The 54408-nt window shown below is 68.5% G+C and carries 67 protein-coding genes (1 of these 67 only partly in view); 18 read left to right on the plus strand and 49 right to left on the minus strand.

Annotation, left to right across the window (positions count from 1 at the left end; translation table 11 throughout):
- Positions 1 to 44 precede the first annotated feature (44 nt).
- Together ACFU5F_RS16250 and ACFU5F_RS16255 are read right to left on the minus strand one after the other, a co-directional pair.
- Positions 45 to 1658 (minus strand): NADH-ubiquinone oxidoreductase-F iron-sulfur binding region domain-containing protein, encoded by a 1614-nt coding sequence (locus ACFU5F_RS16250; RefSeq protein ID WP_383887305.1) that lies wholly within the window; start codon positions 1656 to 1658, stop codon positions 45 to 47.
- Positions 1655 to 2950, minus strand: a complete 1296-nt coding sequence (locus tag ACFU5F_RS16255) for a cytochrome b/b6 domain-containing protein (RefSeq protein ID WP_383887496.1) — start codon at positions 2948 to 2950, stop codon at positions 1655 to 1657. The genes ACFU5F_RS16250 and ACFU5F_RS16255 overlap by 4 nt, the downstream gene beginning before the upstream one ends.
- A gap of 531 nt (positions 2951 to 3481) precedes the next feature.
- Between ACFU5F_RS16255 and leuS the strand changes: the two genes are divergently transcribed.
- The 6 genes from leuS to ACFU5F_RS16285 all read left to right on the plus strand — a co-directional run bounded on the left by leuS (position 3482) and on the right by ACFU5F_RS16285 (position 12466).
- Positions 3482 to 6361: a leucine--tRNA ligase gene (gene leuS, locus ACFU5F_RS16260; RefSeq protein ID WP_383887307.1), complete on the plus strand. Its 2880-nt coding sequence runs from the start codon at positions 3482 to 3484 to the stop codon at positions 6359 to 6361.
- Positions 6362 to 6528: 167 nt separating this feature from the next.
- The gene (locus tag ACFU5F_RS16265; RefSeq protein ID WP_383887309.1) at positions 6529 to 7353 is read left to right on the plus strand and encodes a hypothetical protein; all 825 of its coding nucleotides are present in this window, start codon (positions 6529 to 6531) and stop codon (positions 7351 to 7353) included.
- 93 nt (positions 7354 to 7446) lie between these two features.
- Complete coding sequence (locus tag ACFU5F_RS16270; RefSeq protein ID WP_383887311.1) at positions 7447 to 8292, plus strand: DegV family protein; 846 nt, start codon at positions 7447 to 7449, stop codon at positions 8290 to 8292.
- A gap of 421 nt (positions 8293 to 8713) precedes the next feature.
- The gene (locus tag ACFU5F_RS16275) at positions 8714 to 9757 is read left to right on the plus strand and encodes a helix-hairpin-helix domain-containing protein (RefSeq protein ID WP_383887313.1); all 1044 of its coding nucleotides are present in this window, start codon (positions 8714 to 8716) and stop codon (positions 9755 to 9757) included.
- A gap of 62 nt (positions 9758 to 9819) precedes the next feature.
- A complete protein-coding gene (locus ACFU5F_RS16280) occupies positions 9820 to 12303 on the plus strand; it encodes a ComEC/Rec2 family competence protein (RefSeq protein ID WP_383887498.1) in 2484 nt (827 codons plus the stop codon).
- Positions 12278 to 12466: a hypothetical protein gene (locus ACFU5F_RS16285; protein WP_383887315.1), complete on the plus strand. Its 189-nt coding sequence runs from the start codon at positions 12278 to 12280 to the stop codon at positions 12464 to 12466. Before ACFU5F_RS16280 ends, ACFU5F_RS16285 begins: the two co-directional genes overlap by 26 nt.
- Before the next feature lie 71 nt (positions 12467 to 12537).
- Here ACFU5F_RS16285 and ACFU5F_RS16290 read toward each other — a convergent pair whose 3' ends face one another.
- The 3 genes from ACFU5F_RS16290 to ACFU5F_RS16300 are packed head-to-tail and all read right to left on the minus strand — an operon-like array spanning position 12538 to position 13366.
- Positions 12538 to 12822, minus strand: a complete 285-nt coding sequence (locus tag ACFU5F_RS16290) for a hypothetical protein (RefSeq protein WP_383887317.1) — start codon at positions 12820 to 12822, stop codon at positions 12538 to 12540.
- Entirely contained in the window at positions 12819 to 13010 is a 192-nt protein-coding gene (locus ACFU5F_RS16295; protein ID WP_383887319.1) for a hypothetical protein, read from the minus strand. Before ACFU5F_RS16295 ends, ACFU5F_RS16290 begins: the two co-directional genes overlap by 4 nt.
- Positions 13007 to 13366: an ATP-binding protein gene (locus ACFU5F_RS16300; RefSeq protein ID WP_383887321.1), complete on the minus strand. Its 360-nt coding sequence runs from the start codon at positions 13364 to 13366 to the stop codon at positions 13007 to 13009. The genes ACFU5F_RS16295 and ACFU5F_RS16300 overlap by 4 nt, the downstream gene beginning before the upstream one ends.
- Positions 13367 to 13588: 222 nt before the next feature.
- Between ACFU5F_RS16300 and ACFU5F_RS16305 the strand changes: the two genes are divergently transcribed.
- Genes ACFU5F_RS16305 through ACFU5F_RS16315 form a run of 3 tightly spaced genes read left to right on the plus strand, consistent with a single transcriptional unit; the run spans position 13589 to position 15653 of the window.
- Positions 13589 to 14851, plus strand: a complete 1263-nt coding sequence (locus ACFU5F_RS16305; protein ID WP_383887323.1) for a helix-turn-helix transcriptional regulator — start codon at positions 13589 to 13591, stop codon at positions 14849 to 14851.
- Entirely contained in the window at positions 14836 to 15393 is a 558-nt protein-coding gene (locus ACFU5F_RS16310; RefSeq protein WP_383887325.1) for a GNAT family N-acetyltransferase, read from the plus strand. The genes ACFU5F_RS16305 and ACFU5F_RS16310 overlap by 16 nt, the downstream gene beginning before the upstream one ends.
- The gene (locus ACFU5F_RS16315; RefSeq protein WP_383887327.1) at positions 15390 to 15653 is read left to right on the plus strand and encodes a hypothetical protein; all 264 of its coding nucleotides are present in this window, start codon (positions 15390 to 15392) and stop codon (positions 15651 to 15653) included. The genes ACFU5F_RS16310 and ACFU5F_RS16315 overlap by 4 nt, the downstream gene beginning before the upstream one ends.
- A gap of 93 nt (positions 15654 to 15746) precedes the next feature.
- Here ACFU5F_RS16315 and ACFU5F_RS16320 read toward each other — a convergent pair whose 3' ends face one another.
- From ACFU5F_RS16320 to ACFU5F_RS16435, 24 genes are all read right to left on the minus strand, one after another.
- Positions 15747 to 16610, minus strand: coding sequence for a peptidoglycan-binding protein (locus ACFU5F_RS16320; protein WP_383887329.1), 864 nt, complete (start codon positions 16608 to 16610; stop codon positions 15747 to 15749).
- 84 nt (positions 16611 to 16694) lie between these two features.
- Positions 16695 to 17018 carry a hypothetical protein gene (locus ACFU5F_RS16325; RefSeq protein ID WP_383887331.1) on the minus strand — a complete coding sequence of 108 codons (324 nt, stop codon included), beginning with the start codon at positions 17016 to 17018 and terminating at the stop codon, positions 16695 to 16697.
- A 10-nt stretch (positions 17019 to 17028) separates the two neighbouring features.
- Positions 17029 to 17250 (minus strand): hypothetical protein, encoded by a 222-nt coding sequence (locus ACFU5F_RS16330; RefSeq protein WP_383887333.1) that lies wholly within the window; start codon positions 17248 to 17250, stop codon positions 17029 to 17031.
- Position 17251: 1 nt separating this feature from the next.
- Entirely contained in the window at positions 17252 to 17599 is a 348-nt protein-coding gene (locus tag ACFU5F_RS16335) for a hypothetical protein (RefSeq protein ID WP_383887335.1), read from the minus strand.
- Between the two features lie 93 nt (positions 17600 to 17692).
- Complete coding sequence (locus ACFU5F_RS16340; protein WP_383887337.1) at positions 17693 to 18613, minus strand: hypothetical protein; 921 nt, start codon at positions 18611 to 18613, stop codon at positions 17693 to 17695.
- 49 nt (positions 18614 to 18662) lie between these two features.
- Positions 18663 to 19406, minus strand: a complete 744-nt coding sequence (locus ACFU5F_RS16345) for a hypothetical protein (RefSeq protein WP_383887339.1) — start codon at positions 19404 to 19406, stop codon at positions 18663 to 18665.
- Between the two features lie 82 nt (positions 19407 to 19488).
- Positions 19489 to 19674: a hypothetical protein gene (locus ACFU5F_RS16350; RefSeq protein WP_383887341.1), complete on the minus strand. Its 186-nt coding sequence runs from the start codon at positions 19672 to 19674 to the stop codon at positions 19489 to 19491.
- Between the two features lie 32 nt (positions 19675 to 19706).
- Positions 19707 to 20618: a hypothetical protein gene (locus tag ACFU5F_RS16355; protein ID WP_383887343.1), complete on the minus strand. Its 912-nt coding sequence runs from the start codon at positions 20616 to 20618 to the stop codon at positions 19707 to 19709.
- Positions 20619 to 20630: 12 nt separating this feature from the next.
- Complete coding sequence (locus ACFU5F_RS16360; RefSeq protein WP_383887345.1) at positions 20631 to 22334, minus strand: polysaccharide deacetylase family protein; 1704 nt, start codon at positions 22332 to 22334, stop codon at positions 20631 to 20633.
- A gap of 27 nt (positions 22335 to 22361) precedes the next feature.
- Positions 22362 to 23399: a hypothetical protein gene (locus ACFU5F_RS16365; protein WP_383887347.1), complete on the minus strand. Its 1038-nt coding sequence runs from the start codon at positions 23397 to 23399 to the stop codon at positions 22362 to 22364.
- 15 nt (positions 23400 to 23414) lie between these two features.
- Complete coding sequence (locus tag ACFU5F_RS16370; protein WP_383887349.1) at positions 23415 to 24593, minus strand: siphovirus ReqiPepy6 Gp37-like family protein; 1179 nt, start codon at positions 24591 to 24593, stop codon at positions 23415 to 23417.
- A gap of 9 nt (positions 24594 to 24602) precedes the next feature.
- Positions 24603 to 25535, minus strand: coding sequence for a phage distal tail protein (locus tag ACFU5F_RS16375; protein WP_383887351.1), 933 nt, complete (start codon positions 25533 to 25535; stop codon positions 24603 to 24605).
- 21 nt (positions 25536 to 25556) lie between these two features.
- Complete coding sequence (locus ACFU5F_RS16380) at positions 25557 to 30542, minus strand: peptidoglycan DD-metalloendopeptidase family protein (protein ID WP_383887353.1); 4986 nt, start codon at positions 30540 to 30542, stop codon at positions 25557 to 25559.
- A gap of 8 nt (positions 30543 to 30550) precedes the next feature.
- Positions 30551 to 30961: a hypothetical protein gene (locus ACFU5F_RS16385; RefSeq protein WP_383887355.1), complete on the minus strand. Its 411-nt coding sequence runs from the start codon at positions 30959 to 30961 to the stop codon at positions 30551 to 30553.
- A 113-nt stretch (positions 30962 to 31074) separates the two neighbouring features.
- Positions 31075 to 31404 carry a hypothetical protein gene (locus tag ACFU5F_RS16390; protein ID WP_383887357.1) on the minus strand — a complete coding sequence of 110 codons (330 nt, stop codon included), beginning with the start codon at positions 31402 to 31404 and terminating at the stop codon, positions 31075 to 31077.
- Between the two features lie 127 nt (positions 31405 to 31531).
- Positions 31532 to 32104, minus strand: a complete 573-nt coding sequence (locus tag ACFU5F_RS16395; RefSeq protein ID WP_383887359.1) for a phage tail protein — start codon at positions 32102 to 32104, stop codon at positions 31532 to 31534.
- Between the two features lie 100 nt (positions 32105 to 32204).
- Positions 32205 to 32630: a hypothetical protein gene (locus ACFU5F_RS16400; RefSeq protein WP_383887361.1), complete on the minus strand. Its 426-nt coding sequence runs from the start codon at positions 32628 to 32630 to the stop codon at positions 32205 to 32207.
- Between the two features lie 9 nt (positions 32631 to 32639).
- Complete coding sequence (locus ACFU5F_RS16405) at positions 32640 to 32873, minus strand: hypothetical protein (RefSeq protein ID WP_383887363.1); 234 nt, start codon at positions 32871 to 32873, stop codon at positions 32640 to 32642.
- A gap of 2 nt (positions 32874 to 32875) precedes the next feature.
- Positions 32876 to 33166, minus strand: coding sequence for an HK97 gp10 family phage protein (locus ACFU5F_RS16410; RefSeq protein WP_383887365.1), 291 nt, complete (start codon positions 33164 to 33166; stop codon positions 32876 to 32878).
- Positions 33166 to 33507: a hypothetical protein gene (locus ACFU5F_RS16415; RefSeq protein WP_383887367.1), complete on the minus strand. Its 342-nt coding sequence runs from the start codon at positions 33505 to 33507 to the stop codon at positions 33166 to 33168. Before ACFU5F_RS16415 ends, ACFU5F_RS16410 begins: the two co-directional genes overlap by 1 nt.
- Before the next feature lie 3 nt (positions 33508 to 33510).
- Entirely contained in the window at positions 33511 to 33900 is a 390-nt protein-coding gene (locus ACFU5F_RS16420) for a hypothetical protein (protein WP_383887369.1), read from the minus strand.
- 15 nt (positions 33901 to 33915) lie between these two features.
- Positions 33916 to 34251 carry a hypothetical protein gene (locus ACFU5F_RS16425; RefSeq protein WP_383887371.1) on the minus strand — a complete coding sequence of 112 codons (336 nt, stop codon included), beginning with the start codon at positions 34249 to 34251 and terminating at the stop codon, positions 33916 to 33918.
- A 32-nt stretch (positions 34252 to 34283) separates the two neighbouring features.
- Complete coding sequence (locus ACFU5F_RS16430) at positions 34284 to 35606, minus strand: major capsid protein (RefSeq protein WP_383887373.1); 1323 nt, start codon at positions 35604 to 35606, stop codon at positions 34284 to 34286.
- Positions 35607 to 35621: 15 nt separating this feature from the next.
- Positions 35622 to 36248 (minus strand): hypothetical protein, encoded by a 627-nt coding sequence (locus tag ACFU5F_RS16435; protein WP_383887375.1) that lies wholly within the window; start codon positions 36246 to 36248, stop codon positions 35622 to 35624.
- 95 nt (positions 36249 to 36343) lie between these two features.
- On the opposite strand from ACFU5F_RS16435, the gene ACFU5F_RS16440 reads away from it, so the two are divergent.
- Positions 36344 to 37009, plus strand: coding sequence for a hypothetical protein (locus tag ACFU5F_RS16440; protein WP_383887377.1), 666 nt, complete (start codon positions 36344 to 36346; stop codon positions 37007 to 37009).
- Here ACFU5F_RS16440 and ACFU5F_RS16445 read toward each other — a convergent pair.
- Genes ACFU5F_RS16445 through ACFU5F_RS16455 form a run of 3 tightly spaced genes read right to left on the minus strand, consistent with a single transcriptional unit; the run spans position 36978 to position 40343 of the window.
- On the minus strand, positions 36978 to 38516 hold the full coding sequence (locus ACFU5F_RS16445) for a phage portal protein (protein ID WP_383887379.1): 1539 nt from the start codon (positions 38514 to 38516) through the stop codon (positions 36978 to 36980). The genes ACFU5F_RS16440 and ACFU5F_RS16445 overlap by 32 nt on opposite strands.
- Before the next feature lie 11 nt (positions 38517 to 38527).
- On the minus strand, positions 38528 to 39847 hold the full coding sequence (locus tag ACFU5F_RS16450; RefSeq protein WP_383887381.1) for a PBSX family phage terminase large subunit: 1320 nt from the start codon (positions 39845 to 39847) through the stop codon (positions 38528 to 38530).
- The gene (locus tag ACFU5F_RS16455; protein ID WP_383887383.1) at positions 39825 to 40343 is read right to left on the minus strand and encodes a helix-turn-helix domain-containing protein; all 519 of its coding nucleotides are present in this window, start codon (positions 40341 to 40343) and stop codon (positions 39825 to 39827) included. The genes ACFU5F_RS16450 and ACFU5F_RS16455 overlap by 23 nt, the downstream gene beginning before the upstream one ends.
- A gap of 299 nt (positions 40344 to 40642) precedes the next feature.
- On the opposite strand from ACFU5F_RS16455, the gene ACFU5F_RS16460 reads away from it, so the two are divergent.
- Positions 40643 to 40777, plus strand: coding sequence for a hypothetical protein (locus tag ACFU5F_RS16460; RefSeq protein WP_383887385.1), 135 nt, complete (start codon positions 40643 to 40645; stop codon positions 40775 to 40777).
- 33 nt (positions 40778 to 40810) lie between these two features.
- On the opposite strand, the gene ACFU5F_RS16465 is transcribed toward ACFU5F_RS16460, so the two are convergent.
- The 17 genes from ACFU5F_RS16465 to ACFU5F_RS16545 form a co-directional block, all read right to left on the minus strand.
- Positions 40811 to 41002 carry a helix-turn-helix domain-containing protein gene (locus ACFU5F_RS16465; protein ID WP_383887387.1) on the minus strand — a complete coding sequence of 64 codons (192 nt, stop codon included), beginning with the start codon at positions 41000 to 41002 and terminating at the stop codon, positions 40811 to 40813.
- Positions 41003 to 41154: 152 nt separating this feature from the next.
- Positions 41155 to 41790, minus strand: a complete 636-nt coding sequence (locus ACFU5F_RS16470; protein ID WP_383887389.1) for a hypothetical protein — start codon at positions 41788 to 41790, stop codon at positions 41155 to 41157.
- Positions 41791 to 41879: 89 nt separating this feature from the next.
- Complete coding sequence (locus tag ACFU5F_RS16475; RefSeq protein ID WP_383887391.1) at positions 41880 to 42425, minus strand: hypothetical protein; 546 nt, start codon at positions 42423 to 42425, stop codon at positions 41880 to 41882.
- 103 nt (positions 42426 to 42528) lie between these two features.
- Entirely contained in the window at positions 42529 to 43035 is a 507-nt protein-coding gene (locus ACFU5F_RS16480) for a hypothetical protein (RefSeq protein WP_383887393.1), read from the minus strand.
- Between the two features lie 52 nt (positions 43036 to 43087).
- Positions 43088 to 43303 carry a hypothetical protein gene (locus tag ACFU5F_RS16485; protein WP_383887395.1) on the minus strand — a complete coding sequence of 72 codons (216 nt, stop codon included), beginning with the start codon at positions 43301 to 43303 and terminating at the stop codon, positions 43088 to 43090.
- Between the two features lie 73 nt (positions 43304 to 43376).
- Positions 43377 to 43538, minus strand: a complete 162-nt coding sequence (locus ACFU5F_RS16490) for a hypothetical protein (RefSeq protein ID WP_383887397.1) — start codon at positions 43536 to 43538, stop codon at positions 43377 to 43379.
- Positions 43539 to 43545: 7 nt separating this feature from the next.
- Positions 43546 to 44229: a hypothetical protein gene (locus tag ACFU5F_RS16495; RefSeq protein ID WP_383887399.1), complete on the minus strand. Its 684-nt coding sequence runs from the start codon at positions 44227 to 44229 to the stop codon at positions 43546 to 43548.
- Positions 44229 to 44774 carry a hypothetical protein gene (locus tag ACFU5F_RS16500; RefSeq protein WP_383887401.1) on the minus strand — a complete coding sequence of 182 codons (546 nt, stop codon included), beginning with the start codon at positions 44772 to 44774 and terminating at the stop codon, positions 44229 to 44231. Before ACFU5F_RS16500 ends, ACFU5F_RS16495 begins: the two co-directional genes overlap by 1 nt.
- Positions 44771 to 45166, minus strand: a complete 396-nt coding sequence (locus ACFU5F_RS16505; protein ID WP_383887403.1) for a hypothetical protein — start codon at positions 45164 to 45166, stop codon at positions 44771 to 44773. Before ACFU5F_RS16505 ends, ACFU5F_RS16500 begins: the two co-directional genes overlap by 4 nt.
- 77 nt (positions 45167 to 45243) lie before the next feature.
- The gene (locus ACFU5F_RS16510) at positions 45244 to 46014 is read right to left on the minus strand and encodes a DUF2637 domain-containing protein (protein WP_383887405.1); all 771 of its coding nucleotides are present in this window, start codon (positions 46012 to 46014) and stop codon (positions 45244 to 45246) included.
- A 167-nt stretch (positions 46015 to 46181) separates the two neighbouring features.
- Positions 46182 to 46841, minus strand: coding sequence for a hypothetical protein (locus ACFU5F_RS16515; protein ID WP_383887407.1), 660 nt, complete (start codon positions 46839 to 46841; stop codon positions 46182 to 46184).
- The gene (locus ACFU5F_RS16520) at positions 46838 to 47023 is read right to left on the minus strand and encodes a hypothetical protein (protein WP_383887409.1); all 186 of its coding nucleotides are present in this window, start codon (positions 47021 to 47023) and stop codon (positions 46838 to 46840) included. The genes ACFU5F_RS16515 and ACFU5F_RS16520 overlap by 4 nt, the downstream gene beginning before the upstream one ends.
- The gene (locus ACFU5F_RS16525; RefSeq protein WP_383887411.1) at positions 47017 to 48414 is read right to left on the minus strand and encodes a DNA cytosine methyltransferase; all 1398 of its coding nucleotides are present in this window, start codon (positions 48412 to 48414) and stop codon (positions 47017 to 47019) included. Before ACFU5F_RS16525 ends, ACFU5F_RS16520 begins: the two co-directional genes overlap by 7 nt.
- A 100-nt stretch (positions 48415 to 48514) precedes the next feature.
- Positions 48515 to 48880, minus strand: coding sequence for a hypothetical protein (locus ACFU5F_RS16530; RefSeq protein ID WP_383887413.1), 366 nt, complete (start codon positions 48878 to 48880; stop codon positions 48515 to 48517).
- Entirely contained in the window at positions 48877 to 49110 is a 234-nt protein-coding gene (locus tag ACFU5F_RS16535) for a hypothetical protein (RefSeq protein ID WP_383887415.1), read from the minus strand. The genes ACFU5F_RS16530 and ACFU5F_RS16535 overlap by 4 nt, the downstream gene beginning before the upstream one ends.
- Positions 49107 to 49358, minus strand: a complete 252-nt coding sequence (locus ACFU5F_RS16540) for a MarR family transcriptional regulator (protein WP_383887417.1) — start codon at positions 49356 to 49358, stop codon at positions 49107 to 49109. The genes ACFU5F_RS16535 and ACFU5F_RS16540 overlap by 4 nt, the downstream gene beginning before the upstream one ends.
- Positions 49358 to 50266, minus strand: coding sequence for a phage antirepressor KilAC domain-containing protein (locus tag ACFU5F_RS16545; RefSeq protein ID WP_383887419.1), 909 nt, complete (start codon positions 50264 to 50266; stop codon positions 49358 to 49360). Before ACFU5F_RS16545 ends, ACFU5F_RS16540 begins: the two co-directional genes overlap by 1 nt.
- Before the next feature lie 429 nt (positions 50267 to 50695).
- Between ACFU5F_RS16545 and ACFU5F_RS16550 the strand changes: the two genes are divergently transcribed.
- From ACFU5F_RS16550 to ACFU5F_RS16580, 7 genes are all read left to right on the plus strand, one after another.
- On the plus strand, positions 50696 to 51784 hold the full coding sequence (locus ACFU5F_RS16550) for a hypothetical protein (protein WP_383887421.1): 1089 nt from the start codon (positions 50696 to 50698) through the stop codon (positions 51782 to 51784).
- A gap of 75 nt (positions 51785 to 51859) precedes the next feature.
- Positions 51860 to 52243, plus strand: coding sequence for a DUF6221 family protein (locus ACFU5F_RS16555; protein WP_383887423.1), 384 nt, complete (start codon positions 51860 to 51862; stop codon positions 52241 to 52243).
- 658 nt (positions 52244 to 52901) lie between these two features.
- Positions 52902 to 53153, plus strand: a complete 252-nt coding sequence (locus tag ACFU5F_RS16560; protein WP_383887425.1) for a hypothetical protein — start codon at positions 52902 to 52904, stop codon at positions 53151 to 53153.
- Positions 53150 to 53323 (plus strand): hypothetical protein, encoded by a 174-nt coding sequence (locus ACFU5F_RS16565; protein ID WP_383887427.1) that lies wholly within the window; start codon positions 53150 to 53152, stop codon positions 53321 to 53323. The genes ACFU5F_RS16560 and ACFU5F_RS16565 overlap by 4 nt, the downstream gene beginning before the upstream one ends.
- The gene (locus ACFU5F_RS16570; protein ID WP_383887429.1) at positions 53320 to 53487 is read left to right on the plus strand and encodes a hypothetical protein; all 168 of its coding nucleotides are present in this window, start codon (positions 53320 to 53322) and stop codon (positions 53485 to 53487) included. Before ACFU5F_RS16565 ends, ACFU5F_RS16570 begins: the two co-directional genes overlap by 4 nt.
- Entirely contained in the window at positions 53487 to 53723 is a 237-nt protein-coding gene (locus tag ACFU5F_RS16575; protein WP_383887431.1) for a hypothetical protein, read from the plus strand. The genes ACFU5F_RS16570 and ACFU5F_RS16575 overlap by 1 nt, the downstream gene beginning before the upstream one ends.
- Positions 53724 to 53763: 40 nt before the next feature.
- A protein-coding gene (locus ACFU5F_RS16580; protein ID WP_383887433.1) for a DUF4238 domain-containing protein crosses the window boundary here: on the plus strand, positions 53764 to 54408 show its 5' portion. It continues 333 nt past the right edge of the window; the window shows 645 of its 978 coding nt (coding positions 1-645); its start codon is at positions 53764 to 53766; the stop codon falls past the right edge of the window.

A 54408-nucleotide genomic window follows, 5' to 3' on the forward strand; every position in this document is an offset into this window, starting at 1 on the left:
GGGTCACCCCGACCGGGGTGACCCGCCCTACGCCGTTCCAGGTGTCAGCGACCACTGCCCAGGGCCCGGCGGCCACGGCCCTGGGAGAGGACCGGGAGGTTCCGGGACGGGGCGGAAGCGCGGTTGTCCTCCTCCAGGCGCAGGGCGAGCGCGGGGCAGCGGCGCACGGCGCGGAGGGCCTTGGCCTCGGCGTACTGGGGGACCTTCGCCTGGGCGACGGTGGGAAAGCCGTCGGCTCCGAGCTGGAAGACCTCGGGGAGGATGTCGGCGCACAGGCCGTGACCCCGGCAGAGCGTCCAGTCGACGAAGATCTTCTGACGGCTGCTGGTGTCCTCCGGGCCGGCGCCGCCCGGCAGGCCGGTGGGCATCCTGCCGCCCTCGAAGAGCGGCAGCACTCCCTCGACGGGGCGTCCGCAGCCGTTGCCGAGGACATGCGCGGCGAGGTCGTCCGTGAACGCCTTGATGGTCGATTCCAGGAACATCGCGGAGCCGTCCGGGTGCGAGCAGGCGCCGCGCCGCTTCACGTTCTTCGCGACCTGCTTCAGGGCCTCCAGGGCGGCCGGACCACCGCCGTTGAGGATGTCCTCCATGCCGCGCGCCGCGGCCGGCAGGCCGAGGTAGCAGGGCCCGCACTGGCCCGCGCTCTCCTCGGCGAGCCACTTGGCGACCTGGAGCGACTCGCCGAGCGGACAGGTCTCCTGGCTGATCGGCAGGATCGCGCCCGCGCCGAGCGCACCGCCCACCGCGTCCAGCGAGTTGCGCGAGACGACCGCCTCGTTGACCGTCGCCGCGTCGATCCACTTGCCGTGGTAGCCGCCGGTCAGCACGCCCTGCGGGACCGGCGGTGCGCCGGCGAGCTGCAGGATGTAGCGCAGCGGCACGCCGGTGGGCGCCTCGATCACCATGGGGCGGGCGACCGCGCCGGAGACGGTGAGCATGACGGTGCCCGGCTCGTCGTACAGGCCGGTGTTGCCGTACCGCTCGGAGCCGATGCGGGCGCCGATGGCGAGCTGGGCGAAGGTCTCGGCGTTGGAGAGCAGGGTGGGCGCGCCGCCGACACCGCTCTTGGACGCGCTGGTCTTGCGGCCCGGCGGAATGGGCGGCCCGCCGTCGATGGAGCGGATCAGCGAGCCTGCGGCGCCGGTGACCATCCGGACCGGGTTGCGCTGCACGCTCGCGCGGATGGCGGCGCCGCGCCGGTTGCTCAGCCCGCGCTCGGCGAGGGCGGCCTCCATCGAGCGTTCGGTGGATTCACGTGTCACCCCGATGACGAGCTGACGGGCGCCCAGGGCCTCGGCGACGAGCAGGGCGCCGTCCAGGATGAGGTGCGGGGCACGGTTGATGAGGACCGTGTCCTTGCGGCAGGCGGGTTCGTCCTCGCTGCCGTTGACGACCACGACGGGCCGGATGCCACGCTTGATCGCCGACTCGGCGACCGACCGCAGTTTCTTGTGGAACGGGAAGCCCGCGCCGCCCCTGCCCTTGAGGTTGATCCGTTCGGACAGCTGGGCGAGTTGCTCGCCGCCCATCGGTTCGAGCGGACCGTGCACCTTGAGGTGCATGGGGAGGTCGAGTCTCTCGACGAGGTCGAAGCCCGAGGTGAGCTGGGGAAGACCCACCACTCGGACTTCGGGGACGTCGGGAAGGGCCTCGTTCACTTAAATCCTCCGGAAGGCGCGTTCCAGGGTTCGCCCGAGCCCGGCTGGTTGTAGTCGTCGTAGCCGGACAGCGACTCAGTGGCGGGACCGCTGTTGTACGTGTCGTTCGGGTTGTACGTGCCGTAGGGGGCGTTCGTCTCAGCGGTTCCGTAGGAAGTTTCGGAAGCGCCCGTGTTGTACGTCTCGCCCTGGTAGGTCTGGCCCGGGTACGCCTGGCCCGGGTAGCTCTGCCCGCCCAACGGCTGTCCGGCGAACGTGTCCTGCATCGGGTCGTACGAGGACGGGGGCGCCTCGCCGACCGGTGGCGGGGACGGGGCCGGCCAACGGGTGCTCCCCGTGGTCGAGCCGTCGTCCATCCGGGGCATGGCCTGGGTGGGCTGCATGTCCAACGGGGGCTGCTGCTGGGTCAGATAGGCCGCCGTGGGCTGCTCCTGGGTGCGCGGGGTCATCGACACCGCGCGGTACGCGGCCGCGAAACCGGGGCCGCTGTCGGCAGCGGCGGCCGCCCCGCGCTGCGGGGGCACCAGCGAGTCGCCGAGCGGGGGGTTGCCCTGTCCGCCGCCGAAGCCGGGCAGCGGGAACTGGCCGCTGTCGCGCATCTGGTCGCGCCGGCCGCCCTCGCGGCGTCCGCCTCCCGCCTCGTCCATGCTCTGCCGGGCGGCGCGGGACTTCACCAGTTCGTCGACCTCGGGGGGACGCTGTCCGTCGGTGCCGAGGACGGCGGCGACCCGCTCGACCACCTGGCGCTTGACCTCGCGCGGCGCGGCCCGCAGCAGCAGGGCGGCTGCGACGGCGATCAGGCCCGCGGAATAGAGGATCACGAAGATCGGCTTGGCCTCGCGACCCGCGTAGAGTCCGTGCACGAGCGCGAAACACCAGGCCGGGTAGGCCATCATGTGCATCGCGCGCCAGCGTGCCGCGACCGGTGCCGGGGACGCGAAGTTGCTGCGCAGCGCGCCGGTGATGGCGACGAAGATCATCATGGAGCCGGCGGTCGCGCCGAAACCGATGAGCGCGCCCGAGCCCGTCACGCCGAGGGCGAAGGGGAACAGGGCGATCGCCGAGACGTGGTTCAGCGCCAGCTTGACCGACACATGCAGCACGAGGAGCGCGACCGAGGCGATGGCGGTCGTCCGGTGGACGGCCTGGCCGATGATCCGCTGACGGACCGTGAGCAGGGTCCTGTCCTGGGCGACGAGCCCCCAGAGCACCGAGCACGTCAGCGAGACGAGCGAGAGAACGCCCGCGCCGAAGTCGAGGAACTCCCGGTACGCGTCACCTCCGACCAGCACACTTACGGGTATCAGCAGCAGAGCGGCAGCCGTGGCTATCCCATAGGCCGAACGGCCGGTCTGGGGCATCGAGCTGTTACTGCGACGAGGGTTCATGGGGGCAACTCCGAACAGTTCGGGAAAGCGGTCCCGTCGTCGAACTGTAAGTGGTGCCAATACCGAGCGGTACGAGGTTTGAGTTATTGCGCTGTTACCAAGGACGAATCTCACATCGGGGATGCCCGTTAGTGGTTGTTACGCGAAGTAAGTTTTGAATAAGGTTCAACTTTTTTGGCCGGAACGTGTGGCGGACACGCCGCTGGTCCGCGCCCGTGGGCGGCCGGAACCTCGTCGCGACGGCAGTGGGGGCTGCGGTACCCTGAACGCATGCGTGCCGTACGCCTTCTGCTTAGTGAGCCGCGCTGATCAGTCCCGACCGCCGACGAGACGGCATGGTCGGCATCGGCGCGGCGTCCCCTCCTGTGTGAGGGGATTTTTCGTTTCCTGACGACACAGCCGCTGGCAGAGACGATCGATGGAGCTTTGAGGATCATGAGCGAGACGAACCCCGCTGCCGCTGACGTGGCGGCGGACGCCAGCCCCCACCGCTACACGGCCACCGTCGCGGCCGACATCGAGGCACGCTGGCAGGACTTCTGGGACGCCGAGGGCACCTACGCCGCCCCCAACCCCACGGGCGATCTGGCGGGTGACGCCGAGCTGGCCGCCAAGCCCAAGAAATTCATCATGGACATGTTCCCGTACCCCTCCGGCGCGGGACTGCACGTCGGCCACCCCCTGGGCTACATCGCCACCGACGTCTCCGCCCGCTTCCAGCGGATGACCGGCCACAACGTCCTGCACACCCTGGGCTTCGACGCCTTCGGCCTGCCCGCCGAACAGCACGCCGTGGCCACGGGCGAGCACCCCCGGATCACCACCGAAGCCGCCATCAACAACATGAAGTCCCAGCTGCGCCGGCTGGGCCTGGGCCACGACAAGCGCCGGTCGTTCGCCACGATCGACCCGGACTACTACAAGTGGACCCAGTGGATCTTCCTGCAGATCTTCAACTCCTGGTACGACGACGAGACGAAGCGGGCCCGCCCGATCGCCGAACTGGTCGCCCAGTTCGAGTCGGGTGAGCGCGCGCTGCCCGGCGGCGGCTCCTGGAGCGCGCTGAGCGCCGCCGAACGCGCCGACGTCCTGGGCGAGTACCGCCTGGCGTACGCCTCCGACGCGCCCGTCAACTGGTGCCCCGGCCTGGGCACCGTACTGGCCAACGAGGAGGTCACCGCCGACGGTCGCTCCGAGCGCGGCAACTTCCCCGTCTTCAAGGCCAAGCTGCGCCAGTGGAACATGCGCATCACCGCGTACGCCGACCGCCTGCTGGACGACCTGAACGAGCTGGACTGGCCCGAGGCCATCAAGCTGCAGCAGCGCAACTGGATCGGCCGCTCCGAGGGCGCCCGCGTCGACTTCCCCGTCGACGGCGAGCACATCACGGTCTTCACCACCCGCCCCGACACCCTGTTCGGCGCGACCTACATGGTCCTGGCCCCCGAACACCCGCTGGTCGACACGTTCACCCCGGACGCCTGGCCCGAGGGCACCCACGACGTGTGGACCGGCGGCCGCGCGACCCCCGCCGACGCCGTCGCCGCCTACCGCGCGCAGGCCGCCTCGAAGTCCGACGTCGAGCGGCAGGCCGAGGCCAAGGACAAGACCGGCGTCTTCACCGGCTCGTACGCGACCAACCCCGTCAACGGCGAGCGCATCCCGGTCTTCATCGCCGACTACGTCCTGATGGGCTACGGCACCGGCGCGATCATGGCCGTCCCGGCGCACGACACACGCGACTTCGAGTTCGCCCGCGCCTTCGAGCTGCCGATCGTCTGCGTGGTCGAGCCCACGGACGGCCGCGGCACCGACACCTCGACGTGGGACGAGGCCTTCGTGTCGTACGACGCGAAGATCGTCAACTCCGCGGGCGAGGGCGTCTCGCTGGACGGCTCGGGCGTCGTCGAGGCCAAGGCGCGCATCACGGAGTGGCTGGAGCGGTCCGGCATCGGTCGGGGCACCGTCAACTTCCGGCTGCGCGACTGGCTGTTCAGCCGTCAGCGCTACTGGGGCGAGCCCTTCCCGATCGTCTACGACGAGGACGGCGTCGCCCACCCGCTGCCCGAGTCGATGCTGCCGCTGGAGCTGCCCGAGGTCGAGGACTACTCGCCGCGCACCTTCGAACCGGACGACGCCGACACCCGCCCCGAGACGCCGCTGTCGCGCAACGAGGACTGGGTGAACGTCACGCTGGACCTGGGCGACGGCCGCGGCCCGCGCCCGTACCGCCGCGAGACCAACACCATGCCCAACTGGGCCGGTTCCTGCTGGTACGAGCTGCGCTACCTGGACCCGCACAACTCCGAGAAGCTGGTCGACCCCGAGATCGAGCGGTACTGGATGGGCCCGCGCGAGGGGCAGCCGCACGGCGGTGTCGACCTGTACGTCGGCGGCGCCGAGCACGCCGTGCTGCACCTGCTGTACGCGCGCTTCTGGTCCAAGGTCCTGTTCGACCTGGGACACGTCTCCTCGGCCGAGCCCTTCCACAAGCTGTTCAACCAGGGCATGATCCAGGCCTTCGTCTACCGCGACAGCCGTGGCTTCGCGGTCCCGGCCGCCGAGGTCGAGGAGCGCGACGGCGCCTACTTCCACCAGGGCGAGAAGGTCAGCCGCCTGCTGGGCAAGATGGGCAAGTCCCTGAAGAACGCCGTCACCCCCGAGTCGATCTGCGAGGAGTACGGCGCGGACACGCTGCGCCTGTACGAGATGGCCATGGGCCCCCTGGACGTCTCCCGGCCGTGGGACACGCGCGCGGTGGTGGGCCAGTACCGGCTGCTGCAGCGGCTGTGGCGCAACGTCGTCGACGAGGCCACCGGCGAGGTGACCGTCGTGGACACCGAGCCCGGCGAGGACACCCTGCGCGCACTGCACAAGGCCATCGACGGCGTACGGCAGGATCTGGAGGGCATGCGGTTCAACACCGCGATCGCCAAGGTCACCGAGCTGAACAACCACCTGACCAAGGTGGGCGGCCCGGTCTCCCGCCCCGTCGCCGAGGCCCTGGTCCTGCTGGTCGCGCCGCTGGCCCCGCACATCGCCGAGGAGCTGTGGCGCAGGCTGGGGCACACCGACTCGGTCGTCCACCAGGACTTCCCCGTCGCCGACCCCGCATACGTCGTCGACGAGGCCGTCACCTGCGTCGTCCAGATCAAGGGCAAGGTCAAGGCCCGCCTGGAGGTGTCGCCGGCCATCTCCGACGAGGAACTGGAGAAGGTGGCCCTGGGCGACGACAAGGTGGTCGCGGCGCTGGCCGGGGCACCGATCCGCAAGGTGATCGTGCGGGCGCCGAAGCTGGTGAACATCGTCACGTGAGCCGGAGTGCTCCGCGCGGCGACCGGCGCGCCCCGCGCGCCCACCGGCGGTAGTCGTCCGGTCGCTGTCGGGAAGTGGTTCGGGGTCCTCCCCTACGGGCAGGTTCCGGGTTCCGGTGGAACTCGGGACCTGCCCGTTGCGTTTACCGTTGAAGAGCGCCGCATCACATGCCGCGCCGGTCGGAGGAGGAGCGCGTCGTGGAAGCCGTCATCGCAGTCGTCGCCCTGTTCTTCGTGCTGCTCGTGGTGCTGGGCGCGTACGCCACGGTGAAGGCGGTCGGCGCGGCCAAGCGCGGCGTGGACCGCACGATCACCCAGGCCAAGCGGACCGTCGAGGACACCACCCTGCGCGCCAGAAGCCTCGCCCAGCCCGGCCCGGTAGGGCAACTGGCCGATCTGCGGCTCAAGTTGCGCACGTCGATGCGGGCCACCCAGGAGGCGTTGCAGGCGGGGGTGGGCGAGGACGAGTCCCTGAAGGAGTCCCTGGCCCTCTTCGAGCAGCTCCGCAAGCACGCCCGGGAGCTGGACGACGAACTCCGGCGCCTGGAGCCCGAGCCGGACCGGAGCAAACTGGCCCAGCGGCTGCCCGCGCTGCGCGAGCGCACGGAGCGGGTCGTGAAGTCCGCCGACTCCCTGCGCTGGGCCGCGCACGACCGGGCCCGCAAGTTCGCCGAGGACGACCTGGACACGCTCAGCGCGCGGATCGACGTCGAGGCGGGAGCACTGCGGCACTGGACGACGGAACCCGCCTCGGTATGGCCCGAGGCGCCCAGGCCCGAGGCCGCCACCTCCACGGGACAGACCTGGCAGGAGACCCCCGGGCCCCGCCCGGCCGATCCGCGCGGCGGCGGGTCCGGCGTGTCCCGTGGTGGTGAGTCCCAGGGTGGTGAATCCCGTGGCGCCGAGGGGCCGCCCCCGCCCGCCATCGCCCCGCCGAGCGCGCAGCCGACCTACCCGTGGCAGAAGAAACCCCGCCCGGAGAGCACGACTTGACCCGGCCCGCCCGCCGGTCGCGCCACCCCGCACGGCCGCAGGTGACAGGGGCCGGGCTGCCGTCCGCGGCGCTCGACGGGTAACCTCCAGCTCATGTCCCGCCATGTCGCGATCGTCACCGATTCCACGGCCTACCTGCCGCCGCCGGCGATGGAGCGTCACGGCATCATCGCGGTGCCCCTGACCGTGGTCCTCGGCGACCAGGCACTCGACGAGGGAACCGAGATCTCCGCCCGGTCCCTGGCCCAGGCACTGCAGAAGCGACGGTCCGTCACCACCTCCCGCCCCAGCCCCGAACTCTTCGCGGAGACCTACCGCAGAGTCGCGGAGTCGGGCGCCACCGGCATCGTCTCCCTGCACCTCTCCGCCGAGTTCTCCGGCACCTACGACGCGGCCGTGCTCGCCGCACGCGAGGCTCCCGTGCCCGTACGCGTGGTGGACACCGGGATGGTCGCGATGGCCCTGGGGTTCTGCGCCCTCGCCGCCGCCGAGTCCGCCGAGGCGGGCGGCACGGTGGACGAGGCCGTCACAGCCGCCGAGAAGCGGGCCGCGGGCACCTCCGCCTTCTTCTACGTCGACACCCTGGAGTATCTCCGCCGGGGCGGACGGATCGGCGCGGCCCAGGCGCTGTTCGGCTCCGCGCTGGCCGTCAAGCCGCTGCTCCAGCTCGACGGCGGCCGCATCGAGATGCTGGAGAAGGTCCGTACGGCGTCCCGGGCGATCGCCCGCCTGGAGGAGATCGTCGCCGAGCGGGCGGGGAGCGCGCCGGTCGACATCGCCGTCCACCACCTCGCCGCGCCCGAACGAGCCTCTGCACTCGCGGAACGGCTGCGGGCCCGGCTGCCCGGACTGGCCGACCTGCATGTGAGCGAGGTCGGGGCGGTCATCGGGGCGCACACGGGGCCCGGACTGCTCGCGGCGGTCGTCTCACCCCGCTGAGCCGGTCGTCCCACCCCGCTGAGCCTGCTCGCCGAGCCGTTCACCGCTCGTACGGGTGACGGAGTTGTCCACAACCGGGGAGTAATCCACCGGAATCGAGCAAGATCATCGCGAGTGGGCGACGTTGCCCGATCCTCCTCCCATGGCACTTCGATCACGTTCACGCACCGCGACACCCACCAGCGGCCCGGGCCGCGGCCCCTCCTCCGACGGCCGCGACCGCCACCGCCCTCGACAGCCCAGGGGCAGGGCCGACCGCCGCCGCGCAGCGGCGGAGACGCTCCGCCTGCGCGCGGAGGCACTGTTCCCCGAGAGGGCCGGACAGCCAAGGAAATCGGGGCACGGACCGCCGGGCACGCCGGAGGGCACGAGGCGAGGGAGCGCGGGCTCCGCCGTTCGAGGGCTCGACGCGGAGGGGGCGGTGGGTCCGGGGACTTCCGGTGGGGGGCGGGATGTCGGTGCCGGTGCCGGTGTCGACGAGCGCGGTCGCACCACGGGATTCGGTGACTCCACCGGTGAGGCTGTCACTGGCGGGGCGGCACCCGTCACCGGCAGGGCTGCTGCTGTCACCGGCAGGCATGCCGTTGCTGCCGACAGAGACCGGACCGTCGACGCGGCTTCTGTTGCCGACAGGGCTGTTGACACCGACACGGCCGCTGTCGCCGACAGCAGCGTGCCCGGTCGTGACGTCGCCTCCGGTGCAGCCGGGCGCGAGACGAGCGGTGCGTGGCGGGAGCGGGTGGGGCCCGCCCTGAGGGAACGACTGCCGTTGTGGTTGCAGGTGCGGTGCGCCACCGAACGCAAGAGCGTGGTCGCGCTGAGCGTGGTGCTGGTCGTCGCGACGGTGTTCGCGGCACAGCACTTCTGGGCGGGCCGGACCCAGTCCGTGAGCGCGCCCGAGGTGGTACGGGCAGGCGCCCCGGGCACTTCGGGAGGGCCGGCGGCCTCGTTCGGTGAGCCAGTGAAGGGCCGGACGGCGGCTGCGCCCGGCGACACGGCCGGAGCGGTCGCCTCGACCGGGCCCTCGATCGTGGTGGACGTCGGCGGAAAGGTGCGCAGCCCGGGCATCCAACGGCTGCCGGCCGGCTCCCGCGTCGCCGACGCGCTGCGGGCGGCGGGCGGTGTCCGACCGGGAGCGAACACCGACGGGCTCAACCGCGCCCGCATCCTCGTGGACGGCGAACAGGTCCTGATCGGACGCCCGGCGCCGCCGGCCGCCCCCGGCGTGACGCCCGGGGCGGGAGCGGCCGGAACCGGAGGCGCCGCACCCGCGACCCCCGTCTCCCTCAACACCGCCACCGCCGACCAACTGGACACCCTGCCCGGCGTCGGCCCCGTCCTCGCCCAGCACATCATCGACCACCGCACCCGGCACGGCGGCTTCCGCTCGGTCGACGAACTGCGGGACGTGAACGGCATCGGCGACCGCCGCTTCGCCGACCTGCGCGACCTCGTACAGCCATGAGCACGGGGGAGAGGGCGGCCACGGCGGAGGTCGAAGCGGGTGCCGCTCCGCCCCGGACCGCGGTGCACGCGGCCTCCGGCACCCGGCTCGGCGACGCCCACCCCCGGCAGGAGGGGCCTATCGATCTGCGTCTCGTGCCACCTGCGTTGGCCGCGTGGGGGACGGCGGCACTCATGGTGCACGCTTCGTCCGGCTGGGTCACGGGAACGGTCGTGACCTGCCTGGTGATGGGCTCGGCCCTGCTGCTCCCTCGGCCGCGGCGGGGGCCGAGGTCGGGGCTGAGGGTGCCCCTTGCCGCCGTGCTGCTGTGCGCCGCGGCGGCCGCAGCCTCCGCCGGGCTGCACGGGGCGGACCTGAGGCGGGGACCCGTCCCCGCCCTGGCCGAGCGATACGCCCGGGTGACCGCGGAGATCCAGCTGACGGCCGACCCACGGCTCACCCGTCCCCGCATCCAGGGCAACCACGCGGCCCCCGCCGCCGTGCTCCTCCAGGCCGAGGTACGGCGGGTGCGCAGCCCGGACGGGACCGTCGTACGGACGCGGACGCCGGTGCTGGTCATGGTCGACGTGGACGACCGGTCCGACCGGGCGGCATGGCTGTCGCTGCTGCCGTCCACACGTGTGCGAGTGGCGGCGCGGACCGCCCCCGCGATGGTCGGGGGCGACCGGGTGGCCGCCGTGCTGCGGGTGCGGGGCGGCGGGGCGCCGACGGTGGCGGAGGAGGCGAGCGCGGTGCAGCGGCTCGCGGGGCGGCTGCGCGCCGGGCTGCGGGAGGCGACCGACGGACTCGACCCCGACGCGCGGGCGCTGCTTCCGGGCTTCGTCGTCGGGGACACCTCGCGGGTCCCGGCCGAGCTGGACGAGGCGTTCAGGGCGACCGACCTCACCCACCTCCTGGCCGTCAGCGGGGCCAACTTCACGATCCTCCTGGCCCTGTTCATCGGGCCGCCCGGGCTGGCACAGCGGGCCGAGCGCCGCGGACTCGCGCCCCGGCTCGGGATCCCGCTGCGGGTCACCGCGCTGGCGGGTGGCGCGCTGACGCTGGGATTCGTGATCGTGTGCCGACCCGAACCCAGCGTGGTGCGGGCCGCCGCCTGCGGCTCCATCGCGCTGCTGGCCATCGCGACGGGACGCCGCAGATCCCTCGTCCCCGCGCTGGCGACGGCGGTCCTGCTGCTGGTGCTGTACGACCCGTGGCTGGCCCGCAGCTACGGCTTCCTGCTCTCCGTCCTGGCCACCGGAGCACTGCTCACCCTCGCCCCGCGCTGGAGCGCCGCGCTCCAGAGGCGCCGGGTGCCACCGCGCCCGGCCGAAGCGCTGGCCGCGGCGGGCGCCGCACAGGCGGTGTGCGCACCGGTCGTCGCCGTGCTGTCGGCCAAGGTGAGCCTGGTGGCGGTGCCGTGCAATCTGCTGGCGGAGTTCGCGGTGGCCCCGGCCACGGTGCTGGGGTTCGCCACGCTGGCGACGGCCCCGGTGGCGATGCCGGTCGCCGAACGCCTTGCCTGGTGTGCGAGTTGGCCCGCGAGCTGGATCGCGGACATCGCCCGCACCGGGGCGTCGCTGCCCGGCGCGGGAGTGGACTGGCCGGGCAGCTGGGCGGGTGCGCTGCTCCTCGTCCTGGTCACCGTGGTCGTCGTCCTCGTCGGACGGCGGATCGTCAGCCATCCGTACCTGACGGGAGCCTGCCTGCTCGCGTTTCTGCTGGTCGTGGTGCAGCCACCGCCTCTGACCAGAGTGATCACCGGGTGGCCGCCGCCGGGCTGGCGCCTGGTGATGTGCGACGTGGGTCAAGGGGACACGACCGTCCTCGCGGCGGGCGAGGGAGCAGGAGTGGTCGTGGACGCCGGCCCCGATCCGGTGCTGGCCGACCGCTGCCTCACGGCACTCGGCATCACCGAGATCCCGCTCGTGGTCCTCACCCACTTCCACGCCGACCACGTCATGGGGCTGCCGGGAGTGCTGCGAGGGCGCGCGGTGGGGGCGATCGCGGCCACCGGGTTCGAGGAGCCCGCGGAACAGGCCGCGTTCGTCCGCGAGGAGGCCGCGGCCCGACGGATCCCGCTGACGCGGGCCGTGGCCGGGGAGGAGCGGCGCACGGGAAACCTCACCTGGCGGGTGCTGTGGCCACCGGGCGACGCCCCCACGCCCGACGGGCCGAACGACGCGAGTGTGACCATGCTCGTCCGCTCCGCGGGGCTGACCCTGCTGCTCCTGGGCGACCTGGAGCCACCGGGCCAGCGGGAACTCGCGCGGTCCCCGGACGCCGCGGCACTGGGCGCCGTGGATGTGGTGAAGGTCGCCCACCACACTTTCCTTGGAGAACATCTACTTGAGGGTTTTCTCTGTATTCGGCAGGCGTGCGGCGGGGGGCCGGTGATACTGACCATTCGACACGAGGTGAGGGGGACCGGTGGCCAAAGAGCCTGCACCGAAGCATCTGACGATCACTATCGACTTCGATCTTCAGACCGAGGGATCGACCGTTCACTATCAGCGAGCCCGAGCGGCCTACGAGGCAGCCGTGGAAGCGGCAGTTCGCGAGGCTAAGAAGGTACTGCCGCCCGACAGCATCAAGGGCATCACCAGCGAAATCGATTGGTCCTACCGCTGGACGCGCGAGCGGGATGTGCAGTTCCGACGGCCCGATCTGGTGGACGACGAGATCGAGGACATCACCGACGAGGATTTCGTGTTCGAGGGCGAGGAGTGACACCGAGAGGCCCCAGCCGTCGCAGACAGCCGGGGCCTCTCTCCTCGCGGGTAGGGGGGAGCCATCTGCGATCAGTCGGCCTCTACTCCGCGAGGGGCTCTGTTGCGCTGGAGCTGGACTATCCGGGGCCGGGTGTCCATCCGCTCCATCGCGCGCTCGTGCATGGTCAGCAGTTCCTGTACGCACTCCCGGCATGCGTACAGAGGGGTCTCGCCCTCGTCGCTCGTGATCTCGCCGAAGCGGGTCACCTGGACCCCCTTGCGGGAGCAGCGGAAGCAGGGCCCCAACTCGTACTCGTACGCCGCTATGAGGACGCCGAGACGGTCTGTGGGGACGTGCTCGGGAAGCTCGGTCACCTGAGCCGGCCGGTGTCCAGGGGCGCGGTCACCGTCAGCCGGTCGGGGTTGTTCTGGGTCCACTCAGGTCCCCCGCCCGTGAGAGGCCGCACGAAGTAGACGCCGCCCGAGACGTCCGTGACCATCCCAGTCCGGCCCGCGTCCTCGTCGTGGACCTCGTCGCCGACCCACGCCTTGCCGTCCTTCACCGCTCGACCTCGACCTTCAGCTCGGCCCAGACGGTCTTGCCCCAGCGGTGGAGGTCCGTGCCCCAGCGGTCCGAGAGGGCGTCGACCAGGACGAGGCCACGTCCCCGGATCTGGTCCCCGTTGGAGTTGGTCCGCAGCTCCGGCATGTCCCGGGAGCGGTCGACGACCCCGAGCCGGATCCAGCCGTTGGAGGGGCGCGCGACGATGATGCGGATCGAGGGGAGACGGGCGTGGTCGACGGCGTTGGAGACCAGCTCGGTGATGACGTTCAGGGCGTCGTCGATCAGATCGTCCTGGTGCCAGGCCGACAGGGCCGTACGGACCAGTCTGCGCGCCACACCCGCGCTCTCCGGCACGCGATCAACGGTCTGTGAGTATCCGGGGTGCCCCGTGGGGCGTGGCGTTGCGGTCACAGTCATCAGGACCTCGGGGGGTGCGGGTGTGAGTGGCCTTACCTGAGTGAACGGCCATCGGTCCCCGAGCGGCAGGAAAAATGGGCCCGGCGTGCGTCCGGCCCAACCGGAAATTTCTCGGCCATAGACCCTCACTGGCGAGGGATCACCTCCTACGGTGGGTACGTGGAGGGGAACGAGAGCCTCAACAGCGCGATGCAGGAGCGCGGCTTAACCCAGGTGGAGTTGGCCGACGCGGTGAACACCCGGCTGCTCCGCTCCGGGCACGAGGGAACGGTCAGCGACCGGACGATCCGCAACTGGCTGACCGGAAAAACCCAGTGGCCACACCCCAAGCAGCGCGAGGCGTTAGAGGCAGTATTCGGATGTACGGCCGAAGAGCTGGGATTCAGCCCTCCGGCCGGAAGACGACGCCCCACCCCCGAAGCGGAGCCCCCCGTGGACCGTAGGAACTTCCTCGCCGCCACCACCGGAACCGCCGCCGCTGCGGTGCCGTTCGTCGGAGCGCCCTCGCAGGTCGGCACCTCCGACGTCCTCCGGCTCCGCTCGGGCCTGGACGCCCTGATGGAGCTGGACGACACCAGGGGAGGCCACGAGGGCCTGGAGCGCTCTGCCCTCGCCGGAGCGGCCGAGGCACTCGACAAGGTCAAGAAGGGCGCCACCCAGCGCATCCGGCTCCGGCTGTTCTCGATCGCCGCCGACTACACCGCCACGGCCGCCTGGAGCGCTCTGGACGCCCGGCAGGCCGACCGGGCCCAGGGTCTCCTGGGACGAGCGCTGTACCTGGCAGGGATGGCCCAGGACCCCGTGGCGGAGATGAGGGTCTGGAACTCCTACGCGATGCTGGCCCACCAGCGCGGGGAGCACACGGAAGCCGTCGACTCGGGCATGGCCGCCCAGGCCACCTCGATCACGAAGCGGGACCCGCTGTTCGCCTCCCTGGCGCACGCCCGTACGGCCATCGGCCACTCGAACTTCGGCGACCGACAGGCCGCCCTGCGGTCCCTGGGGTACGCCGGGGAAGCCCTGGACAAGGCGGACCGGGACCAGCCCCGCCCGAGCTGGATGGCCTTCTACGGCCCGGCTGAGCTGACGGCCATGACGGCCATCGTCCGGGACCGGATCGGGGATGCGGCAGAGGCCGAGGCGGCCTCCCACAAGGCCCTGGGCGCGATCCCCAAGCAGTTCCGCAGGAACCGGGCCCTGGCCACCACGCGGCTCGCCCTGGCTCAGCTCCACCAGCGGGACATCGACCAGGCGTGCGCCACGGCGTCGACCTCCTTCGCGCTGATGGCGGGCACACCCATGCCGGGCCGGATGCGCTCCCTGCTCGGCGACTTCTACCGTGACTTGATCACGCTTGCGCCGGACGCCGGGGTCGCCCGAGAGTGGGGAGACCGCTACCGAGCCGAATGGAGCCGAGGTTGAACGCCGCCGACCTGGACGTCCGCCGCTTCAGCAACAAGGACCTGGCGCAGATCCGTCAGGCCCTGATCGACGTGCACGCGGACGCCTACGCGGATGCCATGGATGACGAGTTCAACCAGCGCTTCCCCTGGTTCGTCGACCACTGGGGCGGTAACCCGGACTTCGATTGTGTGATCGCCTTCGACGGAGAGGAGGCGGTCGCCTTCGCCTACGGCGCCCCGTCGACTGCCTACCGCGAATGGTGGCGCGAGCACGTGAAGCCCGCCCCGGAGAAGAGCCGGACGTTCTCCTACTCCGAGCTGGCCGTCCGTACGAAGTGGCGCAAGACCGGGACGGCCGAGCTGGTCAGCCGAGCCCTGCTGGATGCGAGGGACGAGGACCTGGTGGTCCTGCTCGTCGACACCGAACACCCGCGCGTGCAGGAGATGTACGAGTCCTGGGGCTTCCGGAAGGTCGGGCAGCGTCAGCCCTTCCCGGACTCCCCGGTGTACGCCGTCATGCTGGCGGAGTTGCCGTTGGCCGGAGGCGAAAGAGATTCATGAGCACCAGAGCGGTTGCGTTTCTGTCCTCGGCAGTAGCGGGTGTGCTGGGCTTCATCCTGTTTCAGATCAACTCCGAGGCGGTGTATTGCGAACGCAACCCGGGCAGCAGCGGCGGCATGCGCGCCCCGGACGGGTGCCTTGTCGAGCCGAGCACCCTGGCTGTGGTTCTCGGCAACACCGGCTTCGGGATGTTCCTGCTCGGCATCATCGGTGTCGTATGGACGGCAGTTCTGAAACTCCGAGCTGAGCTGGGCCGATAACGCAAAAAGAGCCCCCGATCTCCACGAGGGAGATCGGGGGCTCTGCGACAGCGTCAGGGTGTCCCGCCAGAGACACGAGAGACGTTCCTGATTCTACGCCTTCGGGACCTTGAGCCTCGCCCACGAGATGGGCCCCGGCGGCCACTTCGCGGCCGAATCGGTGTACCCCAGCTTCCGCTGGAACTTCTCGTACGAGTCGACGTCGGCCTGGCCGAGCTTCGGGCCGGGCCCCTCCTTGTACAGGCCGCAGCCCTCGGCCACCAGGCGCTTGCCCATGGCGGTGAAGATGGGCGAGGACTTCCCCAGCGCGGGCTTCGAGCCGTTCATGAAGAAGGCCGTGCCCGGGAAAGGCTCGAATGCAGGTTTCTCCGTCTTGACGATGAAGTCCGGCCAGGTGCCGGGGTCCGTGTGGTCGTTCTCGGGGACCTGTGCGTGGGCGTACCAGCCGCTCCGCATGCGCCAGATGCGCTCGTCCCGCTTCGAGACGAAGCCGCTGGGCTTCCCCATCGGCCAGGAGTTCGCGACGCCCCAGGAGGCCACCCAGGCGTTCAGCTCGTCCCACCCCTTCAGGGGCGTGTCCACCAGGGACTCGTACGTCTTGCCGCCCACGCGGCAGTACGGGAAGAAGAGCGCCTCGATCTGGAGGACCACCGAGCCGGCCCGGTTGGTCCGCGTGCCGCCCGAGAGGTCCCGCAGGCACAGGGAGCGGGAGTCCGCCGGGAAGAACTGGACCATCCTGCCGGTGAAGGGGTCCCAGAGGATGTGGGGCGCCACGCCCTTCCCGCCGCCGGAGAAGTACGAGCGCAGGTTGGCGTACGGGACGAGGTCCTGGGGCTTGGCCTCGGAGGCGTTGCGGTCCCAGGTGATGTGGGCGATGGCCTTCGCGGGGCCGCCGTCCGTGGGTGCGGTGTTGCCGATCGAGAGTCTCTCGGCACCGGGAAGCCAGAGGTCGGACACAGGGCTCTCCAGGGGTGTACGGGCATGAAGAAGCCCCTCCGGTGCCGTTACGCGTTACCCGGAGGGGCGTCAGGGGGGAGCGGCTCAGGGGGCCGTGGACGGGCCCTCGGGGTGGGCCCGGAGGTACCGGAGGTAAGAGAAGAACCGGACCAGGAGAAGGGCGGTCGTCGCCGCCAGGAGGCCGAGAGACAGGACGGCGTCCCACCACGGCCCGGGGGAGGAGGCACCACCGCGGATTCCCAGGAGCAGGAGCGACCGGGCGTAGATCAAGCCGATGATGATGACCCACCCGGAGGCGTTGACCTCGGTGATCCTGAAGGGGTGCCGGGGACGGTGAAGGACTAGGAACCCGACCGAGGCGGCCAGGCCGACGCCGAGGAGGACGTACAAGGTCAGGGTGTAGAGCACAGGGCCTCCTTCAGCTTCCGCTGAGCCGGCCGAGGACGATGCCCTCGATCCAGTCGCTGTAGGCGTTGGCCCTGTTGTGGGCTCTGATCTGCTCCTTCACCCGGTTGCTCTCGGTGAGCTTGGCCTCGGCCACGGGCTGGTGTGCCTGAGCTTCCTGGAGGGACTTCTCGGCGGCCCTCTTCGCGGTCTCCGCCTCGGGAGACACCTGCGGCTGGCGAGTGAAGGGCCACATCTCAGGCGCTCCTGGGAAGTTCGGGGTGGTGTCCGAGTTCTTCGAGGAGCCGGGTCAGCGTCTTGCCCTGCTCGATCGCGACGTCTCCGCGCTCCTCGGCCTTGGCGAGCTGCTCGCGCGTGAGCTGGTGAGCGTCGCGCTCCTTCTCGAACGCCTGGCGCCAACTGTCCTTCTCGGCCATGAGGTTGTTCATGACGTACTTCGGCACGATGACGCCGACGATCAGCAGGATGACGACCAGACCGACGATGCCGTACTGGCCGAACTGGTTGAGGATCTTGCCGATATCGGGACTTCCGCCCGTGTCCTCGGCTACGGCCATGACCCAGACCAGGTCAGGGATCAACAAGGGGACCTCCTTGCGGGGTGTGCGCAGGAGAACCCGGCGCGGTTCTGGACATGCGAAAGCCCCGGCTCGCTGGCCGGGGCTTTCTGTGGGGGACTACAGCCAAGCCGTTTGACGTAAGGCTTCGGCCGGGGTGAGCTCGCGAGGGTGAGAGAAGAGCACCGGGACTGCCGTGCGTGGCGGGTCCGCTCTCCGTAGCGCGACCATCTCATCCTGACCCCATACCTTGAAGGTGCACAGGGAGCAGTCGAAACCGTTCGGACTGTAGTGCGCGTGTGTGGAGGTGGTATGGGTTGGCGTAAATATGAGGACCGCCCGGGCGCCGCAAGCGGGGCATTCACCACCTGAGGTCTTGAGGACGGGAACGCCCATCTGGAATTCCGCCGAATCGACCACGTGAGACTGAGGCATAGTCAGTGCCCGCTCCTTGGCTCCCGGCGGAAGGTTCTCGAACCGATCCGCGAACGCATGCCGAGCCTGGATGATCCGGAGCTGTACGTCTCGGAAGACCTGGTCCTCCTGCTCGTTCACGGCGGCCTCGACGGCCTCCGTCCACCGCTCCCAGAAGTCGATCAGTGGCTTGCCGAGATCGTCAAGCAACGTCTCGATCGTACGGGCGAGGGGAGAAATCATCCCTTTGGCCAGGGTGCTGTCCGGGGCGGCATGGGCTGCGCCGTTGCGCATCTCGATCAGTAGGTCGAGATCGGTATCGGGCTTGAGTACGCCGATCTTCCGGAGTCGCTTGATGGCTTCCATTGCCCCGACGGTGCGGACCTTCTCCTCGTTCAACTGGACGTGTCCGCCGAGGTGCATCACCATGTCCGCGCTGTTGTTGCGGATCTCCGCGACGTAGACCGGGTTCTTCGCGGCGAGGGCCGCCTTGGCGAGCTTCTCGACCGAGACACCGGCGTGGAGCGCGAACTCGTCGTACTCCGGGCGGCCATGGTCGTCCATGGCCTTGTGGGCGGCCTTCTTGGCGCCCTGATAGAAGCTCTCGGAAGAGAGCGCATCGGTCATGACTGGGACATTAGCCCCCCCTGTACTACAGGGGCGACCGGATTCTGTCCTATGCAGGCATGATCGTCAGATCAAGGTCATCCGGGTGTGCCAAGGCGGGCATCAGCTCATACGGGATCCCTGCCGGAAGAGGCCACTCAATGGGTTCATCTGGGGGCCAGATCGGGCGCAACGAGGGCAAGGACTCGAACGGAGCCAACCTTTTACCCTCAGCGACATCAGAGGCTCGAAGGATCTGCACGATCATGCAGCCGATCTTGAGGGTGGTGATCCATGCGGTACGGCGGATTCCGTCGGCGCTATAGCCCTGACACAGGGTGTCCACAAGAGGAACAGACTCGTCAGGCGGGTGGTTCATGAAGCCAAGACGCCCGAGCATCGATCTCGTGGGCTCACGCGTCTCGTGGAAGGAAGTGAAGTCACCTGCTGGAATTACGCCTCGCACGTCGGCAGGGTGCGTGTGCTGAAACATGAGCATGGTCTTCAGCGACCATGCCGCAAGCGCTCGCTGGGCTTCGGCGTCGATGGTGCACGCGTTTCCGCGGATCAGGTCAGGAAGGAAGCGCCTGACGTTCTCCTCCAACTGGTTCATCCAGCCGCTGTTGCACTCCGAGCAGACCACCTTTACCTGCTCGTTCAACGGCGGAGCCTCGTGGTGCCGAACCGTGTCCACGTTCAACCGGACGTACCGGTGTCGCCGGACTGTCGGGTCGAGCGCGACCTTGAGCCAGCGAGGTAGGACGTGCTCCTTAGTCAGCGGAGTACCTCCGCAGAAGACGCAGACCTTGGCCATGTGCAAGACCATAAACGGCGCCGGCTGTCGCATGGCCGGATTTTCGGCCCAGCCCGGGAACTCCCTGGGGCCGAGGGCTTGGTCAGGAGCCGTGCCTGTGCCCGCCGTCCTCGTCGTGAGGGTGGCTGTGGCGCTCCTCCTCGGGGCCGAGCTGGGCCCAAAGGGCGGCGTTCTCGGCCTCCACGACGGCCAAGCGGCGCCGGGTGAGGTGCAGCTCCAGGACGGTGTCCCGGTACTCCTCGACGAGTTGCTCGGGGGTCATCTGCATGACGTGCTCCATGAGGTGTGGTTCAGCCCGGATCAGGCCGGGGCGAGGGTGGTGACGGTGCCAGACGAGCCCTTGTACTTCAGGGCCCCGGCCTCGACGTACAGCACGCCACCGCTGATCGGGTTCGTGGTCGGCACGATGGTGGCGTTCCGGATGCCCACGACTCCGTCACCTCCGCCGTATGACTCCGCGGTGGCCGTGCCGAACTGAGCGTTCACGGCAGCCGGCGCGCCGGTTTTCAGAATGCGGAGCTTGGCGGTGTTGGAGCTGTCGCGGAACTCCGCCAGGTGGTTGGCGCTGGCGGAGTTGGCCACCATGAACAGGCCGATGGTCGAGTCGTCCCGCTGGGCGATCTGGACCCGCCCGCCAGGGGTGGCCCCCTGAGCGACGCCTATCCCAACCCGGCCCGTGCCCTTGACGACAAAGTCGTCCACGGAGTTGTTCCGCAGGAGCAGCAGGTTGCCCGTGGTCGGTCCGTCCGGCGCGGTGACGGTAATGCCCTGGCAGGCAGTCCCGGTCGTGTTCAGCTCAATGCCAATGGCGCTGGCCACCGAGTCGGTTCCGTCGGCGGCACCGGTGTGCCCGATTTTCAGGGTCGCACGCTGCTTGTTGGGCCCGGCGACGTAGACGCACGACGCGTCGACGTTGTCCGAGGTGAAGTTCCCCGCGACGGAGTTGTCCCCGGACGTGGCCGCCTGGTACGCGGTCACGGTGTGCGTGCCGTTGACGGTGGCCGTGGTCTTGAAGAAGGCCGACCGAACCGTGGAGTTGGTGTTGAAGCTCCGAGCAGTGAAGTCGTCGTCCGTCTTCAGGATGTCGGCAGCCGAGCGGTACAGGTTCACGTCCACCCCGAGCGTCAGAGTGGCGCTGGAGCCTGTGAGGACGATGTCCTTGCCGGTGGTGAGCTTTCCGCCCATGTACACGAGGTCAATGTCGTGCAGCATCGCAGCCTCCGATCAGGTGTAGTAGCTGATGACTTCGTTGATCGGGCGCACCGGAATGCCCCGCGATGCGATGGCATCCATTAGCGTGTTGAAGTCGGTCTGAGAGATCTGGTCGGAGGCCGTGACCGTGCCGGTGGTGAGCTTGTGGAGGCAGATGATCAGCCAGTCACCGGAGGCGGCACAGCGGTCCAGCATTCCTCCGGCGGCCGTCACGCTCGCCACCGTGGTTCCGGCCGAGGAGATCCCCGTCTTGGCCCGGACGCGCTGGGGCATGGCGGGAGGGTAGATCTCCTTGGTCTCGCTGATGATCGTCCGAGAGGTCTTCCAGTACTGCGCGGCGATCTGGTCCACCGGGACGCCGTCCGTGGTGTTGTCGAAGTGGCCCTTCGGATACGCGTAGTTGTCCGAGTGGAAGCCGTTCGACCCGAGCCACAGCTTGAGCCGGGTGAAGTCCTCGTTGACCTGTGCCGAGGCGAGGTCGGCGAACCCGTTGGTCATGCCGTGGTTCGTCGTGGAGTACGCGTGCCCGGCGATCTCCCATCCGCTGAAGTTCTGCAACGAGCGGAGCTGGCCGAGGTCCATGTACACGGAGTTGTTCGACCCGATGGCCTGGGCGATCGTGTACGCGGTTCCCCGGAAGCCCAGGGCGTCCATCTTCGGCCTGGCCAGGGAGTACTGCTCCACGTACGAGTCGTCGAAGGTGATCGAGACGACGCCGGTGGGGAAGGTCTCGGAGCCGTCCGGGACCACCTCGATCGACTGGAGATTCACCGTGACCGCGCCGGTCGAGTTGTCGTACGCCGTGAACTGGACGTCCGTGAAGCCGCTCTTGGTGCTCGGCACGCCGCCGGAGCTGATCGAGTAGGACCCCGAGGCCACGGAGACGTCCGCCCAGTGCAGGGTGATCGTGACCCACTCGCCGGACTGGACGAGGTTCGGGTTCACGGCGGAGTGGCCGTGGAACTGCCAGTTGAAGTAGCTCCCGAAGCCCGACGAGCCCAGGTAGAAGACGAGCTGGCTCAGCTTGGTGACGTCCGCGACGCGGAAGGTCAGGCGGATCGCCTTGCCGGTGAGGTCCAGCGTGGTGCCGATGCTGGTCTTCCGGATGTTCGACTGGGCTCCGGTCCCGCCGGTGGTGATCTGGGCGCTCTGGGTCCCCACGACGAAGTTCGTGGTGTCGTTGAGGTTCGAGGTCACGCCCGTGCCGGTCGCGCTGTAGCCATGCCCCGTCTGGAAGCTCTCCGCGTAGGAGGCGTACCGCCGGGGGATCGGACGGCCCTTGGGCGCGAGCGCCGGGGTGAGGAACCCGTAAGTGGTGAGCCGGCCGGAGACGTCCAGGACCGATGCCGTCGCCCCGCCGTTCATGGCGAGCAGACCGGTGACGGTGTCGCCCGAGACGTCGACCTTGTTGGCCTGGAGGTCCGTGATCGAGGCCCCGAGGTCGTTGGCCTGCATGAGAGTGCGGCCACCGTCGAAGCCGAAGTCCAGGTACAGCGACGTCACTCCGTCGGGCCCGTAGAACCCGATGATCGAGTACGTGTCTGAGGTGACCTCGGTGATCGGGGTCCCGGACAGGTCGGTCAGGTCGGTGATCTGGGTTCCGCCGGTGAGGGCGTCCCAGGCCGTACCGACCGAGCCCGGCTCCAGGACCAGCGACGTACCCGACTGCGACAGGGTGACGTCCGCCGGGGAGAGGCCGAAGAGGTGACGGGCCATGGCCCCTCCTTCGTTCTGAGTGTGGGGTCAGGCCGCTTCGATCACGCCGGTGATGGTGAGGATGTCGCCGCTGCGGATGTTGAACGGGCTGTTGTTCTCGATGTTCGCGCTGTTGACCTGGCCGTATGACGGCGTGCCGCTGGCCGTGCTGGACATCGGGACCCGGATGCGGGTGATCTTGTTGGGCGCCTCGGTCGGGTACGTGATGCCGGTACCGACGAAGGACAGTCCGCTGTCGTTGCCGGAGTCCTGGGTGAAGGACACGTTGAACAGCTCGCGCGTGGAGCCCTGCACGTTGAAGGGCAGCGTCACGCGGAGAGGAGAGTCGATCCCGGCAGGGTTCCCCGTCGGCTGGAGCTGGATCTTGACCCAGTAGACGTTGCCCGCGAGCCGCTTGTACCGGCCGATGTTCGTGGACCCGGAGCCCCAATTGATGACCGTGCCGCCCGCGTCCCACACCGGCGTGTAGGTCCTCGCGGCGGGAGCCTCGGCGACGCCGAGGAAGTTCCAGTTCGTCCCGTCACCGAGGTAGACGGTCGTGCCACTGTCGATGTGGAGCTGCCCCCGCACCGGCGGACGGCGATACGCGGCGCTCCCGAAGACCGCAGGACGGCCTACGAACCAGCGGACGTCCGTGACTCCCGCCGGGGGCACGACAGACGCTCCAGCGGCCACCGTGACCCGCGCGATGGGGATCTCCCACGTGCCGTTGAGGGTCTGCGTCAGGGACGGGAAGCTCGTGCCGCCCGTCTTGTACTGCACCGTCGTGGAGTCCGCCGAGGGGTCGCGCCGCAGGACGATCAGGTCGTTCCGGGCCGAGCCGCCACCGGAGTTGGTGGGGACGCTGACGTTCAGGGCTGCGTCGTTCTTGTAATACGTGCCCTGTATCCACGCCTCACCCGCCGCGAGCGAGACGGTGGACGCGTTCGAGGCGGTGATCTTCAGGTCCGTACCGGTCTCGCTCGTCGCGAAGACGCCGTCCACCTGGGCTATCCGCATGTAGCTGGACCACTGGTCCTCCGTGCTGATGGGCGAGGAGCCGAACGGAAAGCTGCTCTGGGTCATGTCGGCCTCTCTGCGCTAGGACTGCCTGCGCGTCTCGACGCGCCTGAGCCGGGTGAAGATCCATCGGACGTACGCGAACTGCCGCGCGAAGGGGTTCCTGTTGTCCGTGGCGTCCGGCGTGCCGACGGTGGCCTTGGCGACGTATCCGCCCTGCGAGTCGAAGGTGATCGTGACCTCGCGGACCACCTCGGTGAGGAAGTCGTAGTTCACCTGGCATGTGACCTTGTCGCCCACCGTGTAGTCCCTGCCGAACTGGAGGAGCGGCGTGTCGATGGGGGTCATCGTCAGGTTGTACTGAGCGGCCCCGGAGGTCAGTGCCTCCTGGGCGGCCTGGGTTACCTGGCTCGCCGCATCCACGGCCGTGGAGTCGACATCGGTCTTGTCCACGAACTGCTCGATCCACGGGCCCGGGAAGTTGGGGTCCGCCTGGGTCACCACGGTCACAACGCGGGCGCTCGACTCGCCGCCGACCACGACGACGGCCTTGGTGCAGGTCGGGGCGGTCACCGAGTACGAGGCGTCCGTGAGATTGCCGAGCTTGAAGGAGAACTTCGCGGTGTCCGTCAGGTCGGCCGGCTCGTAGACCTGGAACTGGAGGTTGCCGCTGACCTGGACGATCCGGAAGCCCAGCCCCGCCGTATTGGCGATGTCCTGGAGGGTCGTCAGGAGGTTGTCGAACTGGTTGACCTGCTTGGTGACGGCCGCCCCGTGGCCGCCGTCTGTGGCCAGCGTCAGGTACGAGATCTTCCGGGCCGAGTGGGCGCCGGGCCCGATGTTCAGGTTCACCAGGGTCCGCATGGCCGTCTCGGCCACGACCCCAGAGATCTTGTAGACCGGATCCGTCTGAGAGCCCGCTGCGGACGCTGGGTTGGGCCAGCACGTCGTACCGGCCAGGAGGGTCATGTCGTCGACCCCGTTGATCGTGAGCGTGCCCTTGCCGCCGTCGCCGGAGTCCCAGTTCGGCTCCCGGATCGGGCCCGACATCAGGACCGTCGACCCTCTACGGATCACCAGGCCGTTGCCCGGGACGAGCAGGGGAGCCTTCGGAGAGTCGGCGGAGATGCTCAGGACGAAGGCCCCCACCGCGTTGAAGCGCGGCGTCACCGTGAGGGAGGTGAAGTCGTCGACCACCCCGATGATGTCCAGGTTGTCGTCGCGGACTTGGACGGTGATGTCCGGCTGCTCGAAGGCCATCGCCACCCCCTACGCGGTCAGGAAGCGGGGCTGGTAGTCGAGCTGGACCACCGTGTCGTCGTCGGTACCGACGAGGGCCAGGGAGACTTCGTTCTCTCCGGGCTCCAGGCCCCACAGGTCCGAGTCCGTAGCGAGGTTGGGCCACCAGTTCGTTGAGCCGTTCAGGACGGCCGTCTGGACGCGTTCGCGGGTGTCGATGACCAGGACGTCGGAGGAGCTGAGAGAGGCCGTCACAGAGAAGCTCAGGCCCGTCGTGACGTTCGAGATGACCGCCGACGTCATGGGTCCGTGGATCGTGAAGACCGGGAAGCTCCTGGCATCCCCGGGGTTGTTGATCACGGTGTCCCCGAGGACCTGGGAGTCCCGAACCACCAGGGGCAGCACCGGGAAGAAGTCCCCGCTCGCCCCCGCGCCGAACTCCTGGTGCACCGACTCCCCGAGCCAGTACGGGCTGGGGCACGAGAACGTCAGCCCCACGACTTGCCAGTGGAGGCCCGCTTCGTTCTCGCCGGTGGAGCCCTCGGCCCCCGAGACGTAGTACGCCTCGATCGTGCGGAACGATCCGTCCGCCTCGGTCAGGGTCAGAGTGCCCAGCCCCAGGCGGGGGTTGAGCGTGCCGTAGAAGGACCGCTTGCGGGTCATGAAGCCCGCGCGGCTGGTGTCGAAGAAGGCGACCGGGAGGAAGACCTCCCGGGCCTGTGCCCGGAGCCCCCGCAGAGCGTTGCCGTCGATCTGCGGTGAGGCGTCCGTATAGAAGTCGTACCCGGGCAGATCCAGGCCCCGGATGCCCGGCTGGAGGAGCCAGCCGTTCTCCCAGTCGGACAGGAACGTCGTGCGTCCCTGGGCGTCCGTCCAGGACAGGCTGGGCACCTCCAGCGGGTCGATCGGTGGCGGGTTGATGCCGCCCGGGAGGTTCCCGGAGGGGCGTACGAAGATCGGCATGTATGCCCCTCCGGGTCCTGATCACATGGCGATCTGGGCGCCGTAGAGCGCGTTGTAGTCGCGCACGGCATCCAGGAACGCCTGCTTGGTCGGCTTCTCCGTCGTGGTGGTGTGCAGGTGGAGATCCCGGACCCGCTCGTCACGGGCCGCAGGGCTCGGGAGACTCTGAGCCGAGCCCGCCATCTGCTGGGAGATCCGCATCGACTCCTGATGCGGATAGACCTGAGCCGGCCGCTTGAAGCGGACCAGCTCCGGGCCCTCCTCGCCGACCCAGGCCCACTCGCCCAGGCGGGGGGAGCCGCCCTTGGCGTACCCGCCCGGCCGGTTGTACGCCCGGGAGAGCGACCCGTACGCCGCGAGGGCGTACCGCATCGACGAGTACACGTTGGCGAGCGGGTCGATCGAGGTCCCGTACAGGAACGGTCCCTTGTTCTTGAACCGCCCGGCGTAGGCCCGGAACGTGGGTCCGATGACCTGCATCAGTCCGACGCTCGGGTGTCCCGCGCGCCAGTTGCTGTCCCACTTGTTGACGGCCCTCGGATTGCCGCCGCTCTCCTGGTTCATCCGGCGCAAGGTCGTCTGAGTCAGGGAGGAGGGCTGGTCGACCAGGCCCAGGGCCTGACGGACCACTCCGGCCCACCGCTGGACACCCGATCCGGGCGTGTTCAGCGAGCTGCCGCCACCGGTGAGGTACGGCATGGGGTCCACCGGCTTGCCGTTGACCCGGGCCTCCAGGTGGAGGTGCGGGCCGGTGACGTTGCCGGTCGCTCCCACACGGCCGATGAGTGATCCGGCCGCGACCGTGTCCTTGAGCTTGGCCACGATCTCGCTCATGTGGGCGTACAGCGACGTGAGGCCGCCGCCGTGGTCCACAGTGAGGTGGTTGCCGTACGGGCCCGAGCGGCCCACGGAGGAGACCCGACCAGCGGCCACGGCCTTGATCGCCGTGCCGATGGCTGCCGGGAAGTCCAGACCCGTGTGGCGTCCGGAGGACCACATGGATCCCTTGGCCCCGAACTTCGTTCCGTAGGGCGCGTTGACGGGCTTGATCCAGGAGCCTCCGCCCCCGACCTCCGCCTCCTTGCCCCGGATGAAGTCGACGATCTTGTCAGCCAGCACCACCGGGATGTTGCCGACCAACCTGGACCAGACCTGCTTCTTGGTGTCGACCGTCAGGGACTTGACCCCGAGCAGGGTCTTGAGCGCCTTCTCGGCCAGTTCGGCCACGCCGCCCCGGGCCCAGTCGGCACCCTTCTCCAAGAGGTCGACGCCCTTGCCGACGACGCCCTTCACCGCGTTCGTGACGGGGTTGTTCGTCAGGTCGTCCCAGATGCCGCCGCCCCAGAACGCCCGGTGAGAGAGTCCCTGGTTGAGCAGCGCCTGAACGCCCTGCACGCCACCCGTACGAGCCGCAGCATTGAGGGCGTTGATGCCCCCTCGGCCGACAGCTGTGGTGACCTCGGGCCGCATGATGGCCTCGCCACCCGAGAGGTCGAGCAGACCGCCGGTCGGCGAGTAGAAGCGGTGGACGTCGCGGCCAGGTGTGTAGCCCGGCAGGATGCCGCCGCTCGCGAAGCCCTTGGGGAGCTTCATCTCGCTGATCGTGCCGATGCCCGGGAGCTTGGCCGCCGTGTTGTTCCAGACCTTGCGGAGGCCGTTATTAAAAACGGTCTCCACCAGGAACTTCACCGGCGCCTTGGCGATGCCCCGCAGCTTCTCCCAGGCCGTCTTGACGCCCTCGACCGCCTTCTTGAAGAAGCCGACGATGGCGTCCTTGAAGTCGGAGACCCGGCCCTCGACCGTCTTGCAGATGGAGGTCGTGGTCCCGGCGACCCCGGACCACAGGTCATCCCACTTCTGCTTCGCCCACTTCTTGGCGTCGCCGAACTTGTTGCTGATGCCCCGGGCGAACCCGGCCACCTTGTCGCCCACCGTCTTGGCCGCGTCGGTGGCGCGGCCGATGGTGTTGCGCCAGACAGCGTCCCAGATGTCCTTGATCCACCGCTTGCCGGTGTCGAACCAGTCCCGGATCTTCTTGATCAGGTCCGGGATGATCGAGTGGCCAACGAGCTTGTCGTAGAGCCACTGGAACTTCTCGGCGATCCACTCGGTGACGTGCTTGACCGTGTCGATGAAGGGCTGGAGCTTGCGCCCCATGTCCTTGATGAAGTCGATCAGGCCCTGGATGGCCGGGAGGACCGTCTCCTTGATCACCCAGACGGCCAACTTCACCAGGAGGTCGACGAGCTGGAGGATCGGCGGGAGCAGCGGCAGGATCGCCGGGAGCAGCATCGTGACGAGCTGAGTGCCCAGCAACAGGAGCTGCGGGAGCAGCGGAGCGATGGCGAGCAGCAGGTCACCGAGTGACTTGCCGACGCTGACCAGTGGCGGGATCAGCTCCGGGATGACCGGGAGCAACTGCTCCAAGATCGTGAGGAACTGAGCCGCTGCCGTCTCGGCGATCTCCACCAGGATGTCGCCGACGATCTCCAGGATCGGCGTGAGGATCTTGCTCAGCGCTTCGGCCAGGATGACCACGACCGGGGCTATCGCCTCGATCAGCCGCCCGACCACCTGGACTATGGGCTTCAGCGGCTCCAGCGCCAGAGCGATCAGGTCCCCGATCACGGGGATCAGGGGAGCGACCGCCTCCAGGACCTGGCCGAGAACCTGGGCGACGACCACGAGGATCGGGCCGAGGGCGTCGATCACGGGCTTCAGGGCGTCGCCCAGAGCCGTGACGATCATCTCGATCGGAGGACCGAGCTGCTCGAAAATCTGGCCGACGAACTTCAGGGCCGTCCCGAGCAGGGGAGCCACCGTCTTGGTCAGCGTCCCCATCACCGAGAACAGCGCCTGAAGCCCGCCCTGTACCTCCGGGCTGGAGGTGATCTCCGCGATGGCCCCGGTGATCTCCTTGAGGACCTGGATGGTCCCGCCGCCGGAGTCGGCCCCGGCCATGAAGATGTTGCTGAGGATCGAGAAGACGTTCTGGCCGACGTCCATCAGGTCGCCGAGCAGGCTGACCGCCTGGTCGATGGCCTTCTCCATGGCGCCGGACTCGAAGGCCGCTCCGAGCTTGTCGGTGACCTTCGTGATGGCGCCACCGAGGCCCTCGGTGACCCTCTGGAACGCGGGCTGAGCCGCCACGGCGATCTGGCCGAAGGCCGTGACGATCTGGTTCGGGGCTTTCTCCAGCGGCTTGAGCGACTGGGTGGCCCCGTCCAGGATCTTCTTGAGCATCCCGGCCTTGGCCAGGTTGTTCACCGCGTCCAGGGCGCCCTTGCCCATCCGGTTCAGGACGCCTGCCGCGCCCTCCAGGCCACCCCGGAGGATCGGGATGACCCGCGTGCCCACGTCCGTGAGCCGGCCGCCTATCCCTGCGAACAGACGGTCCTGGACGCCGAGCTGCATGGCGTCCCAGGCGGGCTTCAGGCCCTTGACCGCGTTGACGAACCCCTGGGCGTTCGGGCTGAGCTTGGAGAAGTTCTCCGAGAGCTTGGCCGTCTGGGCCGCAGAGGCTGCCTGAGCGTCCGCAAGGGACCGGGAGGCGTCGGCCACCGCACCCTGGGCGTCGGCGACCTGACGGGCTCCGTCGGCCTGGGCCTTGGCCACCGCGGATTCTGCATCCGCGACCGCGCGCCGCTTGTCGGCGACGTTCTGGTCCGCTTGGGCGAGGCGCTCGCGAGCGGACCGGACCTGGTCCGTGCCCTCGACACCGGCCTTATTGGCCTTCTTGGTGTCCTCTTCGAGCCGCTTGGTCTCGACCTGCTGTTCCTTCAGGCCCTGCTTGGCCTGGTCGAGACGGAGCTTGGCCTCCTCGCGGTCCAGCTCGCTCGCCTTGGGGTTGGCGAGGACCTTGTCCAGCTCCTCCTGGGCCTCCTTGACCCGGAGGATCGCCTCCTTCTCGTCGAGCTTGGAGCCCGCGAGCTGGAGGTTGAGGTCCTGAAGCGCCCGGCGGCCGTCCTCGTACGCCTGGGTCAGGTCCTGCTGGGCCTGCCGGGCGTCCTTCTGAGCGGCGGTCAGGTCCCGCTGGGCATCGGCAACAGTCTGCTGAGCCTGGGCGACCTGCTCGGCTGCCTGCCTCTGGGCGTCACCAACGCCTCGCTGAGCGTCTGCCAGACGTCGCTGGGCCTGCTCGACCTGCCGGGCCGCCGAAGCGGCTCCAGATGCGCCCGAGGACGCCGTGTCGAAGGTCTCCTTGAAGGCTTCGCTCAGGCCGGACGTGCCGAGCTTGATGGCCCCGACGGCCGAGCCGAGAGCGGCGACCGCCGGGAGAGCCAGGGCCGCCGCCGGAGCGATGGCCGCGACGACGCTGACCAGGGAACCCACGAGGGGCGCGGCCGAGCCAAGGAGCGCGACCTTGGAGGCCAGGCCCCCGACAGCTCCACCAGCCGAGGAGGCGATGCCCGTGATACGCGAGATCACGGAGGAAGCCCGCGCAACCTGGGAACTGTTGACGTTCGCGTTGATCGTTGCCCTGCGGTCCCGGGCCAGCAGAGCGAGCTGAGCCGCTGCCGCTGCGGTGTCCGCGTTGGCGTTGACCGTGACCGAGCGGGGCCGGGTCAGGAGGGCCAGATCGTCGGCTCCCGCACGGGTGTCGACGTCGGCGTTGATGACGACCGTCCGCGTCCTCGTGAGGACGTCCAGATCGGTCATCACGGCCCGATGGGCGGACCGGTCGATGACGGGGCGGACGGTGACGTCCAGGGTCTCCTGGAGGCCGCGCAGCTCGGAGTCCAGGCCGGCTCGCATGGCCTGCCCGTAACGCCTGCCGATCTGGCGGCCCTTGGAGACGGCGGACGCCTCGGCGACGTCCAGGGAGCGACGGAGCGCGTTGTCGATCCCCGAGAAGTCGAGCGACCGGGTGACTGACCGGGACAGGGTGCGTCCCAGGTTCTGGCCCAGCCGCTCGACCGAGGGGGTCAGCGCCGCGTCTGCTCGGGAGGCGAAGTCCGAGACGTCGGGGACGATCGACGCAACGACGGATCCGACGTTGGTGGACATCGCGCCCCCTATTCAGTTGTGGACTCCTCGGCCGCCTGGGCCATGAGCCGGAGGTGCTCTTCCCGGGCCTGAGCAAGGCGCCGGGCGTGCTCGGTGTCCTGGGGAGCCCCGGGGCGCGTTGCCTCGAAGTACCGCCGCTTGGCGACTGCCTGACGGGCCTTGCGGGCCTCGTCCTCGGCGAGCTGCTCGGGAGTCCGCAGATCCGGTCGATTCACCGGCGGATACAGCTCCGTGATCTTCTTCTCCGAATGGATGTTGAAGAGAAGCTGGATGGCGTCCTGCTGACGTTCGATGAGGGCGGCCATCAGATAGTCGCGATCAGTCCACCGCCGAAGGGTGCGGTCACCGGCCATGGTTGAGCGCGTCATCGAGTCGCTCGGCAGTGCCAAGACGAACTCCCACAGCTCCAGCCACGACATGGAGCCCCGCACCCTGCCGCGCTTGGTCACCCGTAGGCGGTGGAACTCATTGAGGGAGCGCCCAGGGAAGTAGCGGGCGATGTCGGCCCGTAGCTCGGAGGGGTGCTCCTCGATCAGTTGGAGGAGCTGCTCGATTCCCCCGGCCCCACGCCCGCGTCCTCGTTGATCGCCTCCATGATGTCCTGGAAGTCACCCAGGGTGAGGCCCAGCTCCAGGAGGCGGTCCACCTGCTCCTGGTTCGAGATCAGCGCGAGGATCGTGGTGGCGTCCTCGTCCTTCAGGGCGCGGATCTTCTTGACGACTGTCATCGGCCACCAGGGGGCCATGGGGAAGACGAACTTCTCGTCGCCCAAGTCGACTTCCAGTTCCTTGACGCCCTGGGCCTCCAGGCGCTGGGCGCGGAGGGTCTCCAGGTGGAGGCGCTTGCGGTTCGGCTTGCTCATGGTCGTGCTCCGGTTCTCGCGGATCTTCGCGGGTCAATGCACTGGCCGGAGAGCAGACCCGCGAAGGACTCTCCGGCCAGTGGCTATGGGTGTGGAATTCACCGCGTAGGCGGTGAACCACTGCAGGTCAGGACGGCAGGGAGACCAGGCCGTACTGGCGGGTGATCGAGCTGCCGCCGCTCGGGGCGGTCAGGGACGAGAAGGTCAGGTCGAACGCCTGGTTCGTGTCGGACTTGTACGTCCGGTCGCCCTTCGCGGTGACCTCGGCACGGGCGACGATGATCCGGGCGGGCTTGTCGTTGTCGATGACGTCCATGCCGAGCGCGTAGTACATCGGCTCGTTCGACTGCGGCTCCTCGAATGCGAGGAACTGGGTGGAGCCGGTGCCCGACGAGGTCATGTCCGCCGCGTCCACGCCGTAGTACAGAGCCAGCGTGAGGTAGCTGGTCTCCATGAAGGTGATCTTGAACGTCGTCGCACGCTCGGTCACCTGCTTCCGGACCGGGCTGTTGTACCCCCACGCCTTGAAGTCCTGGATGTTCTCGTTGAGGGACTCGGTCAGACCATCCTCGGTCACGTACCCGAGGTCGACCCAACCAGCACCCCAGGCGGAGTACGGGTCGGTGGGGGCGGTGGTGCCGACGGGAGCTACGACGAACGTGCCCTTGACGCCGACCCTCACCTGAGTGTCGTCAGCCATTGATCCTCCTGGTGGAGTTGACGCCGGTACGAAGACGGGCATGACGGCCCCTCCGGACGGGCTTGGAATGGAGCCTGGAGAGGCCCAGGCGGATCGCGGGTCAGGCAGGTCGAACGCGCAGCCCGGCCGTGTAGCCGATGCGCGTGACGTTCGAGTTGGGCTCCTCAGGCCGGACAGCCGGCCCGATCTCCTCCCAGGTGCGCAGCACGTAGCCGCTGTTCCGGGAGGTGCCCTGCATCTGCTCGACGGCGGCCCGGACCTGCGCCATCGCGTCGGTGGCCTCCACGCGGGAGGCGGCGTACACGTCGAGCGAGATGCGCGCGTCGTCGTGCAGTCGGCGGCCCTCCAGGGTCGCCGTGACCCGGGTACCGCCGATACGGGCGACCTGGACGAAGGGGAGCGACTCCGTGAAGGCGTCCCCCTCGGGCCGCACGGTGGCGGCCTCGTAGGAGAGGACGTCCAGGATCTGGTTGACGACCATCTCCTCGACATCTGGGAAGACCAGGGCGGTCAGGGGCGGGGTCACCGCGGCCTCCTACTCGGCCGGGGTCTCCGGCGCCTCGGCCTTGCGCGTGCGCTTGGCGGGCTCAGGAGCGCTCTGGACGGGCTCGGAGACCTCGGGGAGCCTCCCGAACCGGAGTACCGGCTCAGCGCCCTCCAGGTGCCCGATCCCGGCCCGTACGAGGTCCTTGACCTCCTCGTCCGGCACGTCCACGACGTCGCCGGGCTGGTGGCCCTGATAGGCGAAGGCGAGCTTGAGCTTGGCCATGATCAGCCCCTTGCTGCATCGAGTGCGTTGGCGATGGTGTGGTGAGCGGGATGGTCTGCATCCCGCGTGCCGAGTTCGATCACCGCCGCGTACTCGACGTCCGAGACGATCAGGACGGAGCCGTCCGGGCCGTCCTCGGCATGGATGGAGTCGCGGTAATGGCCGCTTTCCACGGGTGCGTTGCCCTGGGCGACGGCCACCACCCGGTCGGCCCGCTCGTGCAGGTCGGCGTGGACGAAGTCCTCGTGGACCAGGGAGGCGATGGCCGCGTTGTTGGGCTTGAAGGCGCCCATCAGCCGGTCATCTCCTTGAGCGTGACCCGCTTGTACGCGAGGACAGCCAGGGGGCCGTAACCGGTCTGGACCTCGGGCTTGCCGTCGACCTCGTACGTGACGCCGTCGACCTCGGCCCGGTCGTACTCCGTGACGGCCGCTGACGGGGGCAGGAAGCACGTCAGGAACGTGATGACCTGATCGCCCTGCTGGACCGTCTCCGAGGAGCTCACGGGCTCTGTGCGGCCCTTGTACGAGGTCCTGGTGGCCGTTGACCAGTCGGTGATCCGGTTGTTCTGCCGGTCCCTCGTGGGCTCCGGCTTCGTCAGCACGGTGACCGTGTGCGTGGGGAGGAGCAGCACGGCTCACCCCCAGGTGTACGGGTACACCGGCCACAGGCCCTTGGTCTGGAGCAGGTCGAGCAGGTCCGGGGCGACCCGGGGAGTGCCGCTGCCGACGACCGAGATGGCCCGGACGATCTTCTGGCTGCCCAGCTCCATCTGGGAGACGTTGGCCATGGCCCCCGTCTCGTCGCCCAGGGAGTTGATGTACTGCGCCTGGATGCAGACGGCCTCCCGGAAGACCTCGATCAGATCGGGGTCTGTGGGGAGGCCGTTGTCGTCCGTCTCGTACACGGCCCCGATCAGGAGCCTGTCGAGCCGCCTGGATGCCTTGGTCAGCAGCCGGGTCGCATTGGCCGGTACGGGGTCCGGATCCAGGTAGTCGGTGAACTCCTGGACGGTGGCGTACGCCATGACGCCTCCTCCGGCTCAGAGCGTCAGGCAGGCGACCGTGACGCTCGTGACGGCCGACAGGTCGACGAACACGGTGTCCGTGCCGTCCGGCTGCTCGTAGTTGTCGTTGAACGGCCCGAAGAACTTGTCCGCCCCCGCGCCCACCGTGGCGGTGGGGCTGGTGACGGCCTGGCCCTCGACGGTCTTGCCGATCTTCAGCGTGACCGTGATCGAGGAGCCCGACCCGTTCTTGACGTGGAGCACCTGCTTGCCGCTGCTCCGGAGGGAGACTCCGGCGGCGTCGGGTGTCACGTAGGTCGGGGCGAGGCCAGTGGTGGCGAACTTCTGGGCGGTGAGCGCGGTACGCGCCATGGTGGTGTTCCTCCTTGGTGCGACCGGTGCCGCTACTGAACCTTGATGTTGCGGAAGACGGCCGCAGCCTTGGTGGCCTTGAGGACGACGGCGATCGGTCCCATTTCGACCTCGCCCTTCTTCACGGCACCGGCGGTGGTGAAGTCGGGGAGGTAGGTGGAAACGATCTGGCCGCCGATGGTGGTGACGCCGTGGAAGCCGTCCAGGCCCATTCGGACCGCGTACAGGTCGGTCAGGCCCGACACCGCGCTGTCTCCGGTCTGGGTGACCGTGATGCCCGGCGAGGTACCGCCGGTGAGCCCCGCGCCCGACGCGGTGACGGTCGCCGGGGTATCCGCCAGGTCGCCGGTGAAGGTCAGCGTCTTCACGGACGTGCCGGAGACCGTAGCGTTGCCCGAACCGACGTTGGACAGCCCGATGATGGCCGACTGCACCGTGGAGGCCGAGGCGTTGTACGCGATGCCCGAAGTCGTCTGGGTGTTCCCGGCGATGGTCACGCTCACGGTGTACGTACCGCCGGTGGGGGAGCCGGTGACCTCCAGGGTCCAGGTCGAGCTGTCGGGGTCCCGGGTCTCGATCGGGATGATCGGAGACGAGGTGCCCGCCTTGTCGCCTGGGTCGACGAACACGATGTCGCCGTACGACTCGCGGACGATCGGACGGCCACCGGGCCCCATCAGCCCGTCCACCGGGTTCCGGGTGTATACGCCGGCTCGACGGGCCAGGGCACGCACGCGGGCCAGAGCCTTGGTGTTGCCCAGGACCATGGTCGGCGTGCCGTCGAGCAGCGACAGCCACTCGTCGAGCGTGTCCAGGGCGACCTGAGCTGAGGCCGGATTGGTGTCGAAGTCGGACCAGTCGGTGACCTCGGTGGGCCGGAACTCCGTGCTGGAACCCGAGAGGGCCTTGTTGAGGCCGTCGAAGCCGTTGGCGGCGTCCGCGTCCGTACCGTCCGCAACATCGCCGTTGATGACGGCGTCCTGGAAGCGGGTCTTGGTCGCCTTGATCTTCTGGGACATGTTCAGCGCCACGGCACCGGACGCGGCCGGACCGATCTTGGCGATGACCCGGTCCACCTCGAAGCTGCCACCGAGGACGGCCAGGTCCACGCTGTACCGCTGGGTCTGGACGTCGCTCGGCGTGTACTCCGTGTTGAGCGCACGGAAGGCCGCGGTGGGCTGAGTGACGAGTCGGCGGTAGCCGTACGTCAGGGTCGCGCCGCCACCGGCAGGGTTCACGACGTCGTCGAAGGTGAGCGCGTCCAGGACGGCGCTCTCCTTCCGGAACTCGTCGATGACCTGGACGTCGATGTCGTCCGTGGCGTTGTTCTTCGCCTCATTCAGGGTGACGGGCATGGGTTCTTCCTTTGATCAGTTGCCGCGCATCCGTGCTGCCACGGCGTCGGCGAGACTGGTGGGCTTGCGGGCTCCTTCGCCGCGCCCGGACATCTCCGTCCCGCTGCGAGCGGGAGGGGCGGAGGCGGTCTTGAGCTTCGGGTTCGACTCGACAGCCGCCTTGATCGCGTCGCCGACCTTCGTGGCGAAGTCGTCGGAGTCCGGGTCCAGGCCGTCGACTTGCTTCAGGAAGCCCCGGCTGTCCAAGAGGGCGTCCGCATCGGCGCTGTGCTTCCCGGCCGCTCGGTACACGGCCAGTTCCACGGCGCTCTGGCGGGCCTTGTCCTGACTCGCGCTGAGCTGTTGGGCGAGTTTCTCGGGGTCCGCCTTGCCGTCGTCCAGCTCGATGCCCGCCTTCTGGGCGAGCTTGGCGAGCAGGTCGGCCTGCCGCTGGAGTTCGGAGTTCGTGGTCTTCGAGCGGTCCTCGTGCTTGCGGGCCTGGGCCTTCCACTTCTCGGCCTCGGCCTGCCAGTTGGTCTCGCCGCTGTTGGTGCCCTTGTCGTCCGTGCCGGACTCGGGCGGGGGCGTGCCCTCGGGAGGCGTCGTACCCTCCGGGGTGGTCGTGCTCTCCGCGCCCGTGCCGGGCTCTGCGGGGGTCGTCATGGTCGTGCTCTCCCTTGTCGGGTGGGGGTGCCCATGCGGGCTCAGCGGGCACACCGGCCCGTTGATGTCAGAGGGGGCCGATAGCGTCATCTGCTGTGACGACAGAAACCGTCGAGAAGCAGGACGCCACCGGCAAGGTCCTGGAGATCTACGCCTCCGCCTGGATGGCGGTCTATCTGGACATCGACCGCGTCAAGCACAACGTCGCGGTTCGCGGGAAGAGTGGCCTGAGTCGCCAGATCGACGTGTGCGGATACCGAGCGGACGGAATGGTCATCGGCGAGGCCAAAGATCACCAGAAGAAGAAGCTGGAGGTCCGCTTCGTCGACGAGTTCATCGGAAAGATGCAGGACGTCGGTGCTGTCGCGGGCGTGTTGTTCTCCCCGGTCGGCTTCTCCGCCGGAGCCGAGAAGCGTGCGGCCGTGGCCTACCCGCCGATACAGCTGATCACCCTGCAACACGGGCGCCACGTCCCGCCCGAGACCTTCTCGGACGTCTTCTGCCCCAGCCTCAGTGGCTGCCGCAGCTCCGTGGGCTGGAACCACCGAGTGATCAGGAGCGAGTCGGAGACACAGGCGGGGGTTTGTGACCGATGCGGATCGGTGATCATCTGGTGTCCGGTCTGCGAGGAGGCCAACGCCGTCGACTCAGGCGACCAGCACTGTGGCTGTGGTCTGAAGTACTCCATCTTCCAAGATCATGCCGACGACAGCAGCATTGAGGTCACGCTCATACGGGTGTGGACGCCTTGGAGCCCTTGATCGATCGCGTTACCTCGGGCTGGTCAGCGGCTACAGCGGACTCGGGTGCGAGCGCGGTCTCGTCGCGGATCCGCGTGACCTCTTCGATGACCTGCTCCTCGCGCCAGTCGGGGTTGAGACGGCGAACCTTCTCGAAGGTGGAGATGGCACCCGCACGGTTCAGCAGATCGAGTTGCTCCGCCGTCTCGCCCGGGTCGGGCGTGACCAGGTCCGGGAACTCGACATGCGGTTCGACCGGGATCACCGAGGTCCGGAAGACGGCCCGGTCGATTTCCAACAGCACGCCGAAGAGGTGCGCCAAGGCCGGCCGCCAGTAACTGGTCTTGTTCGCCCGGGTGGTGAGTGACTGACGCTCCCGAGCCGCGATCTCGGTCGCCGTCGGGTTGCCGCTGCCCTCGCCCGTGACGCCGAAGGTCTGGAGGCTGTACCCGGCACCGAGGATGATCCGCTCGGCCAGGTCGGCACAGAGAGCGCGGTGCTCCTCGGTGCGGATGTTGAACTGGACCTGCTCGATGACCGAGCCCTTGTCCTCACCCGGCGCGAGGTTGAGGGGAGCGAACAGCTCACGGTCGATGTCGAAGTACGCGCCCTGGCCCTTGCCGAGGTTGTCGAGCACCTCCGTGCCGACCAGCAGCCGAGCTTTGCCGGTGCGCAGGTCGCGCATCCAGTCGCTGTACGCCTCGTCCAGCGCGTCCATCAGCGCTTCGACACCGGAAAAGTCCGATCGGCCGAGGTTCGCGGCTGCGGGAAGGTGCCTCCAGAGCTTGTTGGGCTTGAGGTTCGGGATGTACTGCGCGGTGAGCTTCGGCGTCCCGGTCGGGATGCCGTCCCCGTCGATCACCAGGTCAGCGAGACCAGCGGTCTCGGGGAAGTCCGTCAGGGCCATCTGGACGCCCAGCTCGGTGGCCGAGCCGATCCACACGGAGTGCCGGATCCAGCCCGGCTCGTGCCGTTCGAGCTGGCGCACAACGGTATTGGCGTCCTCGCGGATCACGTTCCAGAACGTGACGGCACTCAGCCGACCCCACTTCCACTCGGGGACCGCGATGTCGGGGGAGGCCGCCACCAGCCAGGGCTTGTCCTGGATGCTCTGGTCCCAGACCACTCGGAGGTACACGCCGCCCAGAGCGGCCGAGATCTCAGCGGCCTCACGGAGCGCCGCGTACGTCGTGTCGTCCGCGAGCTGGTCTAGGCGCTCTTGGGTCGCCTCGTCGTCCACCGTCAGTTTCAGGGGGGACCCGAAGAGCAGGTTGGCGCTGGTCGCCGCGATGGCCCCGGCGAGTGGCACGTGGAGCTTGGAGGGCCGCTCCCCGACGGGAGTCGGCTGACCCCAGAACCAACGTCCCAGACGGGCGAGGAAGCCCTTCCTGCGTACGGTGGGCCTGTCGTTCGGCGCATTAAGGTACGCATCTGTCAGGCCCTCGGGGGTCCCGGCGTACCAGGCGTTCCAGATCTCCTGTTGGGCGAAGACGTCGGCGAGTTCCGGAGGAGGCCATGCGGTAGCCATCGCAGACCCCCTTACGCGGCTCGTTCGTCCTCGCGGTCTCCCTGCGAGAGCGGGATCTTGATCTGGGGTCGCCAGATGTGCTGAGTGGTCTTCACCGCGTAGCGCAGGGCGTCCACGCCGTGGTCGTTCTGCTTGAGCGGGGCATCCTCACCGCGCTCAGTGGCCTTGGGGTCCCAGACGTAGCCGTCGATCTCTCTCAGCAGTTCCTTGCATGAGCTGTGGATGCGGAGCTTGTCGGCGGCGAACAGCGCCATGAGGATGCGGATGCCGCTGAGGACCTTGTTGTGAGCCGGCCGGGGGCTCATGCCATCCGCTCGGAGCTGGGCGTGGAAGGAAGCCGCGGAGGGATCCACAGCGACGATGTCCGGCTGTATGCCGCGCTCGCGTGTGCCGGGAGGGCTCACGGAGCCGAGCCACTCCCGCAGGCGCTCAGACGCCTCCAGGTCAGTGATCTGGCGCTGGGACTTCCGGCCGTCGTATCTCCAGTCGGCTGCCGCATAGAGACACCCGTCTCGGCCGAAGCCCAGGAGGACCGCGTGAGTCGGGTTCGAGGTGCCGTAGTCGATGCCGAGGGCCAGCCACCTGCTGATCGGCGGCAGGATGTCCACGACGTGCCGGGACCGGTCGAACATGTCGAAGACCGCGCCCTCTGCAGCACACCACTCGCCGAGGATGAACCGCCTGTAGAACAGGCCCGAGTACATCCGCTTCGTCTCTTCGACGTAGTCCGGCGTGAGGTGGATGTTGTCGTCCAGCTCGAAGGAGAAGACCTTCATCGAGCGCCGGATCTCGGGGGCGTCGATGAACTTCTCGCGGAGCCAGTGCGTCGGGGCGTCGGGGTTGGTCGTGGCGAAGATCCGGGCTCCGGGGGCCCGCATGCGGGTCCGGAGCATGTCCCAGAAGGTCTCCGGGAGAAGCGTGGCCTCGTCGACATAGGCGCCGACACAGGTCATGCCCCGGATCTTGTTCTCGCTCTTGACGTCGTTCGCGCCGATCACGTGGACCAGGCGTCCGAAGATCCGGGCCGTGGGGGCTCCCGGGTTGTAGTCGACCTGGAGAGCGAGGTCCTCGAAGATCTCCGGGTTCATGAGCGGCTGGAGAGCGTTGCGGTACACCGCGTCCCTCGTCTTGCCGATCATCACCAGCTCGCCGGACGTGGAGGCGCTCTCCACGAACGTCAGCCAGGCCCACAGGGAGGCGATGGTCTTGCCCGAGGAGACCGCGCCCTCCCAGAGGTTGATCCTTCGGTTGGCCGCGTGGATGCTGCGGATCTGCTTCGGGCTGAAGTGTTCCAGGAGGAACTGGGTGCTATGAGCCGTACTCGTCGGCATCGTCGCCCCCAAGCTCCCGGGCTGCGGTCGCCATGGCGTCGCTGAGGCTCTGGAGGAGTCCTCGCGCGTTCTCCCGTCCCGCGTCACCGGCGTCGACCTGGGCGAGCTTCAGAGCCCCGTTCAGGGCCTGCATGGCCGCCGTGGTGAGGTCCTTGGTCTCCTTGGCCGGAGGGAGGTCGAGCCACTGAGCCGCGACCTCGCCGGTGGCCTTAAAGCCTGTCAGGAGGTACCGCGACTCCACGCGGTCGAGCTGCTCGTTGAAGAAGTTCATGAGGCGCTGCTGAGCCTGCTGACGCTGGTCCTTCAGGTCGATCTGACGGGCGTCAACGGCGGCCCGCGTAGAGGTCCGGTCGAAGGAGAGGTCCAGGCGCTGGGCCCAGTTGGTCACGGTGGCGGGGGAGCACCCGAGCTGACGCGCGATCTCGTTCCGCCCGAACCCGTCAGCGTGGAGCTGACGCAGGGTCTCCAGGTCCTCTTCGGTGAGGGGGTGGGACACGGCCGGCTCACCCCCTCACGCGCACGGGATGACGGGTGACTGGTCGGGCGCTGACGGTCGTCAGGAAGAGGCGTGACTCCAAGGATTGTTGATATTGACCGCCGGGTAGCTCCTGCATTGCAGGGACTCCAGGAGGGGCGTGAGCGCCGGAGGCCCGCCACTGCCTGATGCGATGAGGGGGAATGAGCTAAAGGGCTCCTTCGCCGGGCGTGACCAAGGAAATCCAGGCATGTACAGACGTGCCGGGATCTTGGCACGCCTGTTTGAGGCCCAAGGTCCCGGAGAAGGGACCTTCAGCAGTGGACACGCTCAACGCGGCCCTCGGCATAGCCGCCGCAACCCTCGCGATCGGAGCCGAGGTCTTCCGATTCCTTCGTGACCGCCGGGACCTGAGGAGGTCCCAGGCGCCGGAGGAGGCCGACGAGGAGAGCTGAGTGAGCCAGCCGCCTGACGCTCTCCCCGGAGCGTCAGGCGGCTGGTACGAGCACGCGTCCGGCCTTGGGCCGGGTCGACATCTCGGCCTTGGCGACGTCCAAGTGACGGAAGAGCTTCTGGTTCCTGTGGTCGAGCCCGCCGACCGTCAGATGTCCGCGTCGTATCCAGGAGTAGACCGTCTGAACGCTGACGCCCGTGAAGAGCGCCGCTTCCTTGACCGTCATCCAGACCTCGTCCTCCAATGACGGCCTCCCCGAGAACCCGAAATGGCCCCGTCCTCCTGGGGAGTCGGGGCCTGCTTGCGGACACAGTGGTCCTGCTGATCGCGATTATGCGTTGCACTAGTGCAACGCGCAAGTACCTGATCCGGCGGCCATCAGGTGGACGGTGACGGGCCCTCCGGGACGGGGGTCGAGTCGTCCTCCCAGTCGTCCGGCAGAGGATCGTTCTGCATCGCCTCCATCATCTGGTTGTAGTGCTCCTCGTCGGCCTTGTCCCATTCGCCCTGGATCTCCGCCAGCTTCGGGCTGGTCTCCACCTTCTTGTTGTTCAAGTACGAACCGATCACGACGAGAGCCGCGTTGGCCATCCATACCTGATCGCCCTTGAACGTGCTGGGGTGATAGTTCACGGGGCGCTTGCGGCTCAGGTTCTCCAGAACCTTCAGGAGAAGCGTGCGGTGCTCTCCATCAGGGAGAATGCGGGCGTACGACCGGATGCGGTCGATCACGGCCTCCTGATCCTCCAGCCAGTCCTGGTCCCTCCAGTTGGCCCTCAGCCCTGAGCGGTGTTCCAGCAGAAGATCCATGATGATCAGCCCGGCTTCCCGGGCATGGGCCTTCTCTCGCTCCTCCTGCGCGAGTTTGCGAGCAGCCTCGTCTTGGTGCCGCAGAGCCTCCAGCGACTTATTGGCCTGGTACATCGCCACCAGGAAGGTGGCGATCCCTCCAACTACGGCACCCAGCAAGGCCGATACGAACTCCTTCGACAACAGATCCCTCAGCAAGTCCATGCAGGCCATCATGCCGACGGGACCAAACCCGTGGGGCTGATCCCGTCAAGTCCTAGCCACGGGCCTCGGTTCTGTGGCGAGGACCGGCATCATGGCGCGTCGATGTCAGGAGAGCCCGGCTGGGAGACTTCTCGCTGTTGCTGCTGCTTGTGACTCCGGACTTGGAGTGACGGTCGTGGGAGGGCGGTCCCAGTCATGAAAGCCGACACGAGGTCGATGGCCTCGCCAACGTACGACTGGAGGTTCTGCGCCTTCATGGGCCGTGAGGCTTCCGAGGCCACCAGTCGGTACTCGCCCAGCTCTAGAACCTCATCGACCCGCTTCTGAAGTTCCTGGGCCTCGGGCATGAGTCTTATGGCCATGGATACATCGTCGATGTGTTGCCGAGAGATCTTCAGCCAAGGCTCGTTTGCCTGTGGCACATTGGGCGCGCGGCATTCGGTGAGGTGTCGCCGCAGGGCGTACAAGTGCCCCAAGGCCCGTTCTCCGACTTCCTTGGCGCGATCTTCCGTTCGGGTCTGCTTGGCGTCTTTGGCCTGGCGTTTAAGGGTCATGGCTGTTGCCACCAGCGTCACGGCAGAGCCCGCGATCGTGCCCCCAAAGCCCCACAGCGCGGCTACTATCTCCGGTTCCATGGCGGTCATCATGCCGACGGGACCAACCCCACGGGACTGATCCCGCCAAGACCTCGGCGGCCGGCTCGCGCTACAACGCTGGAGCGCACATCGCTGACGGGCGTCATGACGGGGGCCAGGCGCCGGGGAACTGGGTCCATATGCCGTCCGGGAAGGGCTGCCTGCGGATCACCGTCCCCATGACCGTCCGGAAGTGAATGCAGATGTCCCTGTACCGGGCAGTGGGCAAGTTCCCCTGCTCCTGAGCCACGCCCTCGGGGTCTCGGAGGATCTCGGCATGGCCCCACTGCACGAGCCGCCGGACCTTCTCGTCCGGGAACCTCAGCGCCTGGGATGACAAGTCACGGAGGATCAGCCGGAGATCGGCATGCCACTGCTCGCGAGTCCTGGACATGATCGTGTCCGGTACCCCCTCCGCGAAGTGATCCTCTATTGCGTAGGTCAACTGGATCACCTCGTTGGCCGCCGCTTCCGACAGACCGAGCAGGTGCGCCCGCTCGGTCTCGTGGGCGGTTTTGCGCTGCTGCCAGATCACGGCCCCCGTGGAGACCCCCGCACCGACCACTGCACCCGCGAGACCCATCAGCCCCGCCAACGTCTCTGCCTGCATGGCGATCATCTTGCCGAGAGGCGGAGCGTGGCGGGGCTGATCTCGTCAGGTCCTACTCCTCGTTGAAGCTCTCCAGGAAGTCGTCCGAGTACTTCATGAGGTGTCGGTGGGCCAGCTCAGGGTTGTCGTGCCGCCGGGCCAGCTCCCAGATCCTCACGCCGTAGTTCGCCAGGAACCCGCAGTACTCGTTGAACTCCAGGAACTGGGCCTCGGTCAGCTCCCGCTCGATCTCCGCCTCCTCGGCGGCGTACCGGTCTTCGTCTTCCATACCGTGCCCCTCGCCCTCAGTGCCCGCAACCGGGCTTGGTCCACCAGCCGCACTTGCCGCAGTACTCCATGCCTCACACCCCCTCGTGCGCCTTGACCTCGGCGACCAGGGCCGCGACGTCCTCGGGGGTGATGGCGCCCGCCTGGGCCGCCTGGGAGGCGGAGACGACGATCGTCTGGGCGTAGTCGGTGGCACCGTCGGCCATCGCCTGGCGGTACATCGCTGCGTAGTCCATGTGGTTCCTAGCTCTCGATGGGCCCGACGACCCTGACGTGGGTCCGGGCGGGGTTTTCGGGGTCGGGAACCGAGATGATCTGGCCCCCGCTCGGGAGGCGGGTCACCGTCAGCTCGGTGTCGTTGTTGTTGGCCTGACCAGGACCAACAACAGGTCCGGGGCCGTCGGGGGAGGGGCTGGGAGAGAGGCTCACGGGGATGTCGGCGGCCTTCACGCCCGTGCTCACGCCCCGGCCCTTCATCCGCACGTCGGAGACGGGGATCCCGGCCCGGGAGAGGACCTCCCGCACGTGGGCGGTGTCGGTTCCCAGCGCCTTGGCCACCACGGCGAGGTGGACGTGGGGGTCGGCCTTCTCCCGGAGAGTGGTGAGGACCTTGGGGGAGTCGTCCTCCTCGGGCTTCTCCTCGGAGCCGGCCACCAAGGATTCCTGGGGAGAGGCCACCGCGGACTTCTCCTCGGGCTTCCCCTTCCGGAACGCCGCGACGATCCACCAGCCGGTGAGGCCGAACATCAGCACCGGGGCGCTCTGCACGAGGCCCCAGACGAGCGCCAGACCGCCTCCGAGGAAGACCAGGCGGATCAGGAAGTCCACCGGGCCGGAGCCCTCCCTGAACCACGCCACGGTCCCTCGGGCCATCCCCCAGGCGACGGCCTTGCTCCCCCGGTACACGCGGTCGACGAAGGCCCGCATCACATGACCCCCGTGACGCGGTCGCCGAGGGCGTTGAAGATGCTGACGACCGCAGCGGCGGCCACTCCGGAGAAGCCCGCGCTCAGCCCGAGCATGACGCCGCACGTGACGCCGCTCGTCACCTTGCCGTGGAAAACCTTCCCGCTGGACTTCCAGATGGCGCAGAGCACCACGATGTAGATCACCAGGGCCGCGCACCCACCGGGGGTCAGGGACTTGTGGCCGCTCCTCGTGACGCCCGGCGTCGCGGTACCCGTGACGGCCGTCAGGGACCAGTTCCCCAGGGTGTTGCCGACGTCCAGGAGCATCGTGGCGGCCGTGCCGAGGAGACCTCCGGCCGCCGTGACGCAGAGCATCCCCAGGGCCACCGAGGCCAGGAAGGGGATCAGGACCTTCGGGTCCCGGCCTCCTCCGCCTCCACCGCCGGGAGGCCCCGCCTTCACGCCTCCCCCGGTCTTCCACCACCTCGCGAGGTGCCAGGCGAGGATGCTCAGGCCGATCGTGACGGCCCCCAGGGAGACCGTGGCGGTCGTGACGCTGTTCACCGGCCACCACCCGTCATGACGTCCACGACGACCGTGAAGACGGCCAGCGCGAGGACCAGGCCGAGCACGCTCGTCCAGACGAGGAACCGGTTGAAGAAGCCCCGGTGCTGGACGAAGCGGATCACCGCGACACCCAGCAGGGCACCGCCCACGACCCAGGCGCCGGACGCGCTCTGCTCGCGCTCGACGTCGTTGAGGGTGGCGGCCCAGATGTTCGCCGGGACCCAGGCGCACGCGATGGCACCGAGGTTCTTGCCGGGCTGGACCCAGGAGAAGTCCCAGCGGCTCTCCTGGGGCTCCTCGGCGGTGAAGTGGATGTGGACCTCGGGCTCGGTCCAGGTCGGACCGGAGCTGTATGGCGGGTAGTTCGGGGGATCAGGGATGTCGGTCATGACGCCCTCCGGGCAGGTGGGCGCGCGTGCTCAAGCCGACGGCGAGCACAGCGCGCCGAAGTGGGTGTGGTTCGCCGTCAGGCGGCGATGGCGTCCGGCAGGGACTTGAGGTGCGGCTCCGCCATCTCGACCCGCTTACGGGCCTCACGGCACGTGCCGTCAGAGTTCGGGAGCTGGGCGTCAGCGAGGGCCTGACGGATGTGCCGGGTCCCCGGACGGCGGTTGCCCAGAGAGTCGTACAGGTCCCGGACGATCTGGTCGGTCTGCTCGCGGGGCGTCAGCGGCTCCGAGGGCTTCTCCGGCTCCTTGACGGGCTCAGGCTCCTCCGTCACCTCGGGGGCCTCGTCGGCCTCTTCCACGTCCTCGGGCTCCTCGGCTTGCACTGAGGGCGTCACGGGGGCGCTGACGGGCATCGGGGGAGCCGTCACGGGCTCCTGACGCGAGAGGAGGTAGTCGTGGACCTGGCGCATCAGGACGCCGAAGGCCAGGAGGGCGGCGACGGGCGGGACAGCGGCCACGACGTAGTCCAGCGGGTCGTCGCTGACGCCCACGCTGAAGATGTTCAGGACGATGGAGCCCAGCGAGCCGGCCGCCGTGAGGGCGATGGCCCACCAGTCGACGCGGCGCATCAACGAGGCCCGGAGGATCAGCAGTTCGCCGATGGCAATGAAGGTGTCGATGGTCGCGGGCCAGGCCCAGGCGCGCTCCCCCTGGAGGCGGTGGGCGGTCGCGAGGTCGTGGAGCGCCTCGAACGAGAGCCAGAAGCTCACGACGGTGAGGGCGGTCGTCAACGCGGCGGCACTGATGGCCAGCCACATCTGGGCGTCAGGGCGGCCGGATACAGGCATCTGCCCTGCCGTCCGTGCAGGCGGCAGGGTAAGTTCTCTGGCGGACATGGGGAGGGTGCAACTCCTCGTGTCTGGGGCCCCCGGTTCAGATGTAGGAGTCGGCTCCGGGGGCCCGCTGGACGTTCTTCGGTTGTGCGGTCAGCGTATCGCCAACCACCGTCAGCGCGTCAGGACTTGACGCCGTCATGTGCATCACGCGCCTGCGCCTTCACGAGATCCTCGTAGTCCCTCTGGTCGAGCTTCACCGCCGGACAGAGCGCGCACTCGGCCGCCCAGTCCCCCGGGAAGTGCCTCACGAGGGTCAGACTTCCGCATGACGGGCACGTGACGCCCCGCAGCAGTTCCCGGCGCGGCTGCGTCATGGTGATCCGCTGGACGGCCCTCACCAACTCCCGGATCTCCTCCTGGAAGTCGGACACCCAGGGCTGCTCGCAGATCCACCCGAGATGTGCCGTCAATCGGGCCGTCATGGCCGTCACGTTTCTCTTGACGTGGTCCAACGCCCTCTCCTCGGAAACCGCCTGGGACCACGACTCCAGGAGGGCGAGGAATGGGACAGCGCCCACTTGGTCCCGTGCGTCAGTGACGGGCTGACGGCTCGCCGGGCCCAGGAGGTTCAGGACGTCGTCCCGGCCCGGGAGAGGGGCGTGGAGGCGCGTGGAGGACCTACCGTCCCCGCCCCCGCCCTGGACCCGCTGACGGCTCATCGTCAGGTGGACGTACAGCTCGGGGAGCTGGAGGAGGTCACCGCGGATTCCGTTGCGGCACCGGTCGCACGTCTTGGACTCCTGCGGGTCGCCGCAGACGAAGCACTCGTAGATGTTCACGGAGAGACCTCCAGGAGGATCAGGCGGAGCAGGGCGGCGTACTCGCCCCGGGTGGCCCCCTCGGGGATCTCGGGGGCGTGGCGGAGGACGGCCGGATCACCGGCGGTCAGGGCGAGGAGCACCCCGAGGCCCATGGGCTCCTCGGGGTGCTCGCTCAGGGCGTCGGCAAGGGCCGTCAGCACGGGGCTGCCGCCGGTTCGAGCTGCTCGCCGGTGACGGTCTCCACCACGGCGCACATGAGGACCTCGGCGGCCGGGGGCGTCACGGCGTTGCCGAGCAGCCGCGTCCCCTCGCGCTTCGTGCCGAGGATCTTGTGGTCGGCGTCGAAGCTCATGGCCCGCGCGATCTCGGGGACCTGGAGCATCCGGAGGGTGCAGTCCTCCACCCGGGCCTGCTGGTCCAGGAGAGCGAAGCGGTCCACCGTGCTCAGGGTCCCAAGCGGACGGTCCACCGGCTTGGCCCGGCCCGTGCCGTAGTACGGGATCACGAGGGCGTGGTGGAACCCTCCAGCCGTCACGGTGGCCAACGGGTGGGCCAGGGACCGGTGATTGGAGTTCCCGCCCCTCAGCTCCGCCACGAAAGCCGGGGTGAACAGGACCGCGCTCTCCCGCCGGGTGGTCTGGGTCCTGCCCGGCTCGTCCAGCGGCTTGGCGAGCTTCCCCTCCCGGCCCTCGGTCGGGACCATCAGCGGCCGGGAGTAGCGCTGGAGGCCGTCCTCGATCCGCTTCAGGGTCTTCTCGGCCAGGGGCTTCGAGCGGTCGCCTATTCGCTGGCCGGGGTCGGTCCAGTCGATCGCGATGGCGGCCGGGAGGGCGTGGGGCTCCACCACGAGGGCGCAGCCGGGCTCCGAGCAGAGGTAGAGGTACTGGGCCCTATACCGGCCCCAGGGCTCCTCGTCGCGCTTCTTGAAGAACTGCCGGGCCCGCACGGTGCCGTGCTGGGAGCAGGTCGCGAAGGGGCGGGTCCACTTCTCCACGTCGATCTTCCGGCGGAGGCTCTTCAGGACGTACAGGAAGTACACGCGGTCCCGGCTCTGCGGGCTCCACAGGGACTTCCGGGCGTGCGCGTGGGCCGAGTTCATGAAGACCGGAACCACGTCGTACCCCAGGGCGTCCAGGGCCTTCCTCCACGCCGGGTAGAGGACCCAGCGGACGACGTCCACCACGTTCTCGGTGACGCCTCCCAGGACCGGGCGGCCCCGGAGGATCATCGCCTCCAGGTACCGGGGGATGTCCCACATCGTCGCCCTGGAGCGGGCTCCGGCCTCGGTGGGCAGGGTGTTGCCCTCGGCGTCCGGGATCGCGTCCTCCTGGGCCTGCTTGCGGCCCTGAGCGATCGAGTGGTTGGTGCACTCCGGCGAGCCCCAGACGAGGTCCACCCGGGGGTACTGCCGGAAGTCGGCCTGGGAGAGGTCGGCACAGCGGTGCTCGGCCTGGGGGAAGTGGAGCTGGTGGGTCTGGACGGCAAGAGCCCAGTGGTTCGCGGCCAGACGCAGATCGACCCCGGGGACCTTGCTCATCCCCGAGGACGATCCACCCGCACCGGCGAAGAAGTCGGCAGCGGTCAGGGTCACCGAGCACCCCGCATCTCGCGGATGACGGCGATGATCAGGCCGATCACGATGGCAGCGGCGACGACGTGGAGCAGGAGGGTGTGGTTCGTCAGCATCGTCGTCAGCCCTGCGCCTCGAACTCGGCCACGACGTCGGAGAAGTGGACCAGCTCACCGGCCATGAAGCCGAAGTTCGTGTCCAGCTCTCGGTACTCGATCAGCCCGTATACCGGGCTCTCCACCGCCGGGTAGTCGGGAGACCCGAGCAGGAGTCCGGCCTCCGTGCTCGACACCAGCGGCTCTCCGCAGAGCCCGGAGCCGTGGTTGGCCTGGCACTGCCAGCGCTCGATCGTGGCCGCCGAGCCGATCTGGAGGAACCGCGCGTCGCTGCTCTCCACGCGCAGGACGCGGTGGTCGTTCCAGAGGCCCTCGGTGATCTCCGCGAGCCGGGTCCTGATCAGGCTGTCCAGCGTGAGGGATGTGTTCATTCGTCTTCCCCGTTGGTGTCGTTCACGGAGGCCCAGAACGCCTCCAGTGCTTTGGTCTTGGCCTCGCCGAACAGCTCCTTCAGGGAGCCGTCGGGGCACTTCTCGAAGACCCGGATGGGCCGGACCGTGACGGTCTCGATGACGGCACTGCCGTCCGGCTGGTCGTGGATCGCGATGTCCTCGACCTGCTCCGGGCCGTAGCCCACGATCAGGTCGTCCACGGCGCTCACCGCTCCAGCTCCGGGAGCCACACGCCGTTGGCCTTGCGGGCCAGGCCCTTGGCCTCCAAGGCCCTCACCAGACGCGAGACGGTCCCCTCGTCCATGTGCAGGGCCTCGGCGATAGCCCTCTGGCTCGGCGGATCGGCGGTGACCCGGAGGTACATCCACACGGCCTTGGCCGCGTGCTTGAGCTGAGGAGTGGTGATGACCGCGAGGATGTCCTCCGGAGCCACCGGCTCAGTGGTCAGGCGGGCCATCAGGCACCCCGCCGGAAGTCGATGACGGTGGTGTCGTCCAGGACCAAGGCCGGGGTGGGATCCGCGGCGGCCGGCTCCAGGGATTCCTGGGCGAGCTTCCGCCGCATCGCCTCGCGTCCGGCCGGAGTGACGTAGAGCGTCGCGTGCCAGCAGTTCTCGCGGCTGTAGTGCGGGGCCTCCCGCTCGCGCAGAGAGAAGTAACCGATCTTCGAGGCGTACGGGTTGTACTGGTTGGCCCCGCACTCTGTGGAGGACCGGTAGATCCAGCGCCACTCCGTGAGCAGCTTCTCCCGGAGGACGCCCTCGGGGATGCCCAGCTCCTTGGCGGTGTCGCGGACCAGACGGTCCTGACCGTGAGCGATCAGGCGGTCATGGGCCTCGGCCTTCGGAGCGGCCACCTCCAACTCGGTCACGGCCTGTTCGAGCATCCGGGCCTGGGACGCGGCCAGCTCCAGCGCCTCGGCGAACGACCTGGGGACCCGGGGGCCGGATGCCTCCTCGGACTCCAGGAGGTACGTCCGGACCTTGCGGGCCACCTCGGACTTGGTCAGGAGCTGGCCGATGTTCAGGACGGCCTTCCGGCTGAAGACCGCGAGGGATCGGGCCTTGGGGCTGAGCCCAAGATTTGCGACTCCCCCGAAGGGGGCCGCAAACGACGTGAGTTCGTACCCCCGCAGGACGCGGCGGCCGTTCTCCTCCAGCTCCGCAGCGTTGTCCTCGACGACGCTCTCGATCGTCTTGAGCGGGACCTCGTAGTACGAGGCCACCATCTCGGTCGTGACGTGGAACGAGTCCGGCAGAGTCACCAGGGTCTTGACCTTGTCGAGCACGTGGGTGCGCTCGATGGTCTCGGTCCGCATGGTCCGGGACTCGGTGAGGATCAACTCGTTGGTGGGGTGCCGCTCCATGGCACATTCCCCTTCGACTCAACACACGGAGGAAATCCCCGTGTGGGGAACCTCCGGAGGAGTCGATATCGCCTTGTGCGATGCGCTCAGATTACCCGACCGAATGGGCTATTGGCAATTCCGAATGGGCTTTATACCGGCCCCTGGATTCACTCGGACTTTCCTTGTAGTCAGGAATTGTTGGAGTAAATCCGAAGGTTGGCGAATGCGCTATACGCGTGCGTATCCTGTCCCCAGACGCGACGAAGCCCCCGGCGGGAACCGAGGGCTCGTCAGAGAATTTAAATTCTCGGTTGGTCCGGGAGGCTGCGACACCTCTCCGCACCGACTGTCCCCGCACCGCTTCAACGACGGGAACAGCAAGACATGACGCATTCTACCGGCCGTGTGCACTCCGGTCGAATTGATCTCCAGGAATTCCCGGAGGGTTTGGCCGCCATCGTGCGGACCCTTGCCGAGCACCCGCACGCCGTCCAGGAGTGCCGCATCGCCTTCTCCCTCCTCCAGGGCCCCATCAAGGGGATCCGTGGGCTGGAGGCGGCCTCGGGCCTCTCCGACAAGCAGGTCTGGGAGATCACGTCCGCCGAGGACGGCGGGCTCTCTCCGTACGGCCTCGTCCAGACCATCGAGCGTGGGACGTCCTGGACCTCCGACGGCCGGGAGAAGGGCTCGTACGCCCTCGCCGATACCGATCGGGACGACGTCACCAGGGAGTTCTATATAGAGACCTCCCCCTTCCTCTCCAAGGAAGGTTGGAGGGAAGGTAAGGAAGTAGAACACCACCGTGACGTCGTCCCGATCGGTATCGCGCTCCAGATCCTCGACCCCTCCCTGGACCTGTGGAGGAGGGGCGCGACCGACCTCGGCTCGGAGGGCTGGAGGGTCGCCGTCCTTACCGGCCTGGCCCCGGTGGAGATGTCCATGGCCGAGTGGACCGAGCTGGCCGGGGTGACCGAGGCCAACGCCCGGAAGCTCGCCAGGAAGTTTGAGGCCCACTCGATCGCCACCCGGACCAAGAAGGGCCGGACGGTCCGCATCTCTGTGGACTGGGCCGTGTACGTCCGCATCGCCGAGGACGAGGGGTTGGGCGACCTCACCCGTCGGGCTCGTGACCTCGCCAACCAGCACGCCCGGGAGCAGGTCCGCATCCAGCGGCCCTTGTCGTACGAGGAGCTGGAGATCCGGCGCCGGGTGAAGTGGTCCGCGACCTTCGCCGCCACCCAGCTCCGGGAGGCTCTGGACGAGGCGGAGAGCCCCGAGCACCAGGCCGCCCTGGAGAAGCTCCTCCACGTCTACGCCGGGGCCACGGAGGCCGACTGGCGGCGCTGGATGGAGCTGGACGAGGAGCCGGAGCAGGGCCTGATCCCGGACAGCCCGGAGGCCCTGGAGGAGTTGGGCGAGGCGCCGGTGAAGGAGCGCCCACTCGCGGCCCCCGTGGCCCAGCCGGCCCCCAAGGATTCCCGGAGCGAGGCGGACATGAAGGCCCGGCTCCTGCGGATGGCGAGGTCCTTCCGGTGACGAGCCGTCAGGAGGACCTGAAGCTGGACGCGCTGGGTGGATGATGGGCCCAGCGCGTACAGACAAGGGGGAGCGATGAGGCAGGTCGACGACGCGATGGTGGTGTTCCTGCGAGCCCGGTTTCGTGAGGACGAAACGGCGGCGCGCGCCTTGAAGCCCGGCAAGAACGAGGACGTGACCCGCCTGCGGGACCGGGGCCTCGCCGACGTGGAGGCGAAGCGCAAGCTCTTGGACTGGGTGCTGACGATTCCATGGGACGCCTACGACGGGCCCAGCTCCATCATGCAGAACGCGGTCATGAGAGTGATTGAGGGGATTCCGCTGAGTCGGCGAAGCCCCGTGGCCTTCATCCTCCTCTCGGCGTATACCGATCACCCCGACTTCCCTCCCGAGTGGAAGTACCTGGTGAACGAGTCTGATGAGCACGACACCCGCACTCAGGCCCGCACCGTTCGATGACGCTCTCCCGCCAGGAGGCCCTGGAGAGGCACGGGTTGGTGGAGACCCCGGACGGGATCGAGCTGACCCTGAGCGGCCTTCAGAGGGCCTCCCGGCGGGCGGTGGACCTCCGGGCCCAGGGGAATCCCGAAGCGGCCTCAGCGCTCGCCCTGGACCCCTCGGATCCCCGGCGGTTGGAGTTCCTGAAGTGCCTGGCCCTGGATTCCTTCTCCAGGGAGCCCCGCGGCCCCTCTATTTAAATTCTCGACAGGACTCTCCAACGATTGTTGGAGCGAATATGTTCTATCAAGAAACCCTGTAATGTGGACCCCTTGAAGGCCCGCTCCGGATTCCCCCGGAGTGGGCCTGACGTCGTTCAAGGCCATCCGAGAATTTAAATAGTCGGGGGAGTCCATGCTGCTGAGTCACGCTGTCCTGAGTGAGTCCCCGTACGTGTCCTGCATCCAGTGCGGGAGCGTCTGGGAGACCGCTGTGTACGACGGCTGCAACGACATCGGCGGGACGTACTCCGAGACGTTCACGTACCACTGTCCGGGCCCCGACGGATACCACGTGCCGGAATGCACGTGTGCCTGCTGCGTCTATGGCGACTGCGGCCATGACGGCGACAGGAACTGTTTCGACCCGGACCGAGAACTGAACCACTGAGGGGGCCCGCATGAGCCATTTGGAATGGACACAGAAGGCGTATTACGAGGCGAGCGGAGGGGACCGCGTCGGCATCCTCTCGCTGGATGACGGCCACTGGGCCGTGGCGTGGGCGTACGCCGATCCGCACTGCTCGATGCAGGTGCTCAGCTTCGACCCCGAGCGGGCCCAGGACGTCTTCTTCACCTCCCGCGAGCAGGCCGAGGGACGCGAGGGTCTGCGGTACGACTCCCGCCAGGAGTGGCAGGGGAGTTCCCTGTGAGCGAGCAGCTCTACACGGTCCACGCCTTCAGCAACAAGCCGGAGTACGCCCCGAGCAGGGGCGGCGTCTACATCATCACCGACATGACCCAGACCCAGGTCGAGTCCCTCAAGGCCCGGGAGGCCGAGGAGAACCCCGACCGCTGGCTGAAGGTGGAGGAGCAGGGATGAGTGCCCAGTGCCCCGAGTGCTTCGAGCCGGCCGTGGAGTCCCCGGCCACCGACATGGCCCCGGCCTGGGGTGACCCGCCCGCCTGGTCCCACGAGGACGGCTCGGCCCTGTGCCCCGTCATGGGCGCCAACGGGTACGAGCCCGCACAACCGGAGTTCGTGTGATGACCGCCCTCTTGCACGACGGCAAGCCCGTCAAGACGCCTCACGCCACCTGGGCCGCCATCATGCGGACCCAGAGCCCGAAGGGCCGGAAGGTCCTGAAGGAGTACCGCGAGGAGCTGTGGAATCAGCGGCAGATGGCCACCGCGCCCCCGCTGACCGTGGCCCAGACCCAGATGCTCCGCCGGGTGAAGACGGAGCTGACCCGAGCCGCTCAGCAGATGTCCGGCCGGTCATAAAGGCCATGACGCTGTCAGGGCCTGTCCGTATCGTCTTCCCATGGGCACGAATCCGGGCAAGAAGCAGAAACTGAAGCGTCATCACCACACGGTCCCTCGGCTGCTTCTGAGGCGGTTCGCGGACGGCAAGCGGATCATGCGCGTCCCGCTCGACGGGGGCGAGCCCAAGCCCATCGGCATCGGTGACGCGACGGTCCGCAGCCACTTCTACTCGATGCAGGACGAGACCGGGCAGCGTGACGACACGATCGAGAACCTGTTGGCCGACCTCGAAGACAAGGCCGCCAGGGTGATCGCCAAGGTCTCCGACGAGGGCCTGTGGCCCCTGCCCGTAGCCGACCGGGCGGTCCTGGGGGAGTGGATCGCAGCCCAGCATGCGCGCATTCCGGCTGTACGACGGGCGAACAACCAGATCTTCGACCAGCTCACCAAGATCATGATTGCCGCTGGCGGCAAGCCCGAGATGCGGCGCCTACTCGAAGGGCAGTCGGACGAGCCCGTCACGGACGAGGAAGTCGATGCGCTGTGGCAGGAGATGAAGGACTTCTCCGGCTACGAGGCGGAGCTGTCCGTCAACGAGCACATCAGGATGATGGGGCGGTCGATGGAGACCGCCTACGGCGTGATGATGAATCGCTCGTGGGGGCTGTGCCGGTTCGAGCGCAAGACGCTGCTCCTGCCCGAC

The organism is Streptomyces sp. NPDC057438, from assembly GCF_042802995.1.
GTDB lineage: Bacteria > Actinomycetota > Actinomycetes > Streptomycetales > Streptomycetaceae > Streptomyces.

Coding starts and splice junctions, on each gene's coding strand:
- ACFU5F_RS16545 (WP_383887419.1), bottom strand. CDS start 50,266: ATGGAGCGGCACCCCACCAACGAGTTGATCCTCACCGAGTCCCGGACC.
- ACFU5F_RS16560 (WP_383887425.1), top strand. CDS start 52,902: ATGAGCCATTTGGAATGGACACAGAAGGCGTATTACGAGGCGAGCGGA.
- ACFU5F_RS16445 (WP_383887379.1), bottom strand. CDS start 38,516: ATGGCTACCGCATGGCCTCCTCCGGAACTCGCCGACGTCTTCGCCCAA.
- ACFU5F_RS16470 (WP_383887389.1), bottom strand. CDS start 41,790: ATGGACTTGCTGAGGGATCTGTTGTCGAAGGAGTTCGTATCGGCCTTG.
- ACFU5F_RS16430 (WP_383887373.1), bottom strand. CDS start 35,606: ATGCCCGTCACCCTGAATGAGGCGAAGAACAACGCCACGGACGACATC.
- ACFU5F_RS16555 (WP_383887423.1), top strand. CDS start 51,860: ATGAGGCAGGTCGACGACGCGATGGTGGTGTTCCTGCGAGCCCGGTTT.
- ACFU5F_RS16315 (WP_383887327.1), top strand. CDS start 15,390: ATGAGCACCAGAGCGGTTGCGTTTCTGTCCTCGGCAGTAGCGGGTGTG.
- ACFU5F_RS16530 (WP_383887413.1), bottom strand. CDS start 48,880: ATGAACACATCCCTCACGCTGGACAGCCTGATCAGGACCCGGCTCGCG.
- ACFU5F_RS16310 (WP_383887325.1), top strand. CDS start 14,836: ATGGAGCCGAGGTTGAACGCCGCCGACCTGGACGTCCGCCGCTTCAGC.
- ACFU5F_RS16355 (WP_383887343.1), bottom strand. CDS start 20,618: ATGCTGCACGACATTGACCTCGTGTACATGGGCGGAAAGCTCACCACC.
- ACFU5F_RS16425 (WP_383887371.1), bottom strand. CDS start 34,251: ATGGCGCGTACCGCGCTCACCGCCCAGAAGTTCGCCACCACTGGCCTC.
- ACFU5F_RS16575 (WP_383887431.1), top strand. CDS start 53,487: ATGACCGCCCTCTTGCACGACGGCAAGCCCGTCAAGACGCCTCACGCC.
- ACFU5F_RS16495 (WP_383887399.1), bottom strand. CDS start 44,229: ATGCGGGCCTTCGTCGACCGCGTGTACCGGGGGAGCAAGGCCGTCGCC.
- ACFU5F_RS16340 (WP_383887337.1), bottom strand. CDS start 18,613: ATGACCGATGCGCTCTCTTCCGAGAGCTTCTATCAGGGCGCCAAGAAG.
- ACFU5F_RS16270 (WP_383887311.1), top strand. CDS start 7,447: ATGTCCCGCCATGTCGCGATCGTCACCGATTCCACGGCCTACCTGCCG.
- ACFU5F_RS16370 (WP_383887349.1), bottom strand. CDS start 24,593: ATGGCCTTCGAGCAGCCGGACATCACCGTCCAAGTCCGCGACGACAAC.
- ACFU5F_RS16505 (WP_383887403.1), bottom strand. CDS start 45,166: ATGACCGACATCCCTGATCCCCCGAACTACCCGCCATACAGCTCCGGT.
- ACFU5F_RS16480 (WP_383887393.1), bottom strand. CDS start 43,035: ATGCAGGCAGAGACGTTGGCGGGGCTGATGGGTCTCGCGGGTGCAGTG.
- ACFU5F_RS16435 (WP_383887375.1), bottom strand. CDS start 36,248: ATGACGACCCCCGCAGAGCCCGGCACGGGCGCGGAGAGCACGACCACC.
- ACFU5F_RS16450 (WP_383887381.1), bottom strand. CDS start 39,847: ATGCCGACGAGTACGGCTCATAGCACCCAGTTCCTCCTGGAACACTTC.
- ACFU5F_RS16380 (WP_383887353.1), bottom strand. CDS start 30,542: ATGTCCACCAACGTCGGATCCGTCGTTGCGTCGATCGTCCCCGACGTC.
- ACFU5F_RS16350 (WP_383887341.1), bottom strand. CDS start 19,674: ATGCAGATGACCCCCGAGCAACTCGTCGAGGAGTACCGGGACACCGTC.
- ACFU5F_RS16385 (WP_383887355.1), bottom strand. CDS start 30,961: ATGTCGTGGCTGGAGCTGTGGGAGTTCGTCTTGGCACTGCCGAGCGAC.
- ACFU5F_RS16420 (WP_383887369.1), bottom strand. CDS start 33,900: ATGGCGTACGCCACCGTCCAGGAGTTCACCGACTACCTGGATCCGGAC.
- ACFU5F_RS16465 (WP_383887387.1), bottom strand. CDS start 41,002: ATGACGGTCAAGGAAGCGGCGCTCTTCACGGGCGTCAGCGTTCAGACG.
- ACFU5F_RS16570 (WP_383887429.1), top strand. CDS start 53,320: ATGAGTGCCCAGTGCCCCGAGTGCTTCGAGCCGGCCGTGGAGTCCCCG.
- ACFU5F_RS16390 (WP_383887357.1), bottom strand. CDS start 31,404: ATGAGCAAGCCGAACCGCAAGCGCCTCCACCTGGAGACCCTCCGCGCC.
- ACFU5F_RS16265 (WP_383887309.1), top strand. CDS start 6,529: ATGCCGCGCCGGTCGGAGGAGGAGCGCGTCGTGGAAGCCGTCATCGCA.
- ACFU5F_RS16365 (WP_383887347.1), bottom strand. CDS start 23,399: ATGACCCAGAGCAGCTTTCCGTTCGGCTCCTCGCCCATCAGCACGGAG.
- ACFU5F_RS16510 (WP_383887405.1), bottom strand. CDS start 46,014: ATGCCTGTATCCGGCCGCCCTGACGCCCAGATGTGGCTGGCCATCAGT.
- ACFU5F_RS16360 (WP_383887345.1), bottom strand. CDS start 22,334: ATGGCCCGTCACCTCTTCGGCCTCTCCCCGGCGGACGTCACCCTGTCG.
- ACFU5F_RS16375 (WP_383887351.1), bottom strand. CDS start 25,535: ATGCCGATCTTCGTACGCCCCTCCGGGAACCTCCCGGGCGGCATCAAC.
- ACFU5F_RS16490 (WP_383887397.1), bottom strand. CDS start 43,538: ATGGACTACGCAGCGATGTACCGCCAGGCGATGGCCGACGGTGCCACC.
- ACFU5F_RS16330 (WP_383887333.1), bottom strand. CDS start 17,250: ATGTGGCCCTTCACTCGCCAGCCGCAGGTGTCTCCCGAGGCGGAGACC.
- ACFU5F_RS16405 (WP_383887363.1), bottom strand. CDS start 32,873: ATGGCCAAGCTCAAGCTCGCCTTCGCCTATCAGGGCCACCAGCCCGGC.
- ACFU5F_RS16345 (WP_383887339.1), bottom strand. CDS start 19,406: ATGGCCAAGGTCTGCGTCTTCTGCGGAGGTACTCCGCTGACTAAGGAG.
- leuS (WP_383887307.1), top strand. CDS start 3,482: ATGAGCGAGACGAACCCCGCTGCCGCTGACGTGGCGGCGGACGCCAGC.
- ACFU5F_RS16540 (WP_383887417.1), bottom strand. CDS start 49,358: ATGGCCCGCCTGACCACTGAGCCGGTGGCTCCGGAGGACATCCTCGCG.
- ACFU5F_RS16475 (WP_383887391.1), bottom strand. CDS start 42,425: ATGGAACCGGAGATAGTAGCCGCGCTGTGGGGCTTTGGGGGCACGATC.
- ACFU5F_RS16395 (WP_383887359.1), bottom strand. CDS start 32,104: ATGGCTGACGACACTCAGGTGAGGGTCGGCGTCAAGGGCACGTTCGTC.
- ACFU5F_RS16485 (WP_383887395.1), bottom strand. CDS start 43,303: ATGGAAGACGAAGACCGGTACGCCGCCGAGGAGGCGGAGATCGAGCGG.
- ACFU5F_RS16410 (WP_383887365.1), bottom strand. CDS start 33,166: ATGGGCGCCTTCAAGCCCAACAACGCGGCCATCGCCTCCCTGGTCCAC.